17 protein-coding genes (1 of these 17 running past the window's edge) are annotated in these 57,671 nt (G+C 54.1%); 5 read left to right on the top strand and 12 right to left on the bottom strand.

What is annotated here, in order from left to right; translation table 11 throughout:
• The 10 genes from TW77_RS11550 to TW77_RS11505 all read right to left on the bottom strand — a co-directional run.
• Positions 1-8,920, bottom strand: partial view of a non-ribosomal peptide synthetase gene (locus TW77_RS11550; protein WP_046005135.1) — the 5' portion only. The gene continues 1,088 nt to the left of window position 1, outside the view; only the first 8,920 of its 10,008 coding nucleotides appear in the window; its start codon is at positions 8,918-8,920; its stop codon lies beyond the left edge, outside the window.
• Complete coding sequence (locus tag TW77_RS11545) at positions 8,920-12,444, bottom strand: non-ribosomal peptide synthetase (RefSeq protein ID WP_046005134.1); 3,525 nt, start codon at positions 12,442-12,444, stop codon at positions 8,920-8,922. The genes TW77_RS11550 and TW77_RS11545 overlap by 1 nt, the downstream gene beginning before the upstream one ends.
• On the bottom strand, positions 12,444-25,454 hold the full coding sequence (locus tag TW77_RS11540) for a non-ribosomal peptide synthetase (protein WP_162197954.1): 13,011 nt from the start codon (positions 25,452-25,454) through the stop codon (positions 12,444-12,446). Before TW77_RS11540 ends, TW77_RS11545 begins: the two co-directional genes overlap by 1 nt.
• A 106-nt stretch (positions 25,455-25,560) precedes the next feature.
• Positions 25,561-27,237 carry a cyclic peptide export ABC transporter gene (locus TW77_RS11535; RefSeq protein WP_046005132.1) on the bottom strand — a complete coding sequence of 559 codons (1,677 nt, stop codon included), beginning with the start codon at positions 27,235-27,237 and terminating at the stop codon, positions 25,561-25,563.
• A gap of 112 nt (positions 27,238-27,349) precedes the next feature.
• On the bottom strand, positions 27,350-34,801 hold the full coding sequence (locus TW77_RS11530) for a non-ribosomal peptide synthetase (RefSeq protein ID WP_046005131.1): 7,452 nt from the start codon (positions 34,799-34,801) through the stop codon (positions 27,350-27,352).
• Positions 34,798-41,544 carry a non-ribosomal peptide synthetase gene (locus TW77_RS11525; RefSeq protein ID WP_046005130.1) on the bottom strand — a complete coding sequence of 2,249 codons (6,747 nt, stop codon included), beginning with the start codon at positions 41,542-41,544 and terminating at the stop codon, positions 34,798-34,800. The genes TW77_RS11530 and TW77_RS11525 overlap by 4 nt, the downstream gene beginning before the upstream one ends.
• Before the next feature lie 192 nt (positions 41,545-41,736).
• Positions 41,737-48,423 (bottom strand): non-ribosomal peptide synthetase, encoded by a 6,687-nt coding sequence (locus TW77_RS11520; protein WP_046005129.1) that lies wholly within the window; start codon positions 48,421-48,423, stop codon positions 41,737-41,739.
• Between the two features lie 345 nt (positions 48,424-48,768).
• Entirely contained in the window at positions 48,769-48,966 is a 198-nt protein-coding gene (locus tag TW77_RS11515; protein WP_046005128.1) for a hypothetical protein, read from the bottom strand.
• Positions 48,967-49,695: 729 nt separating this feature from the next.
• A complete protein-coding gene (locus tag TW77_RS11510) occupies positions 49,696-50,763 on the bottom strand; it encodes a hypothetical protein (protein ID WP_046005127.1) in 1,068 nt (355 codons plus the stop codon).
• Positions 50,764-50,983: 220 nt separating this feature from the next.
• Entirely contained in the window at positions 50,984-51,949 is a 966-nt protein-coding gene (locus TW77_RS11505) for a hypothetical protein (protein ID WP_046005126.1), read from the bottom strand.
• 243 nt (positions 51,950-52,192) lie between these two features.
• Between TW77_RS11505 and TW77_RS11500 the strand changes: the two genes are divergently transcribed.
• The 3 genes from TW77_RS11500 to TW77_RS25580 all read left to right on the top strand — a co-directional run bounded on the left by TW77_RS11500 (position 52,193) and on the right by TW77_RS25580 (position 54,397).
• On the top strand, positions 52,193-53,029 hold the full coding sequence (locus TW77_RS11500; protein WP_046005125.1) for a pirin family protein: 837 nt from the start codon (positions 52,193-52,195) through the stop codon (positions 53,027-53,029).
• Positions 53,030-53,073: 44 nt separating this feature from the next.
• The gene (locus TW77_RS11495) at positions 53,074-54,045 is read left to right on the top strand and encodes a glutathione S-transferase family protein (RefSeq protein WP_046005124.1); all 972 of its coding nucleotides are present in this window, start codon (positions 53,074-53,076) and stop codon (positions 54,043-54,045) included.
• Positions 54,046-54,220: 175 nt separating this feature from the next.
• Entirely contained in the window at positions 54,221-54,397 is a 177-nt protein-coding gene (locus TW77_RS25580; RefSeq protein WP_164488161.1) for a hypothetical protein, read from the top strand.
• Positions 54,398-54,441: 44 nt separating this feature from the next.
• Here the strand turns inward: TW77_RS25580 and TW77_RS11490 are convergent, their stop codons facing one another.
• Together TW77_RS11490 and TW77_RS25640 are read right to left on the bottom strand one after the other, a co-directional pair.
• Positions 54,442-54,945 (bottom strand): zf-TFIIB domain-containing protein, encoded by a 504-nt coding sequence (locus TW77_RS11490; protein ID WP_046005123.1) that lies wholly within the window; start codon positions 54,943-54,945, stop codon positions 54,442-54,444.
• A 95-nt stretch (positions 54,946-55,040) separates the two neighbouring features.
• A complete protein-coding gene (locus TW77_RS25640) occupies positions 55,041-56,120 on the bottom strand; it encodes an EAL domain-containing protein (protein WP_205623866.1) in 1,080 nt (359 codons plus the stop codon).
• 245 nt (positions 56,121-56,365) lie between these two features.
• Here TW77_RS25640 and TW77_RS11480 point away from each other — a divergent pair, with 245 nt between their 5' ends.
• Both TW77_RS11480 and TW77_RS11475 read left to right on the top strand, forming a co-directional pair.
• A complete protein-coding gene (locus tag TW77_RS11480; protein WP_205623867.1) occupies positions 56,366-56,953 on the top strand; it encodes a cytochrome b in 588 nt (195 codons plus the stop codon).
• A 178-nt stretch (positions 56,954-57,131) separates the two neighbouring features.
• Positions 57,132-57,671, top strand: a 540-nt coding sequence (locus TW77_RS11475; protein WP_046005121.1) for a hypothetical protein, incomplete at its 3' end; no start/stop codon positions are given.

The raw sequence follows: 57,671 nt of genomic DNA, 5'->3' as shown, positions 1-57,671 counted from the left end.
TGCCATGCTCCAGCATGACACCCAGCATAGAGGGCACAAAATGCAGCTTAGTAATGCCTGCTTCGACGATCAGGTCACTCAGGTAATCCGGATCTTTGTGACCGCCAGGTCTGGCAATTACCAACTCAGCGCCTTTGAGCATAGGCCAGACAAACTCCCACACCGACACATCAAAACTGTATGGCGTTTTTTGCAATATCTTGTCGTGGGCTCCACAGCCATACTCTTTGTCCATCCAGTCGATGCGGTTATGCAGCGCCTGGTGCTCAAGTAATACGCCCTTTGGCATCCCCGTTGAGCCCGAGGTGTAAATGGTATAAGCCAGATTGCGGGCGCTGAGACCAATCTCGCTCACTGCAATGTTCGTATCGCTGTGAGCACCATAGTCAAAACCATCCAGCTCAACAACTCGGGCTTCGCCCAGCGCAACACGCCCGGCAACCTCTTGGGTGCTGAGCACCACAGCAGCATTGGCATCTTCAACAATGTATGCCAGTCTGGCGCTGGGCAGCTCCGGATCCAGCGGTACATAAGCCCCACCGGCTTTAAGAATGCCCCAGATCCCGATAACCATTTCAAATGAGCGCTCCACACACAGGCCGACCAGTGAATCCGCTCCGACGCCATGTTCGCTGCGCAAATAGTGAGCCAGCTGATTGGCTTTGCTGTTGAGCGTTTCATAACTCATGGTCTGCGCACCAAAGCGTAGTGCCGTCGCCTGAGGTGCGCGGGCAACCTGTTGCTCAAACAGCTCATGAACACACCTCTGGCGGGCGTAATCACGCGCAGTGTCATTCCATTTGTGCAGCTGCTCATAACGCTCCTGCTCCGACAGCAGTGGCAGTGTATCGAGCGGATTGGCCAGCTGCGCCTGAGTGAGGCGTGCCAGATATCTGAGCACACCCTGCAAATGTTGGTCGAGCGCGGCAATGTGCTGTTCACTAAACAGGCCTGCATCGTACAACCAGTTAACGGTCAGCCCGGCATCGTCCAGATCAATGTTTATTTCTATGTCGAACTTGGTGGTACAAGCCTCTGGCAGCCTTGGCGTAAACGCCAGCGCAGCCAATCCCTGCTCAGGCTTGTCTGCCAACGCAAATTCCGAGTTGGTGGTCAGCATGACCTGGAATACCGGGCTGTAGGCAGTAGAGCGCGGAATTTGCAGGGCATCGACCAGCTGCTCAAACGGCACACCCTGATGCGACTGGGCACCAATGTGCGCCTCTTTAACATGCTCAAGGTAATCGCCCAAACTATGATGGCGGGTGCTGACTCTCAGCACCAGGGTATTGGCAAAATAGCCGATGAGGCCAGCCACTTCTGGCTGGGCACGATTCGCCACCGGCGTACCAATCACAATGTCGTGCTGATTACTGTGGCGCGACAGCACATAAGCCAGTGCGCTGTGTACCAGCATAAATGGCGTCACTCGGGCCGCTTCGGCAAAGCCTTTCAGCCCCTGACTCAGCGTACCCGGCAACAAGCTGGTGAAGCCTTTGGCACTGAATGCTTTTTCTTCCGGGCGCGGTTTATCCAGTTGCAGGCCATGTACGGCCGGTGCATCGCTCAAAGTGTCGCGCCAGTAATTAAGCTGCGTTTCCAGTGCTTGGGCGCCACCTTGCTGATTGTTTAGCCACTCACGCTGCCAGAGTGCATAGTCGGCATACTGGATGGCCAAAGGTGGCAGCGCTGCATCGGAGCCTGAAACAGCCGCTTCATAGAGCGCCATAAACTCATTGGACATCAACTCCACGGACCAGCCATCCGAGGCGATGTGGTGCATATTGAACGCCAGCACACCACGCTGGGCCTCGCCCTGATCGGCATAATTGAGCAGAATATACTGAGCACGCAGCATCAGGTCGCTATCCAGCTTAAATGGCGTCAGCGCATCTTCGCTCAGCAACTGGTTAAGCCGAACCGTTTTGCCATGCTCGCTCAGCTCGCTTAAGTCGTGCAACGTCAGTGTCAGCTGCGCCTCTTTGCGGATCAGCTGAACCGGCTCGGCATCCTGCTCCAGATACACAGTGCGCAACGCTTCGTGACGCGCAACCAGGCTGTTTAACGCAGCCTCTGCCGCATCCAGGTCTAAGGTGCCATCCACATCAAAGGCCACCGGCATGTTGTACTCAGCACTGCTGCCATTGAGTTTGTCGATAAACCACAAGCGTTGCTGAGCAAACGACAGTGGTAGGTGCGCATTGTCCTCACGCGGCTGCGCCACGATTGGAGGCTGCACCACCGCATCAGTTTGCTGCGCAACGCGCTCGGCCTGCTGTGCGATGGTCGTTGCGGCGAATATATCCTTAACACTCAGTTCGCATTGCAGCTGAATTCGGATCCCGGCCAGCAGTTTCATCAGCAACAAAGAATGTCCGCCCAGCTCGAAGAAATTCGCTTCAACGCTGACCTGACCATGCTCCAGTTTAAGCAAGTCAGCCCAGATCCCAACCAGGGTGTATTCAGTGTCATTGCGCGGCGCAACATAGGTTTGCTCACCCTGTCCGGCGTCCGGCGCAGGCAGCGCACGTCTGTCGACTTTCCCATTGGCTGTCAGCGGCCACTGAGTCACAGTGACAATAGCGCCCGGTAACATATAGGCTGGTAACTGCTCACCAAGCGCGGTTTTTAATTGGCTCAGCCAGGTCTCATCGATGTTGGCATCTGCGCCTTTTACATAGGCGACCAGTTGCAACGTGTCATCCGCCAGAGGCATAGCCTGCACCAAAGCAGAGTCAACCATGGCCAGCTCAGCAATGCGATTTTCCACTTCGCCCAGCTCAATACGGTGACCGCGAATTTTAACCTGATCGTCCTGACGACCCAGATAATGTAGCTCGCCGTTTTCGTCATAACGGGCCAGGTCACCGGCACGATACAAACGCTCCCCGAGCCAGGGATAACGCTCCCTGTCGAATGGATTGTCAATAAATCGCTCGGCACTGAGTGCTTCGCGGTTAAGGTAGCCCAGGGCGAGACCTGCACCACCGACATAGATTTCACCTGCGCACCCATCAGGTACCAGCTTCAATGCATCATCGAGCAGTACAATGTGCTGGTCGCGCAGCGGTCTGCCAATATTGATCGGCGCATTGGCTTCTAACCGTTTATAGGTCACATGCACTGTGGTTTCTGTGATCCCATACATGTTAATGAGCTCAGTTGGCTGCTGTGCAAAGTGCGTCCACCACTGGCTAACATGACTTGGCGTCAACCCTTCACCACCAAATACGATGCAGCGTAGCGAGGGCTGCGCCTCCCCTGCCGTCACCAGATAGTCGGTAAGTTGTTTAAAGGCGCTTGGCGTCTGGTTGAGAATAGTCAGTTTATGGCGCTGACACAAAGCCACAAACAACTGGCTGTCCTTGACTTCATCCAGGCTTGGCATCAGCAGTTTGCCACCAAACAGCAGGGCACCCCAGATCTCCCAGACACTAAAGTCGAAGGCAAAGGAGTGGAACACACACCAGCAATCGTCTTCATTAAAATTAAAATCGCTCTGAGTCACATCAAACAGGCGACCGACATTGCGGTGCGTTTGCAACACCCCTTTTGGTTTACCCGTGGAGCCCGAGGTGTAAATCACATAGGCCAGATTATCCGATGTATGCGTCGTTAACTGCACGTTATCCGTGCTGTAACCCGCTAATACCAGCTTATTCAGGTCAATAATGGGCGTGTCTTGAAGTGCCAGCGCATCGGCCACCTGATCTTCGCCCAGCACCAGCGCCACGCCCGCATCCTGACAGATAAAATCGAGACGCTCCTGCGGATAATTTGGATCAAGCGGCACATACGCCCCACCGGCTTTAAGAATCGCCAGTATGCCCACAATCATGTTGACACCGCGACCCACGCATAGGCCTACCAGGGTATCCGGGCGGATATCGTGTACTTCAATAAGATAGTGTGCAAGGGCATTGGCCCGTGCGTTCAATTCGCGATAAGTCAATGATTCTTGCTGATATACCAGTGCGGTGCGCTCGCCAACTCTGGCCGCCTGACGTTCAAACCGTGCCTGAATGCTGCTCGTTGTGTCTGTGTCGATGGCGTGTGCTACATTCGCGCGCAGCAGCGCATCTTGTTGCGCCTCGCTCAGCACACTGAGTTTTGCCACAGGAGTGTCAGACTCGTCATGCAACGCACGCAGCAACTGTTCAATGGCGCACGTTACATACTCGCCTATTGCGTTGATGTCGACCGAGCGGTCAACTTGCAGATTGAACGAGAAATCCCTTCCCCAGTCATCCACACATAAATTAAACGGATAGTTAGTGCGCTCTTTAGCAGCGATGGCCTGTGCGCTCCCCTGCGCTGGCGCTTCTGCCAGACGGGAGTGACGATAATTGAAAATGGCACTGAATAAAGGCGTTTGTGTACCAACACCACTGCATGCTTGCGCTTCGGTTAGCGACGCCTGTTCATACGGCATCAACCCGAGCAGGGCCTGATCGACCTGCTGCAATAAAGTATCCGCCGCTTCATCGGTCAGATTAACACGCAGTGGCAGGGTGTTGATCATCATCCCCATCATCTGCTCAATGCCCTGCTGGCCACTCATGCGGCCCGACAACACAGTACCAAATACCACATCCCGGCTCTGACTACACGCCGACACCACCATGGCCCAGGCCAGATGGAAAAATGCCGCCGGACTCATACCACGCTGCTGCATCTGGCTGCGGATCTGCGAAGATTGTTGCTGACTCAGCTCAACATGCAACTCGTTGCAGTGCAGCTCGTCGGCCTGGGTGCTGTCCAGCCCAAACGGATGACACGGCGTCTCAATATCACCGAGCTGATTGGTAAAGTATTTGCGGCTATCCAGGTGCGCCACATTGTGCAGCGTCTGGGCAATAAACTGTCGGTAAGGTAAGGCATCAGGCAGCTGAGCGAAAGTTTGCTCACCCATCGCCAGCTCAGCCATGATCATTTCAACAGAGATATGGTCGAGCAGGATATGGTGCTCCTTGAGCACCCCGCAGTATTTATTCGTTTTTGGATCATGAGCCAGTTCCAGCTGAACTAGCGGCGCAAGCTCCAGATCCATACGATGTATGCCCTCGGCCACATAGGCATCGAGTTTTTCCCGGGCATCCGTATGGCCAGAAAACGACAGCCAGCTTGGTAACAGCTCACAATGACGCAGCACCACCTGTAAAGGGGCTTGACACTCGCGCCAGGCCACCATAGTGCGTAGCACGTCGTAGCGTGCAATGATCTGATTAAAGCGCGCAACAAAACGGTCGATCTGAGTTTCGCTGTCAAATTCCAGCGTGATGGTGGTGACGTAAGGGTCGGATTTTTCCGTCGCACTGTGGACCAGGAATATGCTTTCCTGCAGAGGGGCCAGCGGATAAATATCCGTAATATTAGCGGCCCCACCCGGAATACGCTCACTCAGCGAATCCAGCTCGCTCTGTGTCACCGAGGCCAGCGTCACCATATCCGGCGTTATCTGGGTACAGTGTGCCGGGATGCCATTTTGCGGCAATTCAGGTTCGCTGTGATGGGTGGCGTCTGTGATGGTTTTGGCCATCTCGCCCAGCACCCGGGCATTAAACAACGCCTGTACCGAGGTGCGCCAGCCTTGCTTTTTCAATCGGCTGACCAGCTCCATCACCATCAGAGAGTGACCGCCTAATTCGAAGAAGTTGGCCGCCATGCTGACGTCCGCAAGTTCAAGATTTAACAGCTCTGCACACAGCGCTGCCAGCGCCTGCTCCTGCTCAGTAACCGGGGACAGGTATGCAACTTCATAGCCCAAGCTTTTCGGTACCGGCAGCGCTTTACGGTCAATTTTGCCGTTTGGCGTTTGCGGCCATTCGTTAAGTAGCACGAAATTCGATGGCACCATATACTCGGCCAGCGACTCACTTAACTGACTTTGCACCGAGGCTACCAGTGCCTGCTGCGTCTCATCCGTCAACTCACTGCTGGGCTTAACATAGGCCACCAGTCGCTGATTGCCTTTGTCATCACTCAGTGCCATCACCAGTGCAGAATCAACCTGTTGATGCTCGCCAATGTGATATTCAATTTCGCCCAGCTCAATACGCTGACCCCGGATCTTAACCTGATGATCCAGACGACCCATGTATTCGATGTTGCCATCTTCACGAAAACGCACCAGATCGCCGGTTTTATATAGGCGTTTGCTGGCGCTTTGCGGATAAAACGGGTTGTCGATAAAGCGCTCGGCCGTCAACTCAGGGCGATTGTGATAGCCACGCGCAAGACCTTCACCGCCAATGTGCAACTCACCGCACGCGCCCTGTGGCAACAAGTTAAGCGCATCATCCAGTATGTATAACTGAATATTCTGGATAGGTTTGCCAATGGGGATGCTGCTGCCGTGAGGCATCGCGCAATCCCAGTAACTGACATCGATGGCCGCCTCTGTCGGGCCATAGAGATTATGCAGCTGCGCGGTGGGTAACAGTGCCTTAAACTGCTCAACATGACTGATTTGCAGGGCTTCACCACTACAGAATACCTGTTCAATTGAACTGCAAGCGGCCAGGTCGCCATGCTCCAGCATCACGCCCAGCATGGAAGGCACAAAGTGCAATTTGGTCACACCGGTTGCGACTATCAGCTCATTGAGGTAAGCCGGATCTTTGTGTCCGCCCGGCTTGGCAATCACCAGCTCGGCCCCTTTAAGCATGGGCCAGACAAATTCCCATACCGACACATCAAAGCTGTAGGGGGTTTTTTGTAAGATTTTATCCTGCGGCTGACATCCGTACTCCTTGTCCATCCAGTCGATGCGGTTATGCAGTGCCTGATGTTCAAGTAACACGCCTTTGGGTTGACCCGTCGAGCCCGAGGTATAAATAGTGTACGCCAGGTTCTGTGCCGTCAGGCCAATGTCGCTAACCGCAATATTCGAGTCCGGATAGGCGTCGAAGTCGAAGTTGTCCAGCGCAATGACCGCCGCATCGCCCAGCGATACCCGATCAATTACCTCTTGTGTGCTCAGCACCACCTGGGCGCTGGCATCCTCAACCAAATAGTTCAGCCGACCTGATGGCAGTTCCGGGTCCAGTGGCATATACGCGCCGCCAGCCTTGAGAATACCCCAGATCCCAATCACCATTTCAAATGAGCGCTCGGTGCATAAGCCAACCAGCGCGTCCGGGCCAATCCCATGCTCAGTGCGCAGATAATGGGCCAGCTGATTCGCTTTGGTATTGAGCGCGTCATAACTCATGGTGCGCCCGTCAAAGCGCAGTGCGATGGCATCTGGCGTGGCTTTGGCTTGCAGCTCAAACAGTTCGTGCACACAGCGTTCGCGCGGGTAATCCCGCGCCGTGGTGTTCCAGTCAACCAGTTGCTGTTGACGCTCAGTCTCAGACAGCAGTATTAAAGTATCGGGCTTGGCCGATAAATCAGCTGGCTGCAACGCAGCCAGTTGTGACAGTACGGTATTTAAGTGATCAGCAATCGCAGTGACATGTTGCGCACGATACAAGGCGGTATCATAGGTGATCTCGATTGCCACGCCCTGCTCGTTCAATGCCACTTCAATTTCTAAATCAAATTTAGTGGTCACACTGCAGGCCCGGCGCTGCGCGATTTGTAAACCATCCAGCGCCAGTTGCTGATCTCTGACCCCATAATCAGAATTGGTGGTCAGCATGATCTGAAACAGCGGCGCATGGGCGCCGCTGCGGGGAACCTTGAGCTTTTCGACCAGCTGCTCAAAGGGCACATCCTGATTGGCCTGAGCGCCCAGATGCACGGATTTTACATGGGCAAAATAGTCGCTAATGCTGGGCTGCTCGGTATTAACGCGCAGCACCAGCGTATTGGCGAAATAGCCAATCAGGCCTTCTAACTCTGTGTGACCGCGGTTGGCGATGGGCGTGCCAATCACGATATCACAGCTGTTGCTGTGGCGTGATAACACGTAGGCCAGCGCACTGTGGATCAGCATAAAGGGCGTTAGCTGATGCTGGCGGGCCAGGTTTTGCAGCGCTTGTGCCTCACCGGCTCCCAGTTCACTGCGTACCAGTGCACCATGCAGCTGCTTGGTCGCCGGGCGCTCAAAGTCGGGGGTGATCCCGTGGATAGCCGGCGCATCCGCCAACGTCTGTTGCCAGTAGGTGAGCTGCTCGGCAAGCGCTTCTTTGGTCAGGTGCTCGCGCTGCCAGTGCGCGTAATCCGCATATTGCAGTGGCAATGGTGCCCAGCTGGGAAGCTGTCCGGTGACTCTGGCCTGATAGGCTTGCACAAACTCGCGGGTCAAAATTTCCATCGACCAGCCATCGGACACTATATGGTGCATATTCAGTAGTAATACACCCTGTTGTGTGCCATCACTGTGTTTGTGCGTGCACAGATAGGTCACTCTGAACAGCACATCTTTCGTCAAATCAAATGGTGTCAGGGTATCGCGCTCAATGTGTGCAGCCACCTCTGTCGCCAGGTCGTCGCTATCACACAAATCAATTTGGTGGATATTGAGTGCCGCATCATCGCGAATGGCCTGCCTTGGTCCATCCTCAGAATCAAAGTAACCGGAGCGCAAAATCGTATGGCGCACCAGAATATCGTTGAATGCATCTTCTACGGCCGCCAAGTCCACGCGTCCCTGCACATCCAGTGCAAGCGGGATATTGTACTCGGCCGATGGCCCTCGTAGCTGCTCTAAAAACCATAAGCGCTGCTGTGAGAAAGACAACACGCTTTGCGTTAACCCCAGAGCGGGGATCGCGCCTTCGGACTGGGTTAACGCATTTGGTTTTACTGCTTGCTGGCTCAACAGCTCAATAAGCTGAGTTTTGTTTTCCTTGAGTGCGCTTCTCAGCTCATCAGTCATACTGCCTTTTGCTGCTTTAAACTTGAGTTTGCCCTGCTCGACATACAGGTGAACGCCCTGTGATATCGCTAACTCGAAAGCCTGATGTACATTCATTAAATCTCACCATCCTCAACTAAATCCTGATCGCAGATACTGTCTGCCGCCTGTGCATTGAGCTGTTGCATTCGCAGCAGGTCGATGTGCTGGGCCAGCTGGGCCAGTGACTGCGCCGTAAAAATGTCCTGCATGTCTATCTGTTGTAGCTGTAATTCCGGGTCCGATGTAATCGCTCTGACCAGCTTACTGACCAGCAGAGAGTGGCCACCCAGCGCAAAGAAGTTGGCCGAGGTGCTTATCTCACTTTCCTGCAAGTGCAGTAGTTGCGCCCAGATGGCAACCAGACGTTGTTCGCTGGGTGTTTCAGGCGCGATATATTCCCCTTCAACGGCGGCTAAATCCGGCTCTGGCAACGCACGTTTGTCTATCTTGCCGTTACTGGTCAGTGGCCAGTGGGATACCGACACAAACATCCCCGGCACCATGTAGTCCGGTAGTTTGTCGGCCAATTCCGTCTTGATCCGCTGGACAGCCGCCTTGTCATCATTAATATTTTCATGGCCAGAGGCACTATTTTTGGCATGTTTGTTGTTCAACTGCACATAGGCCACTAAGTGTTTGGCACCCGTTGCACTGCTCGCAACAGTCACCACGGCCGCATCGACATCAGGGCACTCGCTCAGCAAGCCTTCAATTTCACTGATCTCAATCCTGAAGCCGCGGATCTTCACCTGCTGGTCGATACGACCCAGGTATTCCAGCTCGCCATCCGGCAGATAACGAACCAGGTCCCCCGTTTTATACAAGGTTTCGGTTACACATTTATTGTGGCCATCGAAATAAGGATTCGGGATAAATCGCTCTGCGGTTTGCTCAGGTAGCTGGTGATAGCCGCGCGCCAGACCCACACCACTGATGTACAGCTCACCCACTACGCCCGGCGATAGTAGAGCCTGGTTGCTGTCGAGCACAAAGGCACTGGTGTTTTTCAGCGGCTTACCTATGGTGACTTTTTGTCCGGGGCGTAACTCGGCCCAGGTGGCGCAGATAGAGATCTCGGTCGGGCCATAGGCATTGACCATGCGATACGCGCCGCCCCACTGCTCAACCACTTCCTGATCGCAGGCCTCACCGCCTACGGCCAGGGCTTTCAGTGCTAAGTCATCACGAAACTCCATCATGGCCAGGAACGCCGGTGGCAATAGCACATGGGTAATGGCTTCGCTGTGCAGCAGCTGACCTATGCTCTCAGGAGACAGACGCTGAACGCTGTCGGCAATCACCAGAGTGGCGCCGCTCAGCAGTGCCATCACGTATTCCCAGGTCCCTGCATCAAAGCTCATAGAGGCGAAGTGTAAGACTTTGCTTTGCTCATCTACTTTCAGATAATGGCGATGGTTAAATGCAATATTCACTATCCCTTTGTGTTCAAGCAGCACACCCTTAGGCTTGCCGGTTGAGCCCGAGGTGTAAATGGCATAGGCCAGGTTTGACGACGTTAGCCCCGTTACCAACTCACTTGGGTTGTAGGTGGGGTAATCGACAAAGGTCTGTACCACTTGCTCATTGCCCAGGCCATCAATGCAGACACTGTGATAATCGGTTAAGTCCAGCTGCTCAATAATAAAGTGGGTTGAAAGGATAATTTTAACGCCGGAGTTTTCCATCATGTAGGTCACGCGCTGGCGCGGATAGGCCGGGTCTAACGGCACATAGGCTGCACCGGCTTTGAGGATGGCCAGAGTACCTATGATCATTTCCAGCGAGCGCTCAACACATAAGCCGATAAAGGTATCCGGCGTCACCTGATATTCACGAGTCAGGAAGTGGGCCAGCTGGTTAGCGCGCTCATTCAGTTCGCGATAAGTCAGCTGTTTGTTGCCGAACTTAACGGCAAGCTGATCCGGGGTTTGCAGCGCCTGCTCTTCGAACACCTCATGAATGCACTTATCGACAGGATAATCCGCCGCATTGTTATTCAGGCCATCGATCAGATAGGATTCGAGCTTGTCACCCAAAATAGACAGACGATTCAAAGGCAAGGTGCTACGAGTCTGAGCGCTCATATCCGCCAATGCTATCAGGGCATTATTAAAGTGCTCACTCAGCTGCTCAACAAACTCAGCGTCGAACAAGGCCACATCATAGTTCCAGGTGGTCTCAATCTGGTTTTCGCTGATATTCAGCGCAATTTCCAGATCGAATTTAATCGCCGGATGGCTGCCTTGCAGCGGTGACAGGCTCACGTCTGGCAGTGCCATCAGGGCCGACTCGTCGTTGCCGTCGGTAAACTTGTCATTGGTGGTCAGCATGACTTGCACCAGCGGCGTGTAGGATGAAGTGCGTGGCAAGTTCAGCGCATCTATGAGCTGCTCGAACGGTACGTCCTGATTGACCTGGGCGTTCATATGCACCTGACGAACATGGTCAAGATAGCTCTCCAGTGTGTTATGGCGAGTATTCAGGCGCAAAGCCAGGGTGTTGACGAAACAGCCAATGAGCGGACTGAGGGCCTCATCAGCGCGGTTTGCCACCGGCGTGCCAATGACAACATCGGACTGGTTGCTATGGCGGCTAAGTACCACACCCAGCACGGCATGCATGAGCATAAACGGGCTCAGCTGGGCCTGTCTGGCCACCGCGCCCAATTGCTGTGCCACGTATGCGGGCAAAGTGGCCGTAACATGTGCCCCCTGGGTTTGTTTGACTTCCGGGCGATGATGCTGGGTTGGCAGGCTGTGTGTCAGCGGCGCATCTTCCAGTGCCTGCTGCCAGAATGCCAGCTGTTTCTCAAACTCACCGCCCTGCATTTTATCTCTTTGCCAGACGGCAAAGTCGGCATATTGCAGTGCCAATTCAGGTAACGGATTAACCTGCTCTGCTGAATAGGCCCGATACAAGGTCACAAACTCATTGATCAGTACATCCATCGACCAGCCATCAGAAGCAATGTGATGCAGTGTCAGCAACAACACGCCACGCTGATCATGACCCGTGCCCTCAAGCTTGAGGTACTGTCCGCGGATTGACAGCTGCTGGGTCAGGTCAAACGGGCGCTGTGCTTCTTCAAGCAGGCACTGAGACAACTGCGCCTGCTGCTGCTCGCCCTGACTGTCACTGAGATCGACAAAGCCGAGCGAAAAATCGTGCTCAGGCAAAATGTGCTGGCGCACTTCATCGTCCTGTTCGCGATAGACAGTGCGCAAAATCTGATGGCGTGCCACGATAGTGCTGAGCACCTTTTCAACCAAAGTCAGCTCCAGCGCACCTTCCACATTCAGCGCGACGGGCATATTGTACTGACTCTGACCGGATTGCATTTGCTCCAGCAGCCAGAAACGCTGCTGAGTGTAAGAGAGCACGCAGCCATCCGGATACTGTCCGGGTTGTGGTCCCTGCGCGTTGCCAGACGTTCCTTCTGCATGTGACAGAAACGCAATGATCTCTGCCTTGTTTGCGATGATGTCCTGCTTGAGTGCGGCCGGAAATTCGGCCACCGTCAGGTCAAAATGTAACGCGCCCTCTTTGGCATACAGATAAACGCCCTGATCTGCTGCCGACTTAACTAGTTGTGCAATCATTATAGTGTTCCACTCATCATTACCGATTCATTGGCTTTTTTGTCTTCGAGATATTTTTGTGCCAGCTTGCTCTCAATTACCTGCGAAAGGACCGCTAATTCTGCAGCGTCGAAAATTTCCCGTAATGTCAGCTCGATTTCGAACTGGGTTTTAATCGCCCCCGCCAGCTTGATCAGATACAGCGAATGACCACCCAGCTCGAAGAAGTTGGCGCTGGTACTGATCTGCTCGCTGTTGAGATCGAGTAGTTCCGCCCAAATTGCCACCAGGGCATGCTCTGTCTCACTTTGCGGTGCAATGTATTCCTGACCTGCCAACATACCTTGTGGTGCTGGCAGGGCTTTTTTATCTATTTTTCCGTTTGGCGTCAGCGGCCATTCGTCTATCAGCACAAACTGACCCGGGATCATATGCGCCGGTAAATCGCCTTCCAGTGCGTTTTTCACATCAACCAACCAGGCTTGTTGGCGTGTCTCATCGTTTGTCTCACACGTGAGACAAGGTTGCAGATACGCCACCAGATAGTGGCCTCCATCACTGTGTTCGCGCGCCATAACCAAAGACGTGACGACATCCGGATGCGCATTGAGACGATGTTCAATTTCACCCAGCTCAATCCTGAAACCGCGGATCTTGACCTGATCGTCTATCCGGCCAATAAACTCAATACGACCATCTTCGCGATAGCGCACCAAATCACCGGTGCGATACAAACGCTTGCTATTATTGACCCCCGCCGCGTCGTAGTAAGGGTTGTCAATAAACCGATCCGCCGTCAGTTCAGGGCGGTTCAGATACCCTCGTGCAATACCGGCACCACCCAGATAAAGCTCACCCACACTGCCTGTCGGTAACAGCTCTTGCGCGCCGCCAAGCACATACGCCTGACTATTCGCAATTACCCGGCCAATGTCCGGCACCTGGCTCAAGGCAGAGGTAAAGCGCGCCGCCGTCGAATAAGTGGTGTCTTCCGACGGACCATAAAGGTTGCAAACGGCAACCCCCGGACAGGCCTCTAAAATCTGATTCACCTGCTGCGCGGTCAGAGGCTCACCCGCCAGGTTAATCACTTTCACCCCTGGCGGCACCGCGCCCACTTCCAGCAAGGCTTTCATTGCCGACGGCACGGTGTTGATCATGCTGATATCCAGCTGCTGCTCGGCCAGTGCCATGGCATTTTGTACAATCACACTTTGATAGCCAAAACACAGCGGTAAGAACAGCTCATAAATTGACAAGTCAAAGTTCAGCGACGTTGAGGCCAGCACTTTATCCAGCTCGACATCGCTGTAGGCTTGTTTCGCCCACTGCAACATTGCCACGGTATTGCCATGCTCAATCATCACGCCTTTTGGTTTACCGGTCGACCCCGACGTGTAGATAAGATAAGCCAGGCTCTGGGCACACACGCCCGTTTCTGCTCGGGTTAAATCGTGTGCAGGATAAGCCGAAATTATGTCGTGATTATGAGACTCTGGTGCGTCCAGTAAAACGACGTTAGCATATCCCAGTGACACCTTTTGCGCAACATTCTGTTGACTTATTACAACATTTAGACTGGCGTCTTCAATCAGGTAGGCCAGACGCGATTGCGGGTAGTTAGGGTCCAGCGGTACATAAGCGCCACCGGCTTTGAGAATGCCCCAAATTCCGATGATCATTTCCAGCGAGCGCTCGACACACAAGCCCACTAACGCATCCGGTCCAATATTGTGCTCTGCCCGCAGGTAATGGGCCAGCTGGTTGGCTCTGGCGTTCAGCTCACCATAGCTCAGCGTCTGTTCACCAAAGCGTAGCGCAATCTGCTCCGGCGTGGCCGCTGCCTGCTGCTCAAACAACTCGTGTATACACAGCTCGCGCGGATATTCCAGCGCCGTGTCATTCCAGCTGTGCAATTGTTGCTGGCGCTCAGCCTCATCCAGCACGCACAGGCTCTGCACCGCTGTACAACTCTGGCTGTCCAGTAAATCCAGCACCTGAGTCAGGGTCACTTGCAGGTACTGTGCAATGCGTGCCGCCGGGGCGCGTTTATCGACCTGAAGTTCAAAGCCAAAGCCATCGCCGAAATCATCTACCGAGAGGTTAAACGGATAGTTGGTGCGCTCTTCACTGGCAATCACCTTGAATCCGGCCTCCTGCTCCAGTTGCGATTCATCCACCGCCGAGTGACGGTAGTTTAGCATCGCGCTGAACAGGGGCAGCTGACCACTTACGCCACTGCAGCGCTGTGCCTCGGCCAGGGAGACCTGCTCGTATGGCATCAGTGCACGCAGGTCGTCATTGATTTGTGCCAGCAGGCGCATTGCATCCTGCTCGCTCAGCGACACCCGCAGCGGCAGGGTATTGATCATCATCCCCATCAGCTGGCTGCTCAGGCCATCATCGCTCATACGACCCGATAACACGGTACCGAACACCACTTCGGACTGACCGCTGCATACGCCCAGTACTTTGGCCCACACCAGGTGGAACAGCGCCGCCGGGCTGCTATGATACTGACGGGTCAGGCGGCGAATACGCTGCGCCTGTGCGTCATCCAGCGTGACATGCACAGTTTCAATACCCGAGCCGTCATTCAGTACATCGGTCAGCCCATAAGGCAAAGTGGGTTCGCTGACATCCCCAAGCATCTGAGTGAAGAAAGCTTCAGTATCCAGACTCGCGGTGCGTGCCAGGGTGCGACCGACAAACTCCCGGTATGGCACGGGCTCACCCAGGCTGGCTTCATTGCCATTCAGCAGCGCCGTTAATTCATGGACCAGAATTTCCAGCGACACGTGATCTGAGATCAGGTGATGCTCGCACAACAGCGCATAATGCTTGCCCTGCGCGGCGTCTTCGCACACGCTCAGTTGCAGCAGCGGCGCGTTTTCCAGCTCAATCCACAGCGGCTGCTCGGCCACATGGCCACTGAACGCGGCCCAAACATCGTTTGCTCCGCTAAAGTCCAGCTCAGTCACGGGCAGCGTTACCTCGCGCTGTACCACCTGGAGTGCGGTGGTACGGTTGCGCCATAAAATCGCAGTGCGCAGCACATCGTGACGGGCAATCAGGGTATTCAGCGCCCATTTAAAGCGCTCAAGGGACTCCGTGCTGTCGAATTCAAAGGTGGTGCTGGTGACATACGGGTCCTGCCCTTCACTCATAGTGTGCACAAACAGCACGCCTTCTTGCAAAGGTGCCAGCGGGTAGATGTCCTGAATGTTGGCCATGCCACCGGGAATAGTTTGTGCAATATCCGTGAGCTGTTGCTCATCCAGCTCAGTGAGCGTCACCATCTCCGGGGTGATTTTGCTGCAGTCCGCCGGGATTAAATTGGCGGGCACACGACTTGATTCCTCACTCCCAAGTGCCCTAACCTGGCGTGCCATGTCCTGTAGCGTGTGTGCCCTGAACAGGGCCTGCACGTCGGCCTGATACTGACGTGCCCGCAACTGACTGACCAGCTGCATAATCAGTAACGAGTGGCCCCCCAGCGCAAAGAAATTAGTATGGACACCCACCTTATCGACGTCGAGCGACAACAAGGAGGCGACGATGTCGACCACCATTTTTTCGGCGTCGGTGTGTGGTGCCTGATAAGGCTGCTCCACCGTTTTAGTCGGCAGAGCCAGCAGTGCCCGCTTGTCCAGCTTGCCATTGGCCGTCAGCGGCCACTGATTAACAAAGCTGTAAGCCGACGGCACCATGTAATCCGGCAGATTGCCGCTCAGGTGCTGTTGCAGTGCGTCAATTAAGTCGTTGGCCTGCTCGCTCTCGGCCTTCACAAAAGCCCGCAATACTTTGCCGCCTCTGTTCGTACCATCAAGCGTACCGGCTTCGGCCAGCACCACCGCCGATTCCACCTCAGGGTGGCTTATCAGCTGAGTTTCTATCTCGCCCAATTCAACCCGGAAACCTCGGATCTTAACCTGATCATCGCTGCGTCCGACAAACTCGATTTCGCCATCAGCACCGATACGCACTAAGTCACCGGTTTTATATAACCGCGCGCTCAACGCCGGGTTGGCCGGATCACAATACGGGTTATCAATAAAACGCTCAGCGGTGAGTTCCCTTTGATGCAGATAGCCGCTGGCCAGACACTGACCACTGACATACAGCTCCCCGACCACACCCGGCGGGCATAAGGTCAGCTGCTCGCTGAGCACCAGAGTGGCGGTATTGACGTTAGCGCGGCCAATGGGCACCGCACGCGGGTCATCATAGCCGCCGCTGATGGCATAGCCGGAAGCCGTGACTGTGGTCTCGGTCGGGCCATAGGTATTAAGCAGCACAAAGCCTGGTTTAAGCGCGGCCACCGACTGTTTATCCAGCGCTTCACCGCCAACAATCACCAGTCGTAGTGCCAGAGACTCAAGCTCCGCTTCGCTCAGCGCCAGCATATGCCAGAACGCCGTGGGTAAGCTGGCCACGCTGATGGCATGGCTGTCACAAAAAGCGATAAAGGCCTCACGGCTCAGCGACACATCGTCGTCGCGCAGCACCAAAGTGGCGCCCTGAGTCAGCGTCGCCAGCCACTCTTCGACAAAAATATCGAAGTTCATGGTAGAGAACTGCAACACATTGTCCGCTTCGGTGATTTCGTAGCGCTGCTCACAGTTAGCGGCAAAGTTGATCAGGTTATGATGGCTTATCATCACGCCCTTGGGATTACCGGTTGAGCCTGAGGTGTACATCACATAAGCCAGATTATCCGGACTTAGTGTCACATCCGGGTTACTGATTGGGTAGCCTGCAAACTGGCTGGCATCGTCCAGCAGCACTGGCGTGACATTAAAATCGCTCAGCATGGCAGCCACTTTTTGCTGGGTCAGCACCACAGACAGGCCGGTGTCTTCGACCATGTACGCCAGACGCTCCTGCGGGTAATCCGGGTCCAGCGGCACATAGGCCCCGCCCGCTTTTAGGATGGCCAGCACGGCCACCATCATCTCCAGCGAGCGGCCCACACACAGGCCGACTAAAGTATCCGGGCCGACCTGATGCTCGGCCCGTAAATAATGGGCCAGCTGGTTGGCACGCTCGTTGAGCAAGTGGTAAGTCAGGAAGTCATCATCATAGCTGACGGCAACGCGGCCCATAGTTTTCGCGGCCTGCTGCTCAAACAGCTGATGTACCGAAGCGTGTGGTAAAGTCACAACCGGCCCTTGCTGTGCACTCAGTAATGCCTGGCGCTGCCCGGCAGAGTAAGCTGTCCACTGAGCCGGTGATTCCTCGGAATCACGCATTGCGTGGTGTAATAAGTTGTCGATGGCGGTATTCATCAAGTCTGCCACCAGCGCCAGCGGCACACGCGCATCTGCCTGGAAGTCGAGGGTAAACTCATCACCAAAGTCATTGACCGACAGGTCCAGCGGATAGTTACTGCGCTCACGTACTGCGGTTATGTCGTACAGACTGCTTTGCTGCTCATCAAGGTTTTCAGAGTGGCGGAAATTCAGCGTGGTGCTGAATAGGGGCGAGCTGGCATCCACCTGCGAATGACGCTGCGCCTCGGCCAGTGCTACCTGCTCGTAGGGGATCAATCCCTGCAGCTGCTCGTGGACCTGAGTCAGCAAGGTTCTGGCATCCACATCCGCAAGCGTTACGCGCACCGGTAAGGTATTGATCAGCATACCCAGCATACGCTCCACGCCCGCTTCACCGCTCATACGCCCTGACAATACAGTACCAAACACCACATCCTGCATATTACAGCAGTGGCTCAGCACCTGTGCCCAGGCGGCATGGAATAACACTGCCGGGCCCATTTGTAATTGCCGTGACAACTGACGAATACGCTCACCCAGCTCAGGTGCCAGCGCATAGCTAAGTTCCTGCGAATTCGACCCGTCGCCCAGTGTATCGGCCAGGCCAAAAGGTAAGGTTGGCGTATCAACCTCCCCCAGACGCGTCGAGAAAAAGGCTGCGCTGTCGAGAGTTTTGGCAATGTGCTGTGATTTGGCAACGAACTCGCGATACGGCACCTGAGGTGGCAAGCTTTCCTGCTCACCCGCCACACACATGGCCAGCTCTTCCAGGATCAGCTCGACGGAGACATGGTCGGTGATCAGGTGATGATGCTTAAACAAAGCATGCACTTTGCCACTGGTCTCGTCCCGAACAACCTGCATGCGCACCAGCGGTGCCTGCTCGACATCGATTTTATGATTGCCGTGTTCAACAAAGTCATTAAATGTGGCCAGTACATCTTGCTCAGCACCAAAGTCCAGCCACTCAACCAGACTGCCCACCTCACGCTGTACTACCTGCACCGCCTGTTCACGGCCGCGCCAGAGGATCACGCTGCGCAAGATATCATGGCGGGCAACCACCTGCTCCAGCGCCGTAACGAAGCGCTCAAACTTGGTGTCATCCGCAAAGGTCAGTGCTGCAGAAATCACATAAGGGTCAAACTCTTGCTGCAAAGAATGGGCAAACAAAATGCCTTCCTGCAGTGGTGCCAGCGGATAGACATCCTGAATGTTCTGCACACCGCCGGGGATCTGGGCACAGACAGACTCAATCTCGCTTTGGCTCAGAGAGATCAGGGGCAGCATCGGTGGCGTAATAGCCGTGGTATCAGCCGTGATCCCATTCGCGGGCACCTGCCAGCTATTTTCTTCTTCCAGCTTAGTCACAGTGCAGGCCATCTCGGCCAGCGTCTGGGCCTTAAAAATAGCCGCCGCTTCTGCCGTAAACCCGGCCTGTTTAAGGCGGGCATGGATCTTCATCACCAGCAGTGAGTGTCCGCCCAGTTCAAAGAAGTTCGCGGTGCGGCTGATGTTGCTCGCTTCAATCCCTAGCAACTGCGACCAAATGTCGCTGAGCAGAATTTCCGTGTCCGTTTCGGGCGCTTCATACTGGCCCTGCCCTGCAGCCATATCGGGTTCTGGCAGCGCGCGTTTATCAATTTTGCCATTGGCATTGAGTGGCCATTGCGTCATTGCTACAAACGCACCGGGGACCATGTAAGCCGGTAAACTATCGCCCAGCGCCTCGCTTAACCAGTGACCCAGTGTCTGGCCCTCAGGCACCTGAGTAGCAGGCTCCACATAGGCCACTATCATGGCATTATTACTGAGGTCTTTGCGGGCAACGACCAGTGCCTGCTCAACCTGCTCCAGCGCATTGAGCGTGTGTTCGATTTCGCCCAGCTCAACGCGAAAGCCGCGGATCTTGATCTGGTCGTCTACCCGGCCAACGTACACAATCTGGCCCTGCTCATCGTAGCGTACCAGGTCGCCGGAGCGATATAAGCGCTGAGGCTGTCCCTCATGCCCGGCAAAGGGGTTATCAATAAAACGCTCAGCACTGAGCTCAGCCAGATTGAGATACCCCAGCGCCAGTCCGTCACCACCAAGGTAAAGCTCGCCCACAGCGCCCACCGGCAGCAGTTGCTGCTGTGCAGATAAGATATAACAACGGTCTCCACAAATCCCGCGGCCAATCGGCAACACGCCTCGGGCGATATCGTCGCTGTTCACCGAATACCAGGTTGAGAACGTGGTGTTTTCTGTCGGTCCGTAAACATGAATAAAGCGGCAATCCGGGTTACTGGCCAGGGCTTTTTCCCAGCTGTTAAGGCGAGCGGCTTCACCACCAGACAGCACGCAACGTAATGAGTCCTGCGTAACGCCGGTGCGGCTCCATTCATCAAACAGGCCGGTGGTCAGGAACATATCGGTGATCTGTTGCTCACCAATCACCTCGTCCAGACGAGCCACAGTTAAAAACTCATCCGGGAACAGCACACAGCGACCGCCATTGAGCAGCGCCCCCCAGATCTCTATGGTTGCAGCATCAAAGGCGATGTTGGCACATTGCAAAAACGCCGTGTCGCTTCCCAGCTCAATAAAGTCCGGGTTATCCACCAAACGCACCACCGCACGATGGGGTGTCATAACGCCCTTGGGGTTACCCGTTGAGCCAGAAGTATAAATCACATAGGCCAGAGACTGCGGCGATTGGGTATTGGCATACTTCGGATTGTCCGTGGCATATTGCGCAAAGCGTGCGCCTTGGGTGTCCACGGCCAGTAATTCGGCATCGCTAAAGGCCAGCCGCTCCATAAGCGCCTGCTCCGTCACTATTACCTGCGTGCCGCTGTCTGCCAGCATATACTCCAGCCGGGACTGCGGATAATTGGGCTCTAATGGCAGGTAAGCACCACCAGCTTTCAAAATGGCCAATGTGGCCACCACCATCTGAATGGAGCGGCCAATGCACAAACCCACTAAGGTGCCATTAGTCACGTTATATTGCTCACGTAAGTAATGGGCTAGCTGGTTTGCCTGCGCGTTAAGCTCGCCATAGCTGAGTGTTTGTTCATTGAGTTGCAGCGCAATGGCATCCGGCGTCTTTGCGGCTTGTGCTTCAAACACCTGTTGGATCTGTATGTCGTTGCGATACCAGGGCGCATCAGCCTGCCACTGCACCAGCTGTTGCTGCTGCACCTGCTCAGGCAGCACGCTGTAAGCAACGGATTGCTCCGGTGTGTCTGCTAATGCTGTCACCAGCTGCGTCAGCGCATTAGTCAGATAAGCGGCAACCTGCGGTGCATCGACCTGCCGATCGATTTGATACTCAAGCGAAAAGCCTTGTCCCAGGTCGTTCACCGACAGGCCAAACGGATAGTTGGTACGCTCTTTGGCGCTCAGCAAAGTCCAGGCCGCATTGTCCTGCTGCACCGCAGGCGTGTCATCCTTTGCCGCAGAATGGCGATAGTTCAGCATGGCACTGAACAAAGTAGCACCGCTGGCAAGGCCACTGTATTTTTGCGCTTCGGCCAGCGACACCTGCTCGTAAGGCAACAAGGCTTTGAGGCTCTGATCGACCCGCTTAAGCTGAGTCAGCAGTGGAGCATCATCCAGTGAAACACGCAGCGGCAGGGTATTGATCATCATCCCCATCATGGTCTCAATGCCCGCCATGCCATTCATCCGGCCCGACATCACACTGCCAAACACCACCTCCTGGGTGCCACAACAGGCGGCAATCACCTGCGCCCAGGCCAGGTGGAACAGGGCTGCCGGGCTCAATCTTTCGCGACGGGCCAGGGTGCGGATTGCGTCACTCAGCTCAGCCGGTAATGTGTCATGGTGATCAAGGATAGTCTCACCACTGCCTGTCACCTCACTCAGGCCAAAAGGCAGCGTGGGAGTTTCTATATCGCCCAGTTGCGCGGAGAAGAAACCAGCAACATCCAGATTGCGGTTATGCTCCAGAGTATGGGCAATAAAGGCACGGTAAGGCAAAGGCGCAGGCAACTCGCTGTCGGGGTCATCACATAGCTGTTGTAATTGAGAGACTAAAATATCCAGCGACACGTGGTCGGTAGTCAGGTGGTGGAAGGTTAAAAGCGCATAGTGCTTGCCCTGCGCATCGACCTCGGTGATTGCCAGCTTGATAAGTGGCGCCGCTTCCAGATCTAAGGTGTGCGGATGCGCCGCTACGTAAGCTTCAAACGCCGCTTTGATCGGCTCATCGGTATCAAACACCAGATGCGATACGCTCAATTGTGCCTCGCGCAGGACCACCTGTACGGGGGTTTCGCGTTCGCGCCACATAACGGCGGTGCGCAGCACATCGTGGGTCACTACCATCTGTTGCAGTGCCTGCTGAAAATTCGCCAGCTGCGTTGTCCCATTAAACTCAAACGCCGCCGTGGTGACGTACGGATCAGCCCGGGTATTGAGGGTATGCACGAATAGCACCCCTTCCTGAAGAGGTGCCAGCGGATAAATATCGGCAATATTGCCATGCTCGCCCGGAATTTTTGCCGCTATTTGGTCAATTTCCTGCTGACTCAGTTCGACCAGGTTGAGCATTTCTGGCGTCACGCGTGCACAGTCCGCCGGGATGGCGTTAACAGGCACGACAAAGGTCTGTGCTTGTTTGCCCTGCTTGTCGAGCAGCTCAGCCATCTCCCGCAAAGAGGCCGTTGCAAATAAATCGTGTACCCGAGCCTGCCAGCCCAATGCCTGAAGCTGACTGGCCAGCTGCATCAGCAACAGTGAATGACCCCCAAGCTGGAAGAAGTTGGCCGTTGCACTCACCTCTTCCACTTTCAGTAACTCAGACCACAACGCAGCCAATGTGATTTCGGTCTCTGTTTGGGGTGCCAGATATTCCCCCTGCAACGCAATGGTTGTGCAAGCCAGCAGGGCTTTTTTATCAATTTTACCGTTCGGGGTCAGCGGCCACTGGGTCAGTAACGTGAAATGACCGGGCACCATGTGTGCGGGCAGAGCTTGCTCCAGTTCGCGCTGTAAAGCAAAGACAAACTCAGCTTGTTCCGACTCAGCCACCGGGTGCTGCGGGATCACACAAGCCAGCAGCTGATTAGTGCCACCCTGACGTTTTGCCAGCACCACGCAAGAGTGCACCGCCGACAGTGCATTCAGGCCATGCTCAATTTCCCCCAGCTCAACCCGAAAACCCCGTACCTTAACCTGATCGTCGGCACGGCCAACAAACTCCAGCTCGCCATTAGGCAGGTAGCGGACCAAGTCGCCACTGCGATACAGGCGCGTTCCGGTCTGTGGATTTTGCAAATAGAAAGGGTTGGGAACGAACTTCTCTTCGCTCAACTCAGGCCGATTGAGATAGCCCTGCGCCAGCCCCGCGCCACCTATGTATAACTCACCAATCGAGCCAACCGGCAGCATTTTCAGGTATTCATCCAGAACAAACAAAGACACATTATCGAGCGCCTTGCCGATGCGGATGGCACTGCCAGGGTTCAGCTTACACACAGTCGCACAGACCGACGCTTCCGACGGTCCATAGGCATTGTAAAAGCCATAGTGCGCCGACCATAAGTCGACCAACTCCTGCTCACAGGCCTCACCGGCGACTATCAGGCATTGCAGCGCATAATCGTCGCGACATGCCATGGTGGCCAGAAACGCCGGTGGCAAGGTCACATGGGTGATCTGCTGCTGGACAAATAAATCGGCCACTTTGGCCGGTTCAAGGCGTGCCTCATCACTGCTGATCACTAAGGTAGCGCCGTTGAGCAGTGCCATCACCCAGTCCCAGGTGCCCGCATCAAAGCTGATTGAGGCGTAATGTAACACCCGGCTTTGCGCTGTGATGGCGAATCGGTCTTGCTGATTCTGCGCCAGATTGACGATACCTCTGTGAGTACACATCACCCCCTTAGGTTTGCCCGTCGAGCCCGAGGTGTAGATCAGATAAGCCAGTTCGTCGCTGTGCTGACGTATCTCTTTGCTGAGGTTGTGCAAACTGCACTGGTCCCACTGGCTAGCCTGAGTGTCCAGCGAAATCACTTTGTCTGCGGCAAATGTCAGCGACTCACGGCAGCGCTCATTGGTGAGGATCACGCTCGCCGCAGAGTCTGCCATCATATAAGCAAGACGCTCTGCCGGGTAGTTAGGGTCCAGTGGTACATACACGCCGCCCGCTTTCAAAGTGGCGAGTATCGCTATCATCATTTCAGCAGAGCGGTTGATACACACGCCCACATAGCTGCCCGGTGTCACTCCCTGGCTTACCAGATAGTGGGCCAGCTGATTGGCCCGCTCATTCAATGCCCGATAGCTCAGTGAGGTTTCTCCAAACACCAGGGCGCAGTGCTCTGGGAGCGCAGTAACCTGCTGCTCAAACACTTGCTGTATCGTTAACTGCGACGCATAGTCAACCTGGTTGCCATTCCAGTCGAACAGCTGCTGCTCGATTTCCTGCTCCGTTGCCAGTGTGTAATCACCAATCAGCATGGTGGGGTTAGCCACCACATCGGCAATCATGGTGGTCAGGCGACTAACATGGGCATCAATTTCGTCTTCATTGAAGAAGTTACGGTCAAAGTTAAACTCAACATGGACGTTATTAATATTATCATGGCTGCGCACATAAATAGACAAAGGATAGGAGCTAAAGCCACTGTTCAGAACCGCCTTGTGACTTTTCACTTCGCCAAACTGGGTATCCGAAGGATGTGCTTCTACAGACAACTGAATGTCGAACAACTGACCTTCGCCGTCATTCATCGGCCTGAGGTCGCGGATCATTTCATGTAGCGGGTACTTTTGATATTTGTAGCTGCGCTTAAGCTCGGCGGCCACCGCTTTGAAGGTATCGGCGAAGCTGTCGCTGCGCGAAAAAGCCACCCCAACAGGGATCACTGAGGCCATCATGCCGATGGTTTGACGTAATTTAGCCGAGCTGCGGTTGTGCACCGGCATACCAATATGCACCAGCTCGCGCTTATCGTTCATCTGCGAAAAATACACCGCTATCAAAGTGGTAAAAAAGTGCGTAGCCGAACAACCATAGCGCGCAGCAACCGCGCCAATTTGATTATACTGCTGCTGAGTAAACTCATATTCGCGGCGGGCAAATGGCTTATCATCAAACTGATTGGTTTTCTTCAGCAGGAGCGGATCCGGTAAGGTTTTAAACTTTTGCTGCCAAAAAGACCGGTCTTTTTCGAACCGGCTGCTCTGGCGATAGGCCAGGTCTTTTTCAATAAACTCGCTGTACGGCGGGCGTTCAGGAACGTCTTTAACAAAGCGCCCCTGTGCGTCCATTGCCAAATACGTTTCGCTGAGGTACTCCAGAAACAAGCTACCGGCAATGCCATCCACTATCAGGTGGTGGAACACCATACACATGGCACTTTCCTGCTCAGAGATTTTTAGCCAGTGAATGCGCCATAGGCAGGGGCCATAAATATCAAAGGGCGTAGCCATCTGCTCCTGGCAGTAGTCTGCCGCACGCTGATGCGCATCCGGGTAGCCACTTAAATCGATGCACTTCCAGTCCAGCTCTAACTCATCATTGATGATTTGCCATGGCTGAGTGCCTTCAAGTACCAGATTGATGCGGTAGGCATCGGTGTTTGCCACAACATGGTCCAGTGCATGTTTAAAGCGGATCGGGTCCAGCGCCCCTGTTAATACAAACCGACCCCCAACGTTATACAGCGGGGACTCACTTTTGAATACTTGTTCCATCCAAACGGGTTGCTGGGATGATGTCAGGGGATAACGTCTATTATTCATTATTGGTCTATCCATACTCACTGGCCCCGGTTTGCGGGAACCTTAATAATACTCTGGCCAAAAAAGGCAACGAAACGTGGCGGACCTGCGCCCGCCAATCTGGCGGTTAAGCCAGGGCAACAGGCTGATGTTTATCAACGGGCGGTGTCGCCGGGAATGACGCGGTGACGTCTTCCATCTGACCGGCCTCAAACTTGAGGATGCGGTCAGACAGCGAGAAATAATGCTCATCGTGGCTGATCACAAATACCGTCTTACCCAGCGACTTCAGCTCGGGTAACAGCTCGCGATAAAAGAAGTTTCTGAAATACGGGTCCTGATCGGCAGCCCATTCATCAAAGATGTACAGCGGCGTGTCTTCCATATAAGACAGCAGTAAACCCAGACGCTTTTTCTGACCCTGAGACAGCTCAGTGGTGGACAAAATGCCCTTGTCTACCGTGACCTTTTGGTCCAGCTTGAGTTTGCTCAGGTATTGGCGAATTTTGTTGTCGTCTGCCAGCATGCCGTTGGCGTCGATTACTTGCTCAAACAGGTAAAAGTCAGAAAAGATGGTGCTAAAGTGGCAACGATACCAGTCCATCGCCTGTGCGGCATCGCGACCGTCAAGGCGAATGCGACCCTGAGTTGGGGTATACAAACCACACAGCACCTTGGCGAAAGTGGATTTACCGCAGCCATTACCGCCGATCAGGAAAACAATCTCACCGCGCTGAATTTGCGTACTAACAGGCCCGATAGAAAAGTGATAGTCGTCGCTGTCATCGCGGCGGTATTCATACTCAATGGCCTCAATATCGAGGGTTTGCCAGTTGTGCTCCGGGTTCAGCGTGTTATCCAGCTGATCGGTCAGGATCTCCTCAGACAGTTGCAGCTTTTCAATTTTCTGGCTCGATACTATGCCCTCCGCCACCACAGAATAGGTGTTGATCAGCACCGTCAGCGGCCCTATCACATACACCAGCGTCAGTACAAAGCTCACCACCACGGCCGTGGCAATACCGCTCAAAAACAGCTGTGACATAAACACCACAGAGCCCAGTGCCAGAAACAGGATTAAGTTGGTCCAGTTACTCAGAATGATGAAAACAATGTGCGCTGAAATCGTCGACTTTTTAATTTCCTGAATGTTCGGCGTCACCACCTCTTTGTAGAAAAAGCGCTTGCGGTTGAAGTTAATATTGAGCTCTTTGCCACCGTCGATCAGCGCTCGAAAGTTTTTAAATAAGCTGTCATCGAGCTCCCGGACCGCCTGAAAACGCTGTATGCCCAGCCCCATCAGCAGCTGCGCAACCACCATGGCCAGCAGTAAAACGCCACCGACAAACAAAAATAATTGCCAGGACTGATAGGCCATGTAGGCAAAACACAACAGCACGGTTGCCAGGTTATATGCAACATGTGGCACCGCACTGAGGGTTGCGGTGAGCGATTCTATGTCTTTGGTCAGGGTTGCGAATATGCGATGGCCGCCAACGCGCTCAATCTGCTCATAGCTGGTAGAAAGCACCCGCTTTACTAAGTTTTCGCGAATGCTCACCATAATTTGAACCGACAACTTGGTCAGTATGTATTGAGAAATCACGCTGAAGGTTAAAAACCCCGCCAGCGCAGCGAAAAAGATGCCCAAGCCCCTGAGCACATCCGAGTCGGGGTTAGACACATTTTCTATCTCCGCATTGACCAGTGAGATGATGCCAATGCCGGATAAGGCACTGACCACACTCAACAAAGTGGCAAGAATGAGGAGTTTCTTATGAGATAAAACGAGCCGGTATAACATAAAACAGCCTTGTAATGGTTACTTAAAACTAAAATGGGTATTACTCAGGCTGAGGCACGATTGCCTCAGCCTGCCTGTTTGGGTCAAAGAACCCGCTTTTTGTGCTGTTCACTCATGCCAGTAGCGTCATGAGCTTATCTGCCAGACCACTGACATAAGGGCTTTTCACCATAGTGACGTGTTTGCCCTGAGTGTTAATGGTCGTAATTTGGTTGCTGACATGCGCCTGCAACTGCGTCTGTTTTTGCTGCCAGTAGTCCTCTCCCAGCTCAGGGGTAGTGATCATGCAGACCACGCCCTGAAGGCTGGCCTCGGGCTGATAGCGCCGCGACCAGTCAACCTGCTGGAAATACACATTGAACAAGCGCTGGGTCATGGCCAGACTGAGCCAGGACAGCAACTGCTCCTCGCTGTCTTCGGGTTTCAGTTCTCTGGCGTAAGACAGCATGAGTTCGTGCTTTTCGTCTTCGCTTATCTCGAACTCGGTCTCATCATTGGTTGCCACTAAACACTCACACAGTAGCAACTGTGTTTGACACCCTAATGACTCCAGCTTCAGTGCCGTTGCAAATGCCACCGCGCCGCCAGAGCTGTGGCCCATCAGCACCACAGGCTCATTCTGCGCGCCACGGGCTGTGCGCTCGCTGATAATGGCGTCGGCGTAACAGGCTATCAGCGCATCCCAGCTGTCAATTTGCGGGTCCTGCTCGCTCATGCCCACAGGCTCCAGACTCATCAGTTGCACCTGAGGTAACGCTCGCGCCAGGTCCATGTATCCGCCGCTGGTCATGCCCGCCCCCGGTGCCAGATAAATCGTTGCGGCCGGGTCAAAGTCCAGTGACAACACAGGGCGAATGGCCTGCCACTCATGGTCGTTGTGATCTGTGATCAGCTGCGCCATGGCGCTGAGTGTCGGTCGCTCAACCACCTTGTTGATGGCAATGCCGTGGGTTTTAAAGATTTGGTCGATGTGCTGCACCAGCTTCATCACCAATAATGAGTGGCCACCCAGCGCAAAAAAGTTAGCATCGCGGCTGATCTGCCCGGCCGGCAGCTTGAGTACATCGGCCCACACCTGCGCCAGCATCACTTCCGCATCGCCCTGTGGTGCCTGGTATGCGCCAGCCAGCCCAGATAATTCGGGCGCAGGCAATGCCTTGCGGTCAATTTTACCGTTGGGGGTTTGTGGCCACTGACCGACAAACACAAAGCTGTCGGGCACCATGTAGTCGGCCAATGCCTCGCTAAGCTGCGCTTTGATGGCTGCGCTGAGTGCCTGCTCATCGCACTCGTGCAGTGGCTTCACATAGGCCACCAGACGCTGATTACCATGCTCATCCGTTAAAGCCATCACCAGCGCCGAATCTACCTCGCTGTGTTCACCGATATAAAACTCAATTTCGCCCAGCTCAATACGCAAACCCCGGATCTTCACCTGATGGTCCATCCGGCCCATGTATTCAATATTGCCATCCTCACGGTAGCGCACTAAGTCACCGGTTTTGTAAAGACGCGGGCTGCTGTTTGCCGCGCTGGCATCGAAAAATGGATTGGCAATAAAGCGCTCTTCGGTCAGCTCAGGGCGATTGAGGTAACCACGGGCCTGGCCTTCACCACCAATGTGTAGTTCACCACACGCGCCCTGAGGCAACAAATTAAGTGCTTCATCGAGGATCAGCAGCTGAATATTCTGAATGGGCTTACCAATGGGCACGCTGCTGCCATGGGGTTGCGCACAGTCCCAGTAGCTGACGTCGATGGCGGCTTCCGTCGGGCCATACAGGTTGTGCAGCTGCGCTGTTGGCAGGCAGGCCTTAAACTGTTCAACATGGCTTATCTGCAATGCCTCGCCACTACAGAACACCTGCTGTATTGAGGTGCAGCGGCTCAAGTCGCCATGCTCCAGCATTACCCCTAACATCGAAGGCACAAAGTGCAGCTTGGTCACGCCTGTGGCTGTGATCAGCTCGCTCAGATAGCTGGGGTCTTTGTGTCCACCCGGTTTGGCAATCACCAGCTCGGCACCTTTGAGCATAGGCCAGACAAACTCCCACACCGAGACATCAAAGCTGTATGGCGTCTTTTGCAGGATTTTGTCTTTGCTATCGCAGCCATATTCCTTGTCCATCCAGTCGATGCGATTGTGCAGCGCCTGATGCTCCAGCAGCACACCTTTGGGTTTGCCTGTGGAGCCGGAGGTGTAGATCATATAAGCCAGATGGCGCGAGGTAAGACCGATGTCGCTCACCGGGATATTGCGCTCGTCATGGGCGTCATAATCAAAGTCATCCAGCGCCACGACGGTGGCCTCGCCCAGTTCAACGCGACTGGCCACAGCGCGGGTGCTAAGTACCACATCGGCACTGGCATTCTCAACCAGATAATTAAGTCGTGCTGCGGGCAGCTCTGGGTCCAGCGGCACATACGCCCCGCCGGCCTTAAGAATACCCCAGATGCCAATCACCATTTCCAGGGAGCGCTCCACGCACAAGCCAACCAGTGAATCCGGGCCAATGTGATGGGTGTCTCGCAAATAATGCGCCAGCTGATTGGCCTTGCTGTTCAGCGCGGCATAAGAGAGGGTCTGCGCCTCGAAGCGCAGTGCGATATTCCCCGGCGTCGCCGCAACCTGCTGTTCAAACAGCTGATGTACACACGCCTCGCGCGCATAGCTTTGCGCGGTATCATTCCACTGGCTCAGATAACGATGCTGCTCGTCATCTGGCAACACTGGCAAGGTGGCAACCGGCTGTGGTGAGTCGCTCTCAAGCGCGTCCAGCAGCTGAGTCAGCGCCGCTATCAAATAACCGTTTATTCGCTGGCCCCCAACGCTGCTGTCGACTTGCAGCGTCAAGGAAAAATCACTGCCAAGGTCATCGACTGACATCACACACGGGTAATTAGTGCGCTCTTTCACCCCTAACAGTTTCAGCTCGGCCTGCTCATCAGGTGCGCTGACATCGTGCGAATGACGATAGTTGAGCACCGCGCTGAACAGCGGCATATTGCCCGCCACGCCCGAGGCCTGCATGGCCTCAGAGAGCGGTGCCTGCTCATGGGGCAGCAGCGACTGAAGAGCGCCATGGGTATCGTGCAGGGCCACTCGCGCGGTGCGCTGATCCAAAGTCACACGAATGGGCAGGGTATTGATCATCATGCCCAGCATCTGTGCCAGCTCAGGGCCACCTTGCATCCGCCCCGACAACACAGTGCCAAACACCACATCCTGCTGACCCGCGCAGGCTGCGACAACCTGCCCCCAGGCCAGGTGGAATAAGGCCGCCGGGCTCATCGCCTGGCTTTTTGCATAGTCTCTTACCCGGCTTGCGAGTTCGCCCGCAATACGCTGTTTAAATTCATCAATGTGGCCACCATCGCCGTTTACCTCACTGAGCCCAAACGGATACGCCGGCTGATCAAACTCCCCCAATTGCGCTTTAAAGTACTGCTGAGCGTCGTGATCTTGTTGGTCGTTCAGCACCCGCGCAATAAAGTGGCGATACGGGGTAACGGCAGGCAGACTCGCTGCTCCCTCGCTTTCTATCTGCGCCAGCTCGGCCATCAGAATATCCAGCGAAACATGGTCAATCAGCAGGTGATGTACTTTAAGCACCGCATAAATTTGCTGCGTTTGCTTATCCTCCATGGCCTGCAACTGCATCATAGGGGCCGATTCCAGCTCAAGGCGGTGCGCACCATGTGCGACGTAGTTTTCGAAAACTGTTTGTACATCCTGGCCCGCCTTTACCGGCAACCATTGCGCGGTAATGTGCGCTGCCCGCAGGACCACCTGAAGCGGCTCTGTGCGACCGCGCCATAAAATCGCGGTGCGCAATACATCGTGGCGGGCGATAAGCGTATTGAGCTGAGCTTCCAGCAGCGTCAGTAATTCCGGCTGCGAGAAGGAAAATGCCATGGTCGTGACATAAGGGTCACGGCCATCGCTCAGGGTGTGCATGGCCAGGATCCCCTGCTGCAACGGTGCCAGCGGATACATATCCTGGATGTTCACCGCCCCGCCCGGCAGCTGTGCCGTGATCTCATCTATCTCATTTTGGGTCAGCGTGATCAGGTTTAGCAGCGTCGGCGTTAATTCAGTGCAGCCCGGTTTAATTGGATTCTCGGGCACCACAAACCCCTGCCCGCTGTCTTCTGTCAGTAAACTGGCCATTCCGGCCAGGCTGCTGCTGGTAAATAGCGCCTGACTATCGACCTGATAACCGCGCGCTTTAAGTTTGGCTATCAACTGGATCACCAGCAGTGAGTGGCCGCCCAGCGCAAAGAAATTGGCCGAGGTACTGAGCTGCGCCGGGTCGCGCTCAAGCAGCTCAGCGCAGATTTCGACCACCGCCTGCTCAGGCGCAGTCACTGGTGCGATATACGTTTCCTGCGCTTCGATAAAATCTGGCTCAGGCAGTGCCCGGCGGTCGATTTTACCATTGCTGGTCAAAGGCCACTGCGCCACCAGCACCAGGGCGTCCGGCACCATGTAGGCAGGCAGAATACGCGCCAGCGTCTGACTTAGCAGGGCGCTGTCGGTGCTGTCATGCTCGCGCGCCGTGGCCGTCAGCTCAACATAGGCCACCAGACGCTTGTGGCTCTCGCCTTTCACAACCACCAGCGCACTGGCGATGGCATCAAGCTGTGTAATTTGTTGTTCAATTTCGCCCAGTTCAACCCGAAAGCCGCGGATCTTGATTTGATTGTCGCTCCGGCCAATGTATTCCACCACGCCATCGTCACGCATACGCACCAAATCGCCGGTGCGATATAGACGCTGATAGACTGTTTGCTGGGTCTCGTCGTAAAACGGATTGGCGGTGAACTTTTCTGCGCTCAGCGCCGCTAAATTCAAATAGCCCAGCGCCAGTCCGGGACCACTGACACACAGCTCACCCACACAGCCATGTGGCACTAATTCATTGCCATTGAGCACCATCACGCTGTCGCCCTGCAATGCCTTACCAATTGGCACGGCACTGGCCGGGTCGAAGTCGGCAGGAAGCCGATAACAACAGGTGAAGGTGGTGTTTTCCGTCGGCCCATAGCCATTGACCAGCTGCACGTCCGCCAGTGCCTGCTGCACCCGCACCACCGCCTGCGGCTCCAGCACATCACCACCCGCCAGCACAGTGCGTAAAGTGCGCAGCTGCTCAGGCGCATCTGCACAGCTTTTACTCCATTCGCTGAACAGTCCGGCCGTCAGCCACATGGCATTGACCTGCTCAGTGGCAATGACCTGGTTTAAGGTATCCGGCGTGATATGTGTTTCAGGGTAAATCACACAGCGCCCGCCATTGAGCAGCGGGCCCCAAATTTCTAAGGTGGCCGCATCAAAGGCCACATTCGCGGCTTGCAGGAACACCGTATCCTCATCCAGCGTCATAAAATTCGGCGACATCACCAGGCGGCTGATGGCCCGGTGCGGCACCGCCACGCCTTTGGGCATGCCGGTCGACCCTGAGGTATAAATCACATACGCGGCACTGTGTGGCTCGCTTTGACGCTCGGTTACGGGCGCTGAGCCAAATCGCGTAAACGTCTCACACCCGGCGATGTTCAGTTCGGGCGTTAATACCAGTGCCTGTGCCTGATTGCCTTGCAATAACTCTTTGTGGGCTGCACAAGTGATCACCTGTTGCAGGTTGGCATCTGCAATGATGTGGTCAATACGGGACTGCGGATAATCCGGGTTGAGCGGCACATAGGTTGCGCCGCTTTTTAATACCGCCAGCATGGCCACGACCATTTCTATGCCCCGCGGCAATAATAAGCCGATATGAGCCTGGCGGCCTTGTGCCAGCAGATAGCGCGCCAGCCGGTTAGAGGCACTGTCCAGCTCGCCATAACTCAGCTGCTGCTCACCACACACCAGCGCAATCTGCTGCGCGGCACGCGCTGCGCTGAGGCCAAACAGCTCGGTCACCGTTAACTGAGCGGCGTCGCTCAGCGCCGTAGGTGTCATCAGGGCTTGTTGCTTGGCCAGCTCATCCGGGTGCAGTGCGGTTATCTCATTCAGCGACAGCGCACCGGCATGGCTCGCGGCATCGGCCAGACGCTCGAGAATGACCATCAGCTGCGCATTAAAGCGAGCGATCAACGCCTCATTGAACAGCGCCTTGTCGTATAACCAGGTGATCTGCACACCCGACTCATCCAGGCTCAGGTTAAGCTCAATATCAAACTTACAAATGGGTTCATCGCTCATCAGCGGTGTCATGCACAGCTCAGGCAGGGCCACACCGGCGGGCTGCTCAGCGGTCACGCCATAGTCTGAGTTGCTAGTCAGCACAATCTGGAACACCGGCGTGTGCGCATTGTCGCGCTCAAGGTTCAACGCCTCCACCACCTGATCAAAAGGCACATCCTGATGAGACTGCGCCTGCTGGTTTACGCTGCGAATATGGGCTAAAAACGCTGCCAGCGTTTCGTGCTCTGTGTTTGCTCTGAGCACCAGGGAATTGACAAAAAAGCCGATTAAGTCTCTGAGCTGAGCATCGTTACGATTGGCAATCGGCGTCCCTATGACGATATCCGAGCCGCCACTGAAGCGCGCTAAGGTCAGCGCCAGCGCGCCATGCATCAGCATAAAGGGGCTGAGCTGATGTTGCTCGCAAAGATTGCCAAGTGCGCTTGCGAGTGTCGCATCCAGCGCGGCATCGAGTTTAGCGCCCAGATAGCCCTTTTGCGCCGGTCTTGGGTAGCTCAGCGGCAAACTATGCAGCGCCGGGATATCAGCAAGCGTCGCGCGCCAAAAATCCAACCCACAGGCGAGCACCTCATCGCTCAGCCAGTCGCGCTGCCACTGCGCATAGTCTTTGTATTGCAGTGTTAATGGCGGGAGCGGCGCGCTTTTGCCCTGTGCCAGGCTGGCGTACAGGGCAAAAAACTCCTGGCTCAACACCGCCATCGACCAGCCGTCCGAGGCAATATGATGCATATTCAGCAGCAGATAGCCCTGCGCCTGAGTAAGGTCTGCGGATAAACCCAGATCTACCCAGGTTGCCCGGATCATCAAGTCCTGACTTAAATCAAAAGGCGTTCTGGCATCCGACTCTATCAAACTATCCAGCGCCTGCTTCGCCGCCTGCTCGTTATGCGCACTTAAATCAACACAGGTTAAGGTAAAGGCCACCTCATCGCGTACCACCTGAGTGGCCAGGCCCTGATGCGACTGATACACAGTACGCAGTACTTCATGGCGCGCCACGATTTGCGCCAGTGCCTGCTCGACCAGCACCGGCTCCAGCTGGCCTGCTACCCGATAGATCTGCGGCATGTTGTAATGTGCACTGGAGCCGTGCAATTCGTTAAGCATCCACAAGCGCTGCTGGGCAAAAGACAAGGGCGCCCGGTTGCCGGTGGTTTTGACCAGCACAGGACGCTTGTTACTGCGAGCATAGAGCTGGTGTAAAAACGCCTTGAGTGCGTCTTTATTTTCTGCCAGCTGGCGCTTTAGCTGGCTGTCCATCTGTTTGGGCAGCTTGAGGGTGATTTTCTCGTCCTGTGACTGAAAAATAACGCCCGCCTGTTGCAGTTGTTGAAAGAGCGACTCCACACTCATAGCTCAAAATCCTCAAATTCATCGTTGTCTTGTTGCTGTGGCTGGGCCTGGTGATGAATGGCCTGCACCGACTCTATAAACCCGGCTATCTGCTGAATGTTCTCGCAGCGATATAGGTCGGCAATTTGCAGCTCAATCTCCAGCCGCTGATTGAGCAGCTGAAGCAGCTTCATCACCAGTAAAGAGTGGCCGCCCAGCTCGAAAAAGTTCGCGCCCGTGCTTATTTGCTCCGGTGGCAGGTCCAGTAACTCAGACCAGATGGCCACCAGCATATCTTCCAGCTCGCTGGCCGGGGCCACATACTCGGCCTGCATCAGGCTGAAATCCGGCTCCGGCAGTGCCTGCCGGTCGATTTTGCCGTTGCGGGTTAACGGCCATGCCTGTACCGGCACAAATGCTGCCGGAACCATATAAGCGGGCAGCTGTGCAGCCAAAGCCGCCGCCAGTGCCTGCATCTGGGCACCTGAGTCTGACTGCTCGCAGCCGGAGTTTAATTCAACATATGCAACCAGTTGCTTGTCGCCTTCACTGCGCGCCCTGATGGTCACCAGAGCCAGAGTCACATCATCCAGCGCTTCGAGCTGGCGTTCAATTTCACCCAGCTCGACCCTGAAGCCCCGGATCTTGATTTGGTCATCGAGGCGGCCAACATAGCTGATCAGCCCATCATCCGTACAGCGCACCAAATCGCCGCTGCGATACAGCAGCTCGGGTTGTCCGGCTTCGCTGGCATAGGGGTTGTGAATAAAGCGCTCTTTGCTCAGCGCGGGCTGGTTCAGATAGCCCAGTGCCAGGCCATCACCGCCCACGCACAGCTCGCCAACTACGCCCTGTGCAGCCCGGCGCCCCTGCGGCGTTAAAATTAGTAATGTATCGCCCTGAACACCCCGGCCGATTGGCACCCCGGCGCTGATGTCACTGCCTCGTGGCACCGGGTAACAACAGGTAAAGGTGGTGTTTTCCGTCGGCCCATAGCCGTTGATCACCATAACCTCAGGCAGTGCCTGCTGCACCGCGCTAACGGCGTGTGGGTTCAGCACATCGCCCCCGGCCAGTACATGTTGTAGCGCAAGCGAGTCAGTACTGAGTTCACCGCAGACCTTGCTCCACTCGGTAAACAAGCCTGAGGTCAGCCACAGTGCCGTGACTCCTTGTGTGCTCAGCACGGTATTGAGCCCGTCCAGGGTGATCTGGCTGTCGGGATACAAGACACAGCGCCCGCCGTTAAGCAGCGGTCCCCAGATCTCCAGTGTCGCGGCATCAAAGGCGATATTAGCGCTTTGCAAAAACACAGTCTCTGCGTTCAGCGTCACAAAATTTGGCGCATGAACCAGACGGTTGACCGCGCGATGGGGCGTCATCACGCCCTTTGGTATGCCTGTGGAGCCGGAGGTATAAATCACATACGCCAGCGACTGAGGCGTAAGCCCCACGGCCCGTGGCAGATCCTCATCACTGAATGATGACCAGGCGCTGTGTGGGTCATCCAGCACCACCTGGGTAACCGGACTGAATGCCAGCGTTTGCTGTTGTGCCTGCTCGGTCAGCACCACGCTCAGCTGGGTGTCTTCCAGCATATAAGCCAGTCGTGATTGCGGGTAGTTCGGGTCCAGTGGCACATAAGCACCGCCCGCCTTAAGTATCGCCAGGCAGGCCACCAGCATGTCGAGCGAGCGGCCAATACACAATCCGACCAGGGTGCCGGCACTGACCTGATGCGTCTCGCGTAGGTAGCACGCCAGCTGGTTAGCCTTGGCGTTCAGCGCCGCATAACTGAGCGTTTCACTGCCAAGTTGCACGGCGATGCTGTCGGGCGTGGCTTTGGCATGCAGCTCAAACACATCATGAATACAGGCACCGCGCGGATAATCGGCATCCTGACTTTGCCAGCGCCTGAGCATAGCCAGCTCAGCGTCGCTTAACACCCCAAGTGTGGCAACGGGTTGTTCTGTGTGCTCAGCCAGCGCCGCAAGCAGCGCCGTCAGTGCAGTGTCCATCATAGCCGCGATGCGCGCTGCCGGAACACTGTGCTCAATTTGATAATCGAGACTGAAGTTATCGTGCTCACCGAGGTCGTTCACCGACAGATCAAACGGGTAATTGGTACGCTCGCGAGTGCTGAGCAGGGCAATGCCCGGGTCGGCTTGCTGCTGTGCGCCCTCAGGCGCTGAATGCGTGGCTGAGTGGCGGTAATTTAAAATCGCACTAAACAGCGGCGCGTTGCCGTCAATTCCGCTGTAACTTTGCGCTTCGGCCAGCGACACCTGCTCATAGGGTAGCAGCGCTTGCAACGCCGCATTGACTTGTTGCAGTGCCAAATGAGCAGCCTGATGGCCCAGAGTCACGCGGATCGGCAAGGTGTTGATCAGCATGCCCATCATTCGCTCTATGCCTGGCATGCCATTCATGCGGCCCGACATCACAGTGCCAAACACCACCTCGTCGCGGCCACAACAGGCACTTAAAACCTGAGCCCAGGCCAGGTGGAACAAAGCGGCGGGGCTGCACTGATAGCGCTTGCAAAGGGTGCGGATCTGCCCAGACTGCGCGGCACTTAACGCCTGGGTGTATTCAACCACCGCGTTGCCATCACCGGCAACCTGCGCCAGTTCAAACGGCAAAGTGGGAGTATCTATATCTCCCAGCAGTTCGGTGAAAAACTCGGCCGTGTCGAGCTGTGCGCTTTGCGCCATCGAGCGGGCAATAAACTCGCGATACGGCAAAGGCGCCGGCAATGCCTGTATGTCGTCGGCTTCCAGTTCACCCATCAGGATCTCTAGGGAAACATGGTCGGTGATCAAATGATGGAACTTAAGCATGGCAAAAATATGGCCCTGCTCGTCCTGCGGGCTGGTGATTAACTGGATCAGCGGCGCAGACTGCAGATCAAAACCATGTGGACCGTTTGCCACAAATTCAGCGAACTGCGCTTTGAGGTCGTCCCCGCTCAGTGCCAGCTCAGTCACAGGTAAAGTCGCTTCACGCAGTACCACCTGCATCGCCCGCTCCCGGCCGCGCCAGAATATGGCAGTGCGCAGCACATCATGGCGCTGCACTAACCCGCTCAGCTGGGTCACAAACCCGGCCAGCTTGTCTGCTGAGGCAAACTCAAAACTGGCCGTGGTCACATATGGGTCGTGCTCCGGGTTGAGGGTATGGACAAACAACACCCCTTCCTGAAGCGGCGCTAACGGGTAGATATCCTGAATGTTGCGCATTCCACCCGGCACAGCCGCGGCAATGGCCTCTATCTCGTCTTGCTCAAGGCTTGCCAGCGTCAGCATCTCAGGCGTGATGGCCTCACAGTGCGCCGGAATGTTATTTTCAGGGACTGTGAATGCCTCGTCGGCGTTGTCAATCACGGCGGCCATCGCGGCCAGGTCTTTGGCCTGGAACAGCTGTTGCGCGCTGCTGCTCAGCTGGTGCTGTTGGAGTCTGGCCAGTAGCTGCATGATCAACAGAGAATGGCCACCCAGCTCAAAGAAGTTGGCGGTGGCACTGATCTTGTCCTGCTCCAGCCCCAGTAACTCCGCCCATAAGCCTGCCAACAGGCGAGCCCGCTCGGTCTCTGGCGCAACATATTGGGCACTGCTTTGTTGCAGTGCGTCAGGTGCGGGCAGGGCTTTTTTATCAATCTTGCCATTCGGGGTCAGCGGCCACTGTGGCATGACCACAAACAGGCCGGGCACCATATGGGCAGGCAGTTGTTGCCCAAGACGCGTTTTAATCTCGGCTATCCAGTCTGCCTGCTGCGTCTCATCCTGAGCTGTCTCACACGTGAGACAAGGCTGCACATAGGCCACCAGCTGCTGTTGGCCATCGTTCAGTGTGCGCGCCAACACCTGCGACAGTGCAATGTCGTCAAGCTGATTGAGGCGATGTTCAATTTCGCCCAGCTCGATACGGAAGCCCCGGATCTTGACCTGATCGTCGCTGCGACCAATAAACTCCAGTCGTCCATCCGCACGATAACGCACTAAGTCACCGGTGCGATACAAGCGCGGGCTGTTATCGTGCGCACTCGCCTGATAATAAGGGTTGGCAATAAAGCGCTCCTCGGTCAGGTCGGGTCGATTCAAATAACCGCGCGCGATACCTGCGCCCCCCAGATACAACTCACCGACACACCCCACTGGCAGTCGCTCCAGTGCATTGCCCAGCACATAAGCCTGGCTGTTGGCTATCACCTGGCCGATATCCGGCACGGACGCCAATTCACCGCTAAAGCGCGCACAGGTTGAATACGTGGTGTCTTCCGAGGGGCCATAAAGGTTGCACACTTCAACCTGAGGCAAGGCAGCAAATATCTGATTGACCTGCTGCGCCGTGAGTGGCTCACCGGCCAGGTTCACCGTTGTCAGGCTCTGCGGCAGCGCGCCGACATCCAGCAAGGCCTTCATTGCAGAGGGAACGGTATTGATCAGGCTGATATCCAGCGCCTCATCCGCCAGCGCCAGTGCGTTTTTAACCACCACCACTTCAAAACCAAAGCTCAGCGGCAGGAAGATTTCAAACACCGAGAGGTCAAAGTTCAGCGAGGTCGAAGCCAGTACCCGGCGCAGCGCCTCATCGTTAAAAGCTGCCCGCGCCCAGTACAGCATGGCCACGGTATTATGGTGCTCAATCATCACCCCTTTGGGTTGACCGGTGGAGCCTGAGGTGTAGATCAGATAAGCCAGGTGCTGCTCCGTCACGCCGCTTTCTTTACGGCTGATATTCGCGGTGGAATAACGCGAGAAAGCACTGCTCGTGGCAATCAACTCATCCAGCATCACCGCCTGAGCACCAGGCAGCGCCACTGTGCTGGTCACACTTTGCTGGGTCAGCACCACACTCAGGCTGGCATCTTCAATCAGATAGGCCAGGCGCTCTGGCGGGTATGCCGGGTCGAGCGGCACATAGGCCCCGCCGGCTTTAAGAATCGCCAGCATCGCGACTATCATGTCTGTGCCACGCTCCAGGCAGACACCCACCGGACAATCCGGGCCGATATGGTGCTCAAACCGCAAATAGTGCGCCAGCTGGTTTGCCCGGGCGTTGAGCTCACCGTAGCTCAGCGTGGTCGCACCGCGATGCACGGCACTGCGCTCGGGGTGTTGCGCGGCCCGCTCTTCAAACAACTCATGAATACAAAGCGCTTGCGGATAAGCCAGGGCGTTGTCGTTAAATGCGCAAAGCTGTGCAATCTCGGCATCGCTCAGCATGGGAATAGCCGCGGTGCTCAGTGTGCTATCGCTATTCAGCTGTGCCAGGAAAGCTAAAGTGTTGCCCAGATGCTGCGCCAGCGTTTCAATACGTGCGTGCGTGAACAGCGTCACGTCATAGGTCCATTCAATCACGCCGCCTGCATCACTCAGCGAGGCATTGATGTCGAGATCAAACTTGGTCGTTGCGCCACTGCCGCTCATGGGCGTGATGGACAGGCCCGCCAGCTCTGTGGTGTCGGCATGGGGCTCGCTCACGCCATAGTCTGAGTTGGTGGTGAGCATGATCTGAAACAGCGGGCTGTGCGCGGTGCTGCGGGGTACTTTCAGCACCTCGACCAGTTTTTCGAACGGCAGATCCTGATGCGACTGGGCATCTAAATGTACCTGCCTTAGCTGCGCCAGATAGTCGTTAAGAGGTTGGTCCTGCGTGTCGACCCTCAGGATCAGGGTGTTTACGAAAAAACCAATCAAAGCTTCCAGCTCAACCTGACGGCGGTTGGCCACCGGCGTACCAATCACAATATCATGATGATTGCTGTTGCGGGACAGCACCAGCGCCAGTGCGCCGTGGATCAGCATAAACGGAGTCAGGGCATAGCACCGGGCAAGGGCCGACAGCTTTTGACACAACCCGGCACTGAGCGGCTGCGAAACCACCTCTCCCTGATATGCCTTGACCTCCGGCCTTGGAAAATCCAGTGGCAGGGCATGCACCCTTGGCAATTCGGCCAGTTGTTGTCGCCAGTAATTGAGCTGGGTGTGCAGCACCTCCCCTTGTAACCAGTCGCGCTGCCACTGGGCATAATCGGCATACTGAATCGCCAGCTCTGGCAGCGGATTAGGCTGGCCATAGCCATAAGCGTGGTAGAGCGCAAAAAACTCCCGGAGCAAAATATCCATGGACCAGCCGTCGGTGGCGATATGGTGCATATTGATAAACAGCACCCCGGCGTCTTCTGTGATCAGGGCCAAAAAGCGCACCCGCAGCATAAAATCCGCAGCCAGATTGAAGGGCTGTGCGGCCGCATCATCAATAAACTGCGCAATCCCGGCGGCTTCATCCTGCTCGGCCAGGGTTTCTTGTACCAGACAAAAATCTTGCGGGTCGAGCAGTGACTGCTGCACGCCCTGCTCAGTCTGAGTAAAGACCGCTCTGAGTACGTCATGGCGCGTCACTATCTCGCGAAATACGCGCTCAATCAGCGCCACATCAATTTGGCCACTGAGCCTGAACACCATCGGCATATGATATTCGCTGGAGCCGCCCTGAATTTGGTCCAGCGTATACAAGCGTTGCTGAGCAAAGGATAAGGGGTAACTGCTGAGGTCGTCCCGATGAGTCAGCGGACTCACCATAGTGGCTTGCTGGTGCTGGGCCAGGGTCTCAACAATGGCGCTTTTATGTTGTTTGATCTGCTTTGCGATATCGGCCGTGATGGCCCCTTTTTTGGCTTTCGACTTTAATGCCCCATCTTGCAGAAATAGCCGGATCCCCGCCTGCTCGAGCTCAACGAGTAGCTGTTTGATGTTTTCCATAATGACTGACTAACTCATATCTGTGTTTACTGCAAAAGCGCTGTGCCTGTGGCCATGTGTTATCCGGGCCCCGAATAACGCCCATGCACAGGCTTTGCCTCTACGACTTAACACCAGCCTGCGTTGCCAGGCCGGCAGCTTGTTTACTTGTTTGTATGTGTGCTTGTTTATCAGGCCTGTGGCCTGACTCTGTTACCAGTCCATTTCCTCCAGCTCGGCATCATCCTCTGCCTGTAGGTCGCTCTGGCGACTGAGCAAATAATCTATGTGCAGTGCCTGCTCCTTAAGCTGCGGCTGTGCAAACAACTCTTTGACAGCAAACTCGACGGCGAAGCGATGGCGGATCTGAGTTTCCAGTCGGGTCACTAAAATGGAGTTGCCACCTTGCTCAAAAAAGCGTGCATGACTGCTTATCTCGCTGCGCTCTATCCCCAGCAAGGCTGACCAGATTTCTGCCAGTGCCTGCTCGGTGGCCGTTTCGGGTGCCACAAATGGTTGCTCACTGTCTGAGCCTGACACTTCTGGCAGCGCTTTTTTATCTATTTTGCCGTTGGGCGTGAGCGGCCACCGGGGCACCACCACAAAGCGGCTCGGCACCATATATTCCGGCAGCTGTGCATACAGATGCTGCTCAACTTGCTGGATAATCGAGGTGTCGTCGTGCTGTTCGCTGCGCGGCTGAATATAAGCGATCAGCATATCCGTACCATTACTGGCTTGTTTGACCAGTACCACGGCCGAGTCGAGCTGCTCACAGCGGTTCAGCTGGGCCTCCACTTCGCTCAGCTCAATACGAAAGCCGCGAATTTTCACCTGCGCATCAAGACGACCGACAAATTCTATGCTGCCGTCGGACAGCACCCGGGCCAGGTCGCCGGTTTTATACAATCGCGTACTGTCGCGGTGGGCCGGATAATAATAAAAGGGATTCTCAACAAACTTTTCAGCGCTCAGCTCAGGGCGCTGATGATAGCCGCGTGCCAGCCCGTCACCACCAATGTGTAGCTCCCCAATCACCCCTGGCGGCACCAGCGCCATCTGGCTATCCAGTACGTAAAGGCTGACATTATTAAGAGGTTTACCTATGGTGATGGGGGTGCCCGGATACAGGCGCTGATAGGAGGCACACACAGAGGCCTCGGTCGGACCATAGGCATTAAAGAAGGGATAATGTGCCGACCACTGATTGACCAGCTCCGACTCACAGGCTTCCCCTGCAACAATCAGAGCCTGCAGTGCCAGCGAGGTGTCGAGCGACATCATGGCCAAAAAGGCCGGGGGCAAAGTCACATGGCTTATTTGCTGCTGCGCCAGCAGTGCAATGATGGCCTCGGGCGAGCGTCTTTGTTCGCTGTCGGCGATCACCAGCGTGGCACCGTTGAGCAGTGCCATGGCATATTCCCAGGTGCCAGCATCAAAGCTCATAGAAGCAAAATGCAACACTTTGCTGCGCGGCGAAATGGCAAAGGCACGGCGCTGATTGTCGGCCAGGTTCACTATGCCCTGATGTTCCAGCAACACACCTTTTGGCAGACCCGTTGAGCCTGAGGTATAGATTTCGTAAGCCAGACTGGTGGGTAGCAGCCCCAGTGCCCTGCTGTCTAAATTCTCTTCACTGCAATGACTGAACTGTCCTAATCCGGTTTCCTCAAGCAGGTCATCCAGGGTGATCACGGCAAACTCAGCCAGGTCTACCGCAGCCAGAATCGCCGCACTGCTGATAATGGTCTGTATGTTGGCATCTTCCAGCATATAGCTCAGCCGTGCAGGTGGATAAGCCGGGTCCAGCGGCACATAAGCGCCACCGGCTTTAAGTACTGCCAGCGTCGCAATGATCATCTCCAGCGAGCGGTCCAGCGCAATGCCGATCAAAGTATCTGACGACACACAGCCCTGCTCACGCAGGTAATGGGCCAGCTGATTGGCCTTGCCATTGAGCTGCGCATAACTCATTTGCTGGTCAGCAAAGATAAGCGCGGTGTGGTCCGGATTGCGCTCAACCTGTTGCTCAAAGGCCTGATGAATACACAGCGTGCGATCATATTCATGGTAATTATCATTGAGGGCATTGACCAGGTACTGACTTTGCTCGCTCGCCAGCACGCTCAGTTGCCCCGGCGGAGTGTTGAGGCTCTGGGTCATCTCGGTTTGTACCAGGCGCTCCAGCAACAGCATCAGGTGCCCACTCAGGTCGCTGATATGTGCCTCTGAAAACAAGGACGTGTCGTAGATCCAGTTGACCTGCAATGCCATTTCGCTTAGTGAAAACTCCACTTCCAGGTCGAATTTTGCCACACACCCGGCCTGCATCAGCGGTGTAAAAGTCAGCCCCTCAAGCGCAGTGTGATCAGCCGTGGGCTGAGCTTGCGTGCTGTTAAATGAGGTCATGATCTGGCACAGCGGCGCATGGGCGTCCCCTCGGGGGATCTGCAGCGCATCCACCAGTTGTTCAAACGGCAGGTCCTGATGGCTTTGCGCCTCCAGATGCACATCTGTGACATGTTGCAGGTAACTGTCCAGCGAGGGCTGATCCGTATTCACCCGCAGCGCCAGAATATTCACGAAGAAGCCAATCAGCGGCTCCACTTCGGCCTGCAGGCGGTTAGCCACCGGCGTGCCTATCACCACATCCATACTGTTACTGTAACGGCTGATAGTCAGCGCCAGCACCGCATGCAACAACATAAACGGCGTCATCTGATAATGCGCGGCCATATCACGTAATTGCGTTGCCAACTGAGCGGAAGCCTTGCCCGACACCATGGCACCCTCGTAACTTTTCTCAGCCGGTCTTGGGTAGTCCAGTGGAATAGCGTGTACGCCGGGTGCATCGCTCAGCTGAATCTGCCAGTGTTCCAGTTGCTGCTGTAGCACATCGCCCTGTAACCAGTTGCGCTGCCACTGAGCGAAATCGGCATACTGAATATCGAGTGGGGCAAGCGGATTGTCCTGGCCATCCCGCAAGGCCGCATATAAAAGGAAGAATTCATTGCTGAACACGTTCAGTGACCAACCGTCCGAGGCAATATGATGCATATTAAGCAGCAACACGCCCCGCGCCGGACTCAGGCTGATAAAGCTGGCACGCAGCATCAGGTCGGTGGCCAAATCAAACGGCGCCTGAGCATCTTCCACCAGCAAGTGCTCAAGTTGCTGCTGTGCCTGTGCGCCTGCCAGATGATCCAACTCTAGATGGCGGATAGTCACAGCTTGTTGCGCCAGGATCACCTGCACAGGTCCATTCGGCCCTTGCTGATAAACAGTGCGCAGCACTTCGTGCCGTGCCACTATCGCGCTCAGTGCCTGTTGTGCCACGCTTAAGTCAAACGGGCCGTCGACCTCAAAGGCCAGTGGCATATTGTACTGGGCCGAGCTGCCCTGAAACTGGTCTATAAACCACAGTCGCTGCTGGGCATAAGATAACTCGAAGCTGTCGGTATCGCGCGGTAATGCCTCTATCACAGGTCGTGATGATTGAGCACTTTGCTCAATCAGCGCAGCCAAAGCAGACAGCGTACTTGCAGAGAAAACCTGCTTAACGGCAATGTCGACCTCAAACTCACTGCGGATCAACGACACCAGCCGTACCGAAAGCAAAGAATGACCGCCTAGCGCAAAAAAGTCGGCATCCCGGGTTAACTGCTCGACGTCACACGCCAGCAATCCCGCCCAAATCTCGGCCAGCGCTTGCTCCGTCCTGGTACTGGGCGCTTCTCCCTGTGCTTGCTGTATGTGCACCGCAGGCAAGGCGCGCCGGTCAATTTTACCATTTGCGGTGAGTGGCCATTGCTCAACCACCACAATGGCGGCTGGTATCATATAAGCAGGCAAGACGGACCTGAGTGAAGTCAATAGCCTGGCGGTCAATTGTTGCTCTGCGTCGCTTGTCTCACGCGTGATACAAGGCCGTGCATAAGCAATCAGCTGCTTGTTGTCGGCCTCGCCGATTGCCAGTACCAGTGCCGACTCAAGCTCATCAAAAGATTCCAGCACGGCGCTGATCTCACCCGGTTCAATGCGGAATCCGCGAATTTTTATTTGTTCATCGCAGCGTCCGAGATACTGTAAATTGCCCGAACTGGTCATGCGAACCAGATCGCCGGTTCTGTATAGTCGCGACGAGGTTGCCGGTAACGCCTGGACATGTGCCGCATCAATAAAGCGCTCATCCGTCAGTACCGGGTGATTGTAGTAGCCCAGGGCAACGCCCGGCCCGGCAACATACAACTCGCCGACGCAGCCGGTGGGCACAGGCGCCAAATCGGCATCCAGAATCAAACACTGGGTATTGGCAATCGCCTGTCCTATGCTGGCTTCGTCTTGTTCAAACTGAGTAACATGGCAGGTTGTGGCAACATGGGTTTCGGTGGGGCCATAATGATTGTACAAGTCACACTTAGGATGGCGCGCCATAAACTGGCGAATGCTGGGAGTCAGCTTCAGCACATCACCGGCAACACACACCTGCCTGAGCGCCGTCATGTCGATGGCAGGGTTGCTGTCCGCTTGTTCAGCCATTAAATCAAAAACCGCTGGTGGCACAAATAAGCGCGCTATTTTTTGCGCGGCCACCAGGCAGGCCAGGTCCTGTAACTGATCTTTTTCTTGCTGCGACATCAGCACCAGACACGCGCCTGTGCGCCAGCTGGTCGCCAACTCCTGCGCCGACACATCAAACGTCAGCGGGGTAAACTGCAAGGTCCGGTAGGGCTGAGTTATGCCATCCACCTGCGCCTGATGGGCAGTCAAATTCACTAAGGTGCTGTGACGCTGGTGGACCCCTTTTGGCCGACCAGTAGAGCCGGAGGTATAAAGAATATACGCACTGTGATCGCCGCCCACTTCAGGCAGTGCAGTCGTGTGTGCTGGGGGCTGCCATAAGTCCGCCTTATCCAGTCGCACACAAGGTAGTCCGGCAAAGCTGTCTTGTGTGTGTGCTAAAACTAATGAGAGTGACAATTCGCCGATAATATAATTGAGTCGCTCTTGCGGGGCATCGGGGTCAAGTGGTACATAGATTGCGCCCGCTTTGAGCAGGGCCGCTACGGCACATAGTGTGTCGATACTGCGCTGCGCCACAATGGCCACAGGCTGCCCTACCGTGACGCCATATTCCGCCACCAGACGCATCGCCAGCGCATCGGCGCGGGCATTGAATTCGCCATAAGTCAGCAGCCTTGCCTGCGCCTGCACTGCAATGGCATCCGGGTTATGCCGGGCCTGATACTCCAGCAGCTGATGTACGGCTTGCCACTGGCAGTCAAGCGGTGCGCCACTTGCCAATGTCAACGCCTGCTGCTGTTCTTGTTCACTGACCATAGCAATAGCAGCCAGCTTAGTCGGGCCGTTTTCTGTGTGGGCCAGCGCGGCCATTGCGCTGAGCACATTGCACAAATGCTGATTGAGCTGGCGAATATGGGCTTGTTCAAACAGGGCAACATCATAGGTCCAGCCAACGGATACGCCTGTCTCATTCAGTGACATATGAATGTCTAAATCAAACTTGGTGGTCAGGCTGACATCCGACATCGCCTGCAATGACGCGCCACCCAGCTGGACCTGCTCAGCATGCTGCGCGCCTGCACTAAACTGGTTATCGGTGGTCAGCAAAATCTGAAACAACGGACTGTAGGCGTTATTGCGCGGCACGTTTAATACTTCAACCAGCTGCTCAAATGGCACGTCCTGATTGCTTTGCGCCGCCAGATGCACGGCTCTGACATGAGCCAGATAATCGTGCAAAGTGTCAAAGTCCGTATTCACCCGCAGCACTAAGGTGTTGACGAAAAACCCGATCAGCGGGGCCAGCGCCGGATCCTGGCGATTGGCAACCGGACTGCCGATAACAATGTCCTTGCTGTTGCTGTGACGACTAAGCACCAGCGCCAGCGCGCCATGCAGCAGCATAAAAGGAGTCAGCTGACAGGCTCTGGCAAGCATCATCAACTCACTGGCGACCTGGCTGCTCAGTTGCGATGTAACAAGCTCACCCCGGTACTGTTTTTCGGCCGGGCGGCTGGCGTCCAGCGGTAGCTGGTGCAGCGCTGGCACCCCTTGCAGATGCTGCTGCCAATACGCCAGCTGTTTTTCCAGCTCGCCTTGTGCAAAGTGCTTTTGCTGCCAGTGTGCAAAATCGCGATACTGGATAGCCAACGGCGTCAGTGTGCTGGGCACGCCTTGTTCAAGCGACTGGTAAATGGCAAAGAACTCTTTACTCAGGACGTCCATCGACCAGCCGTCGGAGGCGATATGATGCATATTAAAGCTTAAAATCGCCTGACAGTGCGCAGAATCATCGTGTGATAATTGCAAATAGCTGGCCCGCACCATCAGATCCTGGCTGAGATCAAACACGCGATTGGCTTCGCGAACCAGATAAGCGTTGGCGGCTTGTTGCGGCGCATCCTGTTCACTCAAGTCCAGCACTGTGATGCTCAAATGAGTGTCTTCCAGCACACGCGGGCAGGGTGTGCCCGCTTGCTCATCAAAAACCGTTCTTAGCACCTCATGGCGCTGTACTATGGTATTGAGGGCTTGCTCAACTTTGGCCACATCCAGTTGCCCGTGCACTGCAAATGCCATCGGCATATTGTACTCGCTGGAGCCACCATTCAGCTTGTCAATAAACCACAAACGCCGCTGCGAAAAAGACAATACCGGCGGCTCGCCTGATGGCGCTTTGACAATCCTAACTGGCGACTCAGCAGCACCACTTTGACGCTGCTCAATTGCATGTATGATCTCTTGCTTATTGTTCTTCAGAAAATCTTTTTCACTTGCAGTCAAAGCCTTAAGCTTGCCTCTGACCAGTAACTTACCCTGATCATCAACACTGAGTTTGATCCCTTTCTCGCCGAGCTGTAAAAAGAACTGTTTCATATTTTCGCTTTTGCAATCAAATTGATGATAAAGAAAAATACCGGGATCCCCCCCCAGATAACGGGCAGTGATGTCGCCAGTACACAAGTCCAATCAGTCTTAATCCTTTTGCCATCTTGCATGGCACGCCCAGCACGAAGCTCAATGGCGGTTATCTCAGTAAGTGCTCGCAATTGAGTTGCTTTGCTGTCGCGCACCTTTTGTTACACGATAACGCACATAATTAAGTGAATTGGCATAACAAAGCCCTGCGTATCAGTGCAGCCGGCTCTGTCTTTTTTGTTTTGCTATTATCCGCTTATGTCCGTCAGCGGCGCTAAGATATGTATAAATTCATAGCCCGACTTATGCGTCGAGCTCACTTCCACTTAATGAACGCAGTGACGAATCCGGACAAACGTATACACCACTACAGCCGTCTTTGTAACCAAAGTCATAGGCTAATTTGAAGATGTGATGGAGTAGCTGTACATCTACCGCACCTGAATTGGTGTTGTGACTATTCAGATTGATACTCAACTCTGTCAACGCGTCATTTTTCATCTTATCAGTCCATGTTAAATAATATTGCAAAGTGTTAAATTTTTACGAGAACGCATTATTATGTGAACTGCACTTTTTTTCTACACTTTTATTTATGAAAATTATAAAATTCATAAACCAGATTATTAAGGCTTTTATTTTTATTGGCTTGAGTGAAACTCACTAGGCGTTCACCCTGCCATTAAAGTTGGCCTTAGTTCGGCTATGAATAACCAACCATAAATTTACAACAACTAACAACCACGCCTGGCAAAGGCGCCCTAGCATGCAGACTACTTACCACAACTGATACAACACACCCTCAAGTCAGGCCCGCAAACTTCATTGGGGAAGTTATACCCCATTCATCGGGACAATAACATGACGGTTTGAGGAATTATATGTTGCAAAATGTTCTAAAAGGGACACAAGGGGCCTAAACACGGCTTTTGATAAACCGTGTTTATACTGCTTACCAGGCTGATTATTTTGCAGATTATATTTATACGACAACTGACATAATAAAGTCATAATAAACAGACTTTTTACTGTCATAGTCTCAAATAACGCGTATTTATTGGCACAATTGCAAAACTGGTATCATTGTGTGGATTAACCGTCTGTCGATGGTAATGACCCACACAGGTTATCGGCCTCAGGCGTGCATTGTATCAAAGCAGTTCAGGTGACTGGTTTGTACCAGTCGCAAATGAGGAAGATTAAAACCAGGGCTGCGCGGATTACGCCGCGCTATTGCGTGGCTTGTTCGAGATGAGCAAGCACTTGCTCCAGCGCCGCTGAAACCGCTTTTTTATCCTGCCAGTCGAGTGTTGACCAGTCGACACCCGATGCCAGTTGGGTAACGTCCTGCGTCAGCAACTTTTGCAGTGCTGTGGGCGAGCTGAATGACGTGGTGATAAACGGCGTGTTGCTTTTTGCGGGCTGTTTTTTAATGCATTTGAGCTGCTGCTCAATAAGATCTGAAATGGCGCGCTTATCCAGTGCGTTTAAGGTCGACTTGTCGTGCTCAGCTTTATACTGCGATTCTACCGACAAGATCAGCCGCTTCATTTTAACAAAAGAGTAATTACACCCGCACTCATAGGCCGACATCACAACAGGGTAGCGCGACAACACATTGTAGTTATCATATGCGCCCATCGAAATACCAAGTTTAGGCACAATCGTCCTGACTGTAAGACGAGACAACCCGGCTTGCAGGCGTGCCTTGTTAAGTTGCTCAATTTCCATCATGGCCTGAGTGAAGGCCTGTAACTTTCCATACTGAGGCAGATCCTCGCGGCTGGCATTTTCCTGAAATTGCTTCACCTTGGTCAATAAGGGCTTACTGTCATAGACCTTAAACTGAGCGGCAGCCCCATATCCTTTGGCATACACCAGGGCAAAGAAACGCCGGTGGCCGGTCAGAATTTGAAAGCGCCCTTCCTCGAGAGGATATACAGTGGGCACCTGGATCATCTCAGAGACCGAAATGTTATTGCCCAGCTCAATGATTGACTCTATGGTCTGAGACGCACGCTTCCAGTCTTCTGTGCCGTGCTTCAGACAATTAATGATAATCGATTTGCCGATCAGCACATGGTCTTCTCCCTGGTACAGCTTGGTCAGCTGTGCTTTGCTCAGCTTGCGCGCCACAAATAAACGCGCGTCTTCATCACTGATAAAAATCGAGGGTAAAAACCGGCCATTGGTCGGGTCTGGTACAACGGAGCTTAGAAAAATGCTTTTGTATTCAAAAGACTCATCATTGAGTTCGGTTTTATTGTTCAGGTTGCTCAGCAGCATTTGCTCTAACATAATGATCACTCTGTTGACTACTGACTCAGGCCGTCAGTAAGGCACTCACCAGCAGCTAAAAACAGGGGGTCCTCTCCTTTGTCACTGGCGCATTGACTCTCGGCTTTAGTGTAACTGAAACGGCGCGTTGCAACAATCTGCGCAGCTCAGCCTGCCAAACCGACTAAAGTAAATGCCACATTTTAAGTTCGGTCAAGGCAGGAGACTATTATTTTGTTCGTTACAGAGCGTCTATCAGATTATTAATGGCCTGCTGCTGCGACACCTGACCTGCCATATAGGGCTGCCAATATTGGTTTAGTTTAGCAAGCGGGTCCTGGCGGTTTTTATATAACCCCTTCCAGTGCGCATAGGGCACAAAGGCATGCCCCTGTTCGGCGAGCGTCTGTCGGGTTACCTCACCAACAATGTAAAACAGCATGGGGTGCCACAATGACTTAAATTCAGCCTGCTTGCCTTGCTCTTTGGCCCGGCTTTGCAGCGCCTGATACAAAGGAGAATCCGGAAAGCTGGTGTGTGCTACCTCATGAAACAACATTTCGAGTGCAAACCAATCTTTAAAACCTGCCTGATAGCTATTGATAAAGGTGATCAAGTTCCTGCCAGAGGTAAAAGCACCGCCGTGTGTAAACGGCCGGGCAACGGTTAAAACGCGATGCTGCTGCGCCACAATCACACGGGTCCCAAATATATCACTCAGTCGCGAACAAACCTGTTCGCCATACTTATCAAGCAATGCGATGCTTTGCTGCGTCCAGGCCTGATTCTGAGCCCGATGTTGCGGCCATATCTCGTCCCGGTAGCTGCTCATCACCGCAAAATAGCCGCGCGTCAGGTCGTTGACTGGCAAGTCGGTCACCGCACTGTTGGCATCAAACAGATGCTCCGTCAGCTCACTTAGTTGCGAGTCACTGAACAGAGGGTGGAACCTGGGCTGGCTTGTATGTAACTGATATTGCGCGATGGCGGCATGCCACTTTTGCCTGTCCTGTGCGTTCAATCCGTCCGGAAATGCGCTGGGGTTGCGCGCCAGAAAGCTCAGATAGGCATGTAAGTTATTTTCGGCTTTATTATTAAACACCAGCGCCTGCTCATTGCACTGCCAGCGTGGCTCAGATGCCTTTGCAGCAACGGGAGCCTGCAAAACAACACTCACCACAGCAGCAAGTAATCCGATTTTATTCATTGTGCTTTCCTTAAATTGGGTCTTTCACTGTTGGTCGCACTCAAGCGTACCTTATTATTATACGCCGCCAGTATCTAACCCGTAAACTGAGCGGCTCCTGAACAGTTTAAATTCTATTAAATCGAACAAAACCTTCAATATTTGCAAATTTCATTCTCGCATTGCCATTGCTAAAGTGAACTCATCAGGCAAACACAGCGCATTGGACTAACTTTAACTGATAGCGCAGGCAACGAGGTTTTTATGCAAATTATTCGTATCAATAAAGCGCAGGCTACGCAGGATGGCGCAGGCGTGAACATCAGCCGAATAGCAGGCTTCGATGGCAAAAGTTTAGATCCCTTTTTGATGATCGATGAACTGAAATCAGACAACAGCAGCGACTATATGGCGGGCTTTCCGCCCCACCCGCATCGCGGTATTGAAACTTTTACCTACATTCGTAAGGGCGGCTTTGAGCATCAGGATCAGATGGGCAATAAAAAGGCCATTCGCGCCGGTGATGTGCAATGGATGAGCACCGGACGCGGCGTGATCCATTCTGAAATGCCACTCAGTGACGCCGAACAGGGCATGCATGGTTTTCAGATCTGGCTCAATATGCCAGCCAAGGACAAAATGCGAGCGCCCCGCTATCAGGACACAACCGAGCACAAGGCTCCCGTGATCACCACCAACTCCGGCGCAGAGCTTAAAGCGCTGGCAGGCAGCTGGCAACTGGACGGGCAAACTGTCCAATCGCCATTGAATGACTTAGCCGGAAATGGCGCCATTGCCGATGTTACTTTGCCAGCAGATCAGCAGATCACGCTGGATATGTCGGGCTACGGCAAAGTGCTTATTTACATTCACAGCGGCACATTGGCAGACACGCGTCTGAGCGCCACTTATCAGTTGGAGCTGGACCCGGCCCACCCGGTCACACTGCAAAGTGGTGCCCAGGGCGCTGGCTTACTGGTACTGGCAGGTCAGCCAATCGGAGAAAAAATAGCCCATATGGGTCCGTTTGTGATGAATACCCAGGAAGAGCTGCAACAGGCCGTGCGTGACTATCATGCCGGCAAATTCGGTAGCATCTAAAACACAGCGCAGTAAAGATTTAAACAAATTAAGAGGACAAGACAATGGGACGATTAATTGAAGGTAAGTGGCATGACGTCTGGTACGACACCAAAAGCAACCAGGGCAAGTTTAAACGCGAAGACGCGCAACTGCGCAACTGGGTAACGGCCGATGGCAGCGCCGGGCCAACCGGCGACAGTGGCTTTAAAGCCGAATCTGGCCGCTACCATTTGTACGTATCGCTGGCCTGTCCCTGGGCGCACCGTACTCTGATCTTCAGAAAGTTAAAGCAACTTGAGGCACACATTGATGTATCTGTGGTCAGCCCGGATATGCTCGAACATGGCTGGACCTTTGATAAAGCAACCGGCAGCAGCGGCGATGCCCTGTTTGAGCAAAGCTATATGCACCAGTTGTATACGCGCAACAAGGCTGACTATTCAGGCCGTGTCACTGTGCCTGTCTTGTGGGATAAACAAACACAGCGCATTGTCAGTAATGAGTCGAGCGAGATCATTCGCATGTTTAATTCAGCATTTAATGAGCTGACCGGCAACACCGATGATTACTACCCCGAGGCACTGCGCCAGGACATCAATGATATCAATGAGTTTGTTTACCATAAAATCAATAACGGGGTATACAAAGCCGGGTTTGCCACCGAGCAGGCGGCCTATGAAGAGGCAGTACAAGCACTGTTTGAGGCGCTCGAACAGTTAGAGCAGCGATTGAGCACGCAACGCTATCTGGTCGGCGATACACTCACGGAGGCCGACTGGCGATTATTTACCACGCTGATCCGCTTCGATAGCGTCTATCACGGTCACTTTAAGTGTAACCTGAAACAGATTGAAGACTATCCCAACCTGGCCGGTTATATCCGTGAGCTTTATCAGTGGCCGAATGTCGCCGAGACGGTGGATTTTTACCATATCAAGCGCCATTACTACTTTAGCCACACCATGATCAATCCAACGCAAGTGGTGCCGGTCGGCCCGGATATCGACTACACCCAGCCGCACAATCGCGGATAAGCACCGTAAACAGCCACTGTAAACCCCGTTTACAGTGGCTTTAATTGCTCCTCACAACTTATCTTTGCTTTTGCAGCGCTCCCTGCTGTCTTTGTCATAAAAGAGTGTTTAAATAAATGGCACATCGCATCATTTGGTGATAAATTAATCGCTCGTGACTTTAAGGAGTGAAATCATGAAAACAGATAAAGAAACCCGTAAAAAAGCCGCCAGCAAAATTGGCGTCAGTATGGTCACCGGAGTGGCCGTTGGCACCGCCATTGGCGTTTCTTCCGGTGATATCGGCAACGGGGTTGCGCTGGGTATCGCAATCGGTGTCGCTGTAGGCATGTTGTTGGATATTAATGGTTAGGGCGTGATCTAACAGCGATTCTGCGAGGTAAACGCCCCACAGAATTAATCATCACTGAGCACATCTGCGGCTATCGCAAACACTTTTTCTAGGTTACTGCGCTCACCCGGTTGCGATAATTTATAGTGCCTCGGGCTGTCAATATGAAAGACTTGATGCTCTTCAAGCATTTTGATCCGCAACAATTCACGTTCTTTGGCGCTAAGGTGGTTTTCGTGCAACTTGTCCAGTTCGCCGGTATCAAGCCAGATCCCGCCACAACCCGGACACTCGTCAATTTCAACGACCCGTAACGGACTAAAGTAGCGCCGCATCATAACGATTTGTGGACACTTCGGACAATTGACTCGCGCGTTTTCATCACCCAGTGGGGCAGAAAACTGTCGCAGATGTTTCGCCAGCACTTCTGCACGCACATCAGCCGGGTTGGTAAAGTTGCTCAGCACCAGGTTGTCGAAAAAGACCCCCCCACTGCGCTCGGATATATACACCACAATGCCACCCACTTTGGCTGGCTTCAACGGGTATGAGGTTCTGGGACACTGCATGTTAAGACTCCTATCATCGGCACCGGCTAAAATCAGCAGTATACTTTTTGTTCCCTGAATTAGAAAGTACCTGACTAAGGCTCCTATTTATCTAATCACAGCCCAGCCTCTTTGGGTTTATCAAACAAATACCCCTGCGCATAATCCACCCCCAGCTGTTTGGCAATATCCAGCTGCTGGGGCGTTTCTATGCCTTCTGCCAGCACCTTGCCACCATACAAATGTACCGTATCAACCACTTGCCTTATCTCGTCGATGATCTCAGCGCCATAGTCCAGGCGACTGATAATGGTAATGCACAGCTTCACTACATCGGGCTTAACGGTATTGATCAAGGTCAGTTCAAAGAAACCACAGCCAACATCATCGAGCCAGAAGGTATAACCCAGCTGACGCAGCTCAGCCATTTTTGCTTTGACGGACGCCCAGTCATCCACCGGCAGGTGCTCTGTCAGTTCAATGCACAGCAGATGCGCATATGGGTAATGTTGTAGTGTCTCTGATACCTCATTATCAAACAGCAAACCCGGAGAGAGGTTGACGGTTAACCTCTGCGCGCCTTGATGCTCACAATGACGCGCATGGGTGGCCAGATGGGTGTTCAGCGCCAGCTTTTCCATCTCAAACTGCTGCCCCTGCGCCATGGCAGCGCCAAAGAGTTTATCCGCACGGTGCAAAGGCGACGCTTTTGGTCCGCGGATCAAGGCTTCATAACCAAATATGCCCTCACTTTGCACCCGCTGAATGGACTGCCAGTAAGGCAGCAGGTTTTTGTTGGCAAATACCCTCAGCAGATCCTCTTTACTATCCGGGTAAAGTGCGTTTAGTGCACAGGCCGCATCTGAGCGAATACTCTGCTCCTGCGCGACCTGCTCAGTCACGGCGGCTGAGCTTACCTGAATTTCCGCTTCATGCACCAGCTGACAATCTAACTCACTGAGCAGCAGTTGCGCAACAGCCTGACTCAACGCCTGCTGTGCCTGCGTCGGGGAGCCAAATTGTTCGGATTCGAACCACAGCTCGCCCAGCTCAAAAATGTCCTGCTGTAAGCCAAATTGCGCATTTTGCGACAGTAAAGCCACCAACGCATGCCACACTTTTTGCCCAGTAGACTGACCAATGCGCTCAATGATGCCGGGCCATCCCGACAAAGACACTAAGGTTAACGTACGCAAGCGACCTCCAGGTATTTGATGCTGCTGTCCGGTTGCAGTATAGCAGGACAAATGAAAAGCAGCCCTGAGCACTGGATTTTGCACGTTTTGTACACGCCTGGTTAAAGCCCATAAAACTCAGCGCATTAAAAGCAGTGTTCTCAAAAACAGAACGCTTTATCCGGATCTTTGTTGCATTCATTCTCACATCAAGCTGCTACCATCGCTGGCAATAACAAGTTTTTATCTGGAGCAAACCTGTGAGTATGAAAAACACGGCACGAGACTACGGCACCATTGCGAAATGGCTACACTGGGGCACCGCCTTGCTGTTTCTCGCCGCCTATGTCAGCGTCTATTACCGTCAGTGGTTTACTGAAGCCAAAACCCCACAAAACTGGACCGCGTTACAGCTGCATTTGTCATTCGGTGTTTCGATAGCGGTGATTGTTGCACTGCGGCTCATCTGGCGCTGGCTGAATACCCAACCCACAGCAGAACCCGGCACCCGCATAGAACACCTGGCAGCGCATCTTGGGCACTACGCCTTGTATGCAGTGATGATCATTGCCCCGCTAACGGGCTATATTGGTACGGGCGTAGATACCGAGTTCTTCTTTTTATTCGATATTACTAAATTTGAAAGTACCGCGCTATTCACAGCACTCGTCGAGCAAGGCATGGGCCTGTCATTTGCCGAATTTGAAAAGCCCATCGACTTTATTCATAAGGAGATTCTGGGCGCCTGGCTGATCTGGATATTGATCCTCGGCCATATCGCAGCCGCGCTGTATCACCATTTGGTCAAACGCGATCGGACATTACTGAAAATGACCCACGGTGGTGAGCGTTAAGCTCACCTAAAAACAAAAAACACACTATGTTGACGCACATCTTGCCAATACAACAACGGCCATATATTGGATTAAAGTAACCATTCAATTAACAGGTTGCGCATAATTTTGCCATTGTTTTTTCATCTCTAAAACGGGTAAAATCCGCATTACAGGAGAAAATAACCTAAGGAAAACAATGAAAAAGCTACTTCTACCCTGCGTCATTGCCGCAACATTTAGTGCGCAAGCCAACGAACAACAACTGCCGCACACGTTCCAGGCAAATACCCCTGCAAAAGCTGCTGAAGTCAATGAAAACTTCAACTACCTGTTACAAGCCATCACCAAGACACAAGATGATACCCAAGCCCAGGTAAGCACACTCAATGGCACATTGGTGCAACTGACACAAGATATCGAACAGCAGAATCAAACACTGACATCGGCCGGCAACACACTAACAACGCACGGTAATAACATCAGCGCACTTCAGACGCTGGCTACAACTCAATCTGAGCAGCTTACTGAGCTGCAAACCACAACGGCCAACCACACCGTTTATTATGGCGAACTGGCCAGTGCATTAGCCGCACAAAACAGCAGCCTTGAGGGGCTAAGCAGCCAGCTAAATAGCGTACAATCAAGCCTGGCAACAGCAAACTCACAATTAAACTCAGTTCAAGGCACGGTCGGCAACCATAGCGAGTTACTAACAAACCAGGGAACGTCGATTGCC

The organism is Pseudoalteromonas rubra, from assembly GCF_000967655.1.
GTDB classification, from domain to species: Bacteria; Pseudomonadota; Gammaproteobacteria; order Enterobacterales; family Alteromonadaceae; genus Pseudoalteromonas; species Pseudoalteromonas rubra_A.
This window is presented reverse-complemented; position numbering and strand designations above follow the sequence as displayed.

Bases quoted from the DNA above. Each gene is read 5' to 3' on its own strand.
- TW77_RS11545 (WP_046005134.1), bottom strand. From the start codon at position 12,444: ATGATTGCACAACTAGTTAAGTCGGCAGCAGATCAGGGCGTTTATCTG.
- TW77_RS11540 (WP_162197954.1), bottom strand. From the start codon at position 25,454: ATGAATAATAGACGTTATCCCCTGACATCATCCCAGCAACCCGTTTGG.
- TW77_RS11535 (WP_046005132.1), bottom strand. From the start codon at position 27,237: ATGTTATACCGGCTCGTTTTATCTCATAAGAAACTCCTCATTCTTGCC.
- TW77_RS11530 (WP_046005131.1), bottom strand. From the start codon at position 34,801: ATGAGTGTGGAGTCGCTCTTTCAACAACTGCAACAGGCGGGCGTTATT.
- TW77_RS11525 (WP_046005130.1), bottom strand. From the start codon at position 41,544: ATGGAAAACATCAAACAGCTACTCGTTGAGCTCGAGCAGGCGGGGATC.
- TW77_RS11520 (WP_046005129.1), bottom strand. From the start codon at position 48,423: ATGAAACAGTTCTTTTTACAGCTCGGCGAGAAAGGGATCAAACTCAGT.
- TW77_RS11515 (WP_046005128.1), bottom strand. From the start codon at position 48,966: ATGAAAAATGACGCGTTGACAGAGTTGAGTATCAATCTGAATAGTCAC.
- TW77_RS11510 (WP_046005127.1), bottom strand. From the start codon at position 50,763: ATGTTAGAGCAAATGCTGCTGAGCAACCTGAACAATAAAACCGAACTC.
- TW77_RS11505 (WP_046005126.1), bottom strand. From the start codon at position 51,949: ATGAATAAAATCGGATTACTTGCTGCTGTGGTGAGTGTTGTTTTGCAG.
- TW77_RS11500 (WP_046005125.1), top strand. From the start codon at position 52,193: ATGCAAATTATTCGTATCAATAAAGCGCAGGCTACGCAGGATGGCGCA.
- TW77_RS11495 (WP_046005124.1), top strand. From the start codon at position 53,074: ATGGGACGATTAATTGAAGGTAAGTGGCATGACGTCTGGTACGACACC.
- TW77_RS25580 (WP_164488161.1), top strand. From the start codon at position 54,221: ATGAAAACAGATAAAGAAACCCGTAAAAAAGCCGCCAGCAAAATTGGC.
- TW77_RS11490 (WP_046005123.1), bottom strand. From the start codon at position 54,945: ATGCAGTGTCCCAGAACCTCATACCCGTTGAAGCCAGCCAAAGTGGGT.
- TW77_RS11480 (WP_205623867.1), top strand. From the start codon at position 56,366: ATGAAAAACACGGCACGAGACTACGGCACCATTGCGAAATGGCTACAC.